The sequence below is a fragment of the Bacillus sp. AC266 genome (assembly GCF_979253805.1).
The window spans coordinates 302,351-360,021 of record NZ_CEEDEC010000002.1; the positions used below are offsets into that span (position 1 = coordinate 302,351).

Below are 57,671 nucleotides of genomic sequence, written 5' to 3' on the forward strand. Positions count from 1 at the left end.
AAACCAGAAGTAGAGAAACCAGAAGTAGAGAAACCAGAAGTAGAGAAACCAGAAGTAGAGAAACCAGAAGTAGAGAAGCCAGAAGTAGAGAAACCGGAAGTAGAAAAACCAGATGGAAACAAAAATCCAGATGCTGAAACAATTAAAGATGGTGAATACAGTATCAATTTCAAAGCTTTAAAAGATCAAACAGAAGAAATTTCAATGATGAACACGTATACAAAGAGTCCAGGCGTGTTAAAAGTGAAAGATGGTAAAAAATATGTATCATTCACATTAACGAATAGCGCTTGGATTACAAAGTTTGAATTTGATAAAAATGGTTCGTTTGTTGATGCGAGTGTATTGAGTGAAGATACGAAAGCTGATACGCGTGTAGTGGAAGTGGAAGTAGCAGATTTATCGAAAAAATTGAACGCAAAAGTAAAAGTCGATATCGATTCAATGAATTACCATCATTTCTATGATATTCAATTTGCATTTGATAAAGATAGCATTAAACCGTTAGATAACCAAGGCGGAAACGACAACCAAGGTGGAAACGACAACCAAGGCGGAAACGACAACCAAGGTGGAAACGACAACCAAGGCGGAAACGACAACCAAGGCGGAAATGATAACCAAGGCGGAAATGATAACCAAGGTGGAAACAACAACCAAGGCGGAAACGACAACCAAGGCAATAATACAACAATTGATCCAAACGCTCTTAAAGACGGTGAATACAGCATTGGCTTTAAAGTATTAAAAGATCAAACAGATGAAATATCAATGATGAATACATACACAAAAAGCCCAGGTGTATTGAAAGTAAAAGATGGTAAGAAATATGTATCGTTTACATTAACAAATAGTACATGGATTACAAAGTTTGATTTTGAGAAAAATGGCTCGTTCGTTAATGCAAAAGTATTAAGTGAAAATAAAGAGCAAAATACAAGAGTAGTAGAAGTAGAAGTAAATGATTTGTCTAAAAAATTAAATGCAAAAGTAAAAGTAGATATTGATTCAATGAATTATCACCATTTCTACGATGTTCAATTTGTATTTGATCAAGATAGTATCAAAGCTTTAGGGAACCAAGGCGGAAACGACAACCAAGGCGGAAATGATAACCAAGGTGGAAACGATAACCAAGGCGGAAATAATACACCGAAAGTAATAGTTGATCCGAAAAATTTAGTAGATGGTCAATATGATATTACATTTAAAGTGTTAAAAAACAAAACAGAAGAACTTTCAAAGATGCATGACTATACTGTAAATCCAGCAAAATTAATCGTTAAAGATGGTAAAAAGTACATTGAGATGACGCTGAAAAATAGTGCGTGGATTACGAAATTCCAAACAGAAAACAATAGTCTTTTTGCTGATGCAAAAGTAGTAAGTGAAGATAAAAATGCAAATACGCGAGTAGTACAATTTGAAGTAGAAGATTTATTTAAAAAATTAAATGCAAAAGTGAAAGTAGACATTGATGAGATGAACTACCACCACTTCTACGATGTCCAAATTCAATTTGATACAAATAATATTGGTGCGTTAGGAACGATTAAAGAGGATCCAAAAAAAGATCCGAAAAATGATCCGAACAATCCAGTGATTACACCGAAAGTAGATAATGTAAAAAAAGTAGATAATCCTGATTTTAACCGAAATGCAGATGATAAGAAGAAAAAAGAAGATCAAAAAAATGATTCGAAAAAAGAGAAAAACTCAAAAACGGCAGATACAGCACAACTAGGTTTATACATGGTGCTATTGCTTGGGTCACTTGCTTTACTAGTTCGTAAATATAGAGCAGGTAGATTGTAATTTTTGGAGTCTTGATGCATGTTTGCATGCATCAAGACTTGTTTCATATTGTTTGGAAAGGAGTGGTGATTAAGAGTGAAGAAAATTGTAAGTGTACTAATGGCTATCATTTTATTAGTGAGTATAGCTGGATGCCAGGCGCCCAAAAAAGAAACAGCGAAGCAGGTAAAGAGTGAGGGTAAAGAGAGGATTGTCGCAACGACAGTTGCTGTTACTGAAATTATGGATGCGTTAGAAGTAGATTTAATTGGTGTACCAACAAGTACTAAAGATTTACCAAAGAGATATAAAGGTTTACCTGAAGTTGGGAATCCGATGAGTCCTGATATGGAAAAGGTAAAATCATTAAAGCCGTCAGAAGTATTATCAGTGACAACACTTGAATATGAATTAAAGCCAGTTTTTGATGGTGTAGGTATGAAAGCAAACTTTTTAGATCTAACAAGTTTAAAAAATATGCAAAATTCCATTAGTAATTTAGGTAAGCAATATGGACGTGAAAAGCAGGCTGAAGCAGTTGTAACTAAGTTAGATAACAAGGTTGCAGAGATTCAAAAAGCAGTAAAGGGAAAGAAAGAACCGACAGTGCTTATTTTATTAGGTGTACCGGGGAGTTATTTAGTAGCAACAGAGCATTCTTATATTGGAGATTTAGTGAAACAATTAGGTGGTAAAAACATTGTACAAGGTGAACAAGTAGAGTATTTAGCTTCTAATACAGAGTATTTAAAAAAAGCTGATCCATACATTATTTTACGAGCGGCACATGGTATGCCTGATGAAGTTGTAAAAATGTTTGATAAAGAATTTAAAACAAATGATATTTGGAAACACTTCGCTGCAGTTAAAAATAATCGTGTTTACGATTTAGAAGAGCGTTTATTTGGAACGACAGGAAATTTAGCAGCGACTGAAGCGCTAGATGAATTGAAAAAAATGATGTATCCGTGATGCATTTTAATATAAAGGAAGATTAGCATGAATAAAAAATTTTGGAGTTTCTTTATTGTTACTGTATTACTCATCATTATGACTTTGTTGTCAGCGACGAAAGGTAGTTTAGAAGTAGGTATTATTGACCTTGTACAAGGAATATTTACAGGGGCAAATGAAGATGTTGAAGTGATTAAAGATTTACGTTTCCCACGTATTATTATTGCACTATTTACTGGAGCAGCTCTTGCTGTTTCGGGCGTGCTCTTCCAAGCTGTCATGAAAAATCCACTTGCTGATGCTGGGGTAATCGGGATATCTTCAGGAGCAAGTTTTATGACACTTGTTATTATTACGCTATTCCCGCAATTCTTTTTCTGGACGCCGGTATTCGCCTTTCTAGGTGGTGCGTTTGCATGTTATCTCGTTTATTCGTTTTCATGGAAATCAGGATTAAGTCCGCTTCGCATTATTTTAATTGGTATTGCCATTAATGCGATGTTCACTGGATTAAATGAATCGTTCATTACGATTTGTGGATACTTCATTAAGAGTATTAAGCAAACGACGACTTCTAATATAACGATGAAGACGTGGGGCGATGTAGAAATAATGGTTACTTATGGAACAATTGGTCTTATTCTTGCACTGTTTGTCGGAGCTTGGTGTAACTTACTATCTCTACAAGATAAGACTGCAAAAAACTTAGGCTTGCACGTGACGAGAGTTCGTCTTATTATTTCTGCCATTGCAGTACTCTTAGCGGCAGTATCAACAGCAATTGCAGGTGTTATCGCTTTCGTAGGATTACTCGTTCCGCACATTTCAAGACAACTAGTTGGTTCAGACCATAAAGCATTAATTCCATTTTCTGCTCTTGCAGGGGCGTTATTAATTTTGACGGCGGATACGATTGGAAGGTTAATTGTGCCACCTAACGAAATTCCAGCAGCGACGATTATGGCAGTTATTGGTGGCCCATTCTTAATATTCTTGCTTAGAAAGAGTGATAAAGTTCATGGAAATTAAAAATGTAACCTTTTCGTACGATAATGTAACGGATCGATTAAAGTCGGTTAGTAGTGAAATAGAGATTGGTAAAATTACAACAATTATTGGACCAAACGGTTGCGGGAAATCAACATTACTTGGTGTGATGTCAAGAAATCACGATCCTCGTAGTGGAGAGGTAATACTTGATGGGAAGGCAATTAGCCAATATAAACCGAAAGAGTTTGCTAGAAAGTTAGCCGTTGTCCATCAACAAAATGAAGCACCGGCAGATATGACGGTAGAGAAATTAACAAGCTTTGGCCGTATGCCTCATAAAAATATATTTTCTTCGCAAACTGATGAAGATAGAGAAGCAATAGAAAGGGCTTTAGCATGTACGAATTTGCTAAGTAAACGTGATAAGGAAATTCATGCTTTATCTGGTGGAGAAAGACAGCGTGTTTGGATTGCCATGACGTTAGCTCAGAAGACGCCAATGCTCTTTTTAGATGAACCGACAACATATTTAGATATTTATTATCAACTTGAAATATTAGAGTTAGTAAAAGAATTAAATGAAGCACAAGGATTGACAATCGTTATGGTATTACACGATATTAATCAGGCGATTCGCTATAGTGATCATATCATTGTTATGAAAGACGGCGAAATTGTTACAAAAGGCAAGCCGAATGATGTTGTGACAGAAAGTATGATAAAGACGATATACGGTGTAGATGTCGTTGTAAAGCAAGATGAAGATACAGGATTGTATATGGTCCCAATGGGTATTTAAACATGCGAACAATCCGTTTTGAGGTGATAATTTGAGTAGCAAAAAAGAAAGGAAGAAGAATTCTTTTTTTCAACGAATACTTACAGTTGTTTTTTTAGGTACCTTTTTCTATTCAGTATATGAATTAGGTGATATTTTCATGGATTACTATGAAAATCGTAAAGTAATGGCCGAAGCACAAAACATTTATGAAAAAAGTCCGATGGAAGAGCAATCACAAGACGGGGAAGTACGTAAACAGTTCAAAGTTCTGCAGCAAATTAACCAAGAAATAGTTGGATGGATTACGATGGATGATACACAAATTAATTATCCAATCGTTCAAGCAAAAGACAATGATTACTATTTATTTCGAAATTATAAAGGTGAAGATATGAGAGCAGGAAGCATTTTTATGGACTATCGTAATGATGTGAAATCTCAAAATCGAAATACTATTTTATATGGTCACCGTATGAAAGATGGTTCTATGTTTGGAAGTTTAAAGAAAATGTTGGATGAAGATTTCTTCATGTCGCATCGTAAATTATATTACGATACATTATTTGAAGGATATGATCTTGAAGTGTTTTCGGTGTATACAACAACAACTGATTTTTATTACATTGAAACGGATTTTAGTAGTGATACGGAATACACATCATTTTTGGAGAAAATTCAAGAAAAATCGCTGTACAAAACGGATACAAAAGTGACAGAAAGTGATCAAATCGTAACACTTTCGACGTGTGACTATGCACTTGATCCAGAAGCGGGAAGATTAGTAGTACATGCGAAACTAGTAAAAAGACATTAAATAAAAAAAGTATAGAATATGAGAAGTGGTAACACTCTTCATATTCTATACTTTTAAAAAAATATGCTTACTGTGCTGCAGCCATTGGCATACGTACAACTTTTACATCATAGTAAGCAATTTTATTATCAAGAATATAGTCTGGCATCCCGCCTTGATGTGAGTGAGCATCTTTAAATGCTGAGCTCTTTGTCCAACCTTGGAAATCTTCTTTTGCATTCCAGCGAGTGCTAATTGTTACTTCATCATAATCAACTGTATTTTGCGTTAAAAGAACTTCTAATCCTAAAAATCCTGACATTGTTTCGACTTTACCTACTTTATTAAAACGCTCAATTAATTTATGGCCATTTCCCTTTGTAATTTTAGTTGTATTTGTAACAATAATCATGTTTATTCCTCCTATAAATGTGTAGCCTTTATTTTCAAGAACTCATATACATTAAATGATAATGAAAATCATTATCATTGTCAATAGTGATTTTCATATAAATGTAGAATTAAGGATGAATTTACTATTATATAAATAATTTGACCATATATTTAATGAAGTTATATATTATTAAAATAAAACAAAATAAGAAATATACACAAGCAAAGTATGGTTTATACCTTGCTTTCGCAATACTATGAACAAGGAGGGTATTATGGTCGAATCACTGTTACTTAGTATCGTTATTATTATTACACTAGGCATCGCCTCACAATGGACTGCATGGCGCTTCCAGCTCCCTGCTATTGTTGTTATGGCAGTTGCCGGATTATTAATTGGTCCAGTTTTCGGTATTATTAATCCAAAAGAGGTGCTTGGAGATGTTTTTAGTCCACTCGTATCACTTTCTGTTGCCATTATATTGTTTGAGGGTAGTTTAAGTTTAGATGTACGTGAACTGAGGGGACTATCAAAACCAGTATTTCGTATTGTTACGTTTGGTGCGTTTATTGCTTGGATTGCTGGCTCACTTGCAGCCCATTACGTCGCTGGATTAGATTGGGCGGTTGCATTTATTATTGGAGGACTTTTTATTGTGACAGGTCCAACTGTAATTATTCCGTTGTTACGCCAAGCACGATTAAAGCCAAGGACAGCTGCAATTTTAAAGTGGGAAGGGATTATCGTTGATCCGTTTGGAGCATTACTTGCTGTATTCGCCTTTCAAATTGTAAATTTCTTAACGAAAGAAAATGTACACTTACATACGTTACTATATTTCTTTGCAGGTTCGTTATTTGCAATGGTACTTGGGTATGCGTTTAGTATTTTTATGAGTTATATGATTTTAAAAGGGAAAGTACCAGAATATTTAAAGGCACCGATTTTGCTCGTTACGGTATTACTATGCTTCGGCATTGCAGATGAAGTCATGCATGAAACAGGTATGCTAGCCGTAACAGTAATGGGGATTACACTTGCACGGATGAAGAAATATATTTCTTCTATCGGTGATATTCGTCATTTTAACGAAAATATTTCCGTACTATTAACATCGACTGTTTTCATCATCTTAACAGCATCACTTCCAAGAACGACGATTATGGAGATTTTTAGCTGGCCTATTATTAGCTTCGTACTTATGATGATATTTGTTGTTCGTCCTTTATCAATTTGGGTATCGACAATCGGAACAGAGTTAACAAAATCAGAAAGGGCGCTAGTTGGTTGGATTGCGCCGCGAGGTATTGTTGCATTAACGGTTTCAAGTTACTTTGCGACGGAGTTATTACAAGAAGGGTATAAAGATGCTTCTATATTAACAGCACTTACATTTGCACTCGTAATTACGACCGTTTGTGCTCATGGATTTTCAATTGGATTTTTAGCAAAAAAATTAGGATTAGCCAATACACAGCCACCAGGTATTTTAATTTCAGGAGCTAGTACATTCTCAACTGCATTCGCTATGCATTGTAAAGAGATGGGGATTCCGAGCTTAATCGTGGATGTATCGGAAGAACATTTGCAATGCGCAAAGGTGAATGGGCTTAATACATATAACGGCCAAGTACTCTCAGAGCAGTTGCAATTTGAAGTAGATATGAATCAGTATGAATACTTAATTTCAGTTACAGATACGGATTCTTACAATGTATTAGTCGCAAACACATATGTACCGCAGTTTGGACATCATAATACATTTTTACTTCCGATTCATGATGTGGAAAAGATTGAGCAAGAACGCATCTCTCTTTCGAAAAAAGCTCATTTACTGTTTGGTCAAAATGAAATTTATGAAGAGTTAGATAGAAAAATTGAAGAGGGTTATACATTTAAAACGATACAAGTTGAGGAAGAACAAAAAATTAATAAAGAAGAGAGGGATTCAGAGGATGTAATATTATTTATTCGTCACGATGATGGTAGTCTTACTTTTTCAACATTGTATAAATATATAGCGGTTATACCAGGAGATGAGCTAGTTGTACTAGCAAAGCAATAATATGGTATAGTGAAACGAGGCTTTTTTCAGCCTCGTTTTTTACATTGCTTCCTACTAATTAGAAAGCATTCAAATGGAAAGGAAGACATTACATGCGATCTGAAGTAACTATAAAAATAAAACCGAAGTTTATAAAAGAAATTAAAAGTGGATATCCACTTATTTTAAAAGATGCTATTCAAAATTTAAATGATGTACGTGAAGAAGGAACAATCATCAACGTAGTAGATGAGAAGAACCAATTCATCGGAAAAGGCTATTATGGAAAACAAAATAAAGGATATGGATGGATTTTAACGAGAAAAGAGAAAGAGCAAATTAATCAACCTTTCTTTGAAAGTAAAATCAAATCTGCTTTACATAAACGAAAAGATTTTTATAAATCAAATGATACAACAGCATTCCGTGCCCTAAATGGAGAGGGCGATGGCCTTGGTGGTTTAATCATCGATTATTATGACGGCTATTACGTAATAAGTTGGTATAGTGAAGGGGTTTATACTTTCCGCGATGAGATTATAGCAGCACTTCAAAAAGTAGCAAATTTCAAAGGGATTTATGAGAAAAAGCGTTTTGATACGAAAGGGAAATACATTGAAGGTGATGATTTTGTCGCAGGAGAGCGCGGTGAGTTCCCACTTATCGTAAAAGAGAACGGTGTAAACTTTGCTGTATATTTAAATGACGGGGCGATGGTTGGTGTGTTTTTAGATCAGCGTAACGTTCGAAAACAAATTCGTGATAAATATGCAAAAGGAAGAACGGTTCTAAATATGTTCTCTTATACTGGGGCTTTCTCTGTATTTGCAGCGCTTGGCGGAGCGAGTAAAACAACGAGTGTGGACCTTGCAAATCGTAGTTTAAGTAAAACGATTGAGCAGTTTAGTGTAAATGAAATTGATTATGAAGCACAAGATATTATTGTAGAAGATGTATTTCTGTATTTCAAATATGCAGCTAAGAAAAAGATGAAATTTGATATGGTTGTACTTGATCCCCCAAGCTTTGCACGCTCGAAAAAATATACGTTCAGTGCGGCGAAAGATTATAAAAACTTATTAAAAGAAACAATTGCCATTACAGAAAATAACGGTATTATCGTTGCTTCTACAAATTGTAGCGCATTCGATATGAAAAAGTTTAATGGCTTTATCGATACAGCATTTAAAGAAATGAACGGTAAATATAAAATATTAGAAGAACATTCTTTACCGGAAGATTTCCGTACAATTGATCAATTTAAAGAGGGAGACTATTTAAAAGTAGTTTTCATCGAAAAAATTAAAGGTTAATGAAAATAAGAAAAGGAGCTCAAGTTTAAATGAGCTCCTTTTCTTATTGAATAATATTTTGTACTCTGCCAACCTGTCCGTCTTGCAATCTTACTTTAATGCCGTGCGGATGTGAAGGTGAGTTCGTTAAAATATCTTTTACAATTCCTCTTGTTAGCTTACCTGTACGTTGATCTTGTTTTAATACAATATCAACTTCAAGACCTGATGAAATGTTAGATCGTTTTTGCCCGTTCATTTATACACCTGTACGTCTACGTTGGTTGTTTGTTTTCTTCGTTTGTTGGTTTTGTAATTTTTTCGTTTCTTGACTTTGACTTCCATTATTTGATCCGTTTCCATTTCCTTGCTTTTTCTTCGCAAGTTGTTCGCGCATTAAATCAGCTAAGCTTACTTTTTTGTTTTCTGACATGATAAGTCTCCTTTATATAAAGTTAATTATGAACAATCGTAGTGAATTTCATCATATCATTGTTAAGGAAGGAAGGGAAGTTGGTTTGAAAATTCATATAATTCTTTCCAGCATTCATTCGTTACGATACAATTAAATTGTTAATGTTTGTTAAAAAAGGGGATAGAAATATGTCACATCATATTTTATTAGTTGAAGATGACATCTCAATTCAAGAGATGGTTGAAACATATTTAGTAAGAGAAGGTTTTCAAGTTACAATCGCATCTGACGGAGAAGAAGGAGTTGGCGTATTTTCAAAAGGTTCATTTGATTTGATAATTCTCGATATTATGATGCCGAAGTTAGATGGGCTAGAGGTCGTCAGAATCATTCGAGAAAAAAGTGCAGTTCCGATTTTAATGATGTCAGCGAAAGATACAGATGTTGATAAAGCGGTTGGATTAGGCCTTGGAGCAGATGATTACATTTGTAAGCCGTTTTCTATGATTGAACTAGCTGCACGTGTAAAAGCGGGTATTCGGAGGTCTACAAAGTATTCAGCTGTGGAATCAAAAGATGAGGCGATTCAGATTGGTGATTTAATAATTGACCCAATTAATTTTACTGTGGAGAAAAAGGGAAGACAGCTTAAACTTACTTTAAAAGAATTTGAGATTTTAAAGCTATTCGTGAAGAATCAAAATCGTGTTTTTACGAAAGCACAAATATATACGCTTGTTTGGAATGAAGAATATTATGGTGATGATAATGTTATTAATGTTCATATGAGAAGATTACGTGAGAAAATTGAAAGTGATCCATCTAATCCAGAATATATTAAAACATTATGGGGCATCGGCTATAAGTTGGAAGTGATGTAGTATGGTTGTATTTTTAACAGTGGTGATTATTATATTGCTTATCGTTATTTACGTGCAATATAAAATTAGGAAAAATAGTAGTAGGAATTTACGCTACACGTATGAGAAGTTAAATCGAATTGTAAAAGAACAAACTGGTGAGAAGCTATTAATTATGACAGATGATCTAGAATTGCGAAATTTATTAGTGGGGATTAATCATTTATTAGATGCAAAACAGAAAACGAATGCAGATCATGCGAAAGTGGAAATTTCGATGAGAAAAATGCTTTCAAATATTTCACATGATTTGAAAACACCACTAACAGTTATTCTTGGATATACCGAAATGTTAAATAAGGATAAAACGATAAATGAGGAAGAGAAGCAAATATTACTCGAAAAGGTGCATGTAAAAACACTAGAAGTGATGGAACTGATTCATAAGTTTTTTGATTTAGCAAAATTAGAATCCGGTGACAAAGCAATTGAGATGACAAAAGTAAATATGAATGAAGTTTGTCGCGAGAAGATTTTATCTTTTTATGATTTAGTGACGACGAAAGGGTTTCAAGTTCATATTGATATACCAGAAAGAAATATATATGCACTTGGAAATGTAGAAGTATTAGGTAGAGTATTGAATAATTTAATATCAAATGCGATTACATATGGTGACGATGGAAAGACACTTGGTATGACGTTAAGAGATGATGAAACGAGTGTGTATATAGATGTATGGGATACAGGAAAGGGAATTGATGAATCTCACATTGATAAAGTGTTTGAGCGTATGTACACACTTGAAGATTCCAGAAATAGATTGTACCAAGGAAGCGGTTTAGGGTTAACGATTACGAAAAGGCTTGTGGAAGCGATGGACGGAGAAATACATCTTTCTAGTAAGCCGTATGAAAAAACAATTTTTACAGTTGTATTAACAAAGATGCTGTTTTAGCTTGTAGAGAAGTAAATTCTACAAGCTTTTTTTCAGCGTAAGGAATTTGTAAGGAACGGGTAAGAAAAAAGAGAATTCCGTTGTCTATTATAGAAGTATAAGGTAGTGCGAAAGGAGATAGTGACATGACATATATATTAAAAACGAATCAGTTAACGAAAGTGTTTAAAGGGAAAGAAGTAATTTCTAGCGTTAACATGCATGTGAAAAAAGGTGAGATTTACGGTTTCTTAGGACCGAATGGTGCAGGTAAAACAACGATTATGAAAATGATCACAAACTTAATAAAACCGACGAGCGGTGATATTGAAATTTTTGGTGAGATGTTAACGGATACATCTTATGAATTGTTAAAGCGCATGGGGACGATTATCGAATATCCAATTTTTTATGATAAATTAACGGCGAAGGAAAACCTAGAATTACATTGTGAATATATGGGGTATTACGACAAAAACGCAATTGATCATGCTTTACATTTAGTGAAGCTGCACGGTATAGATGATAAAAAAGTAAAAGATTTTTCATTAGGGATGAAGCAAAGACTTGGTATTGCAAGGGCGATCATGACGAAGCCAGAATTACTCATTTTAGATGAGCCAATTAACGGTTTAGATCCAATTGGTATTAAAGAATTAAGAGACTTATTTAAAATGCTCTGCAAAGAATATGGCATTACGTTATTAGTCTCTAGTCATATTTTAGGCGAGATGGAACTAATGGCAGATACAATCGGTATGATTCAAAATGGAAAGCTAATAAAAGAAGTTTCAATGAAGAGTATTAACGGAAAACAAACAGAGTACATTGAAATTACTGTTCCTGATGTGAAGCGTGCAGCTTATATTTTAGAAGATAAACTCGGTATAAAAAATTACAAAATAATGAGTGGAAATATGATTCGTGTGTATGATACGGCAGCGTCTCAGCAAGCTATTTCAAAAGCACTTATTATGAACGATGTAGAAATTGAAAGTATTAATAAGAAACATAGTTCCTTAGAAGAATATTTCTTAAATGTAATGGATGGAGAGGGCATTCATGCTTAATGGATTGTTAGTGAATCTAGTAAGTGGATTGATCGTAATGTTCATAAGTGGGATTTTATATTATAGAAAACCTGAGCGGAAATGGCCGTTAATTTTACTAGTGATAGGAATAGTAAGCGTAGTTATGGCTGGAATTAGAATGTTAGTAGCGTAGAGGCAGTTATATAAGGAATGGAGGCATGGTTTACATGTTTAAATTAATGAAGCTTGAATGGAAGAAACATCAATTATCTAGTTATTTTAAAAGTGTAGCAATTTGTATTATAGCAATTTTTACCGTAGTAAACCTCATGGCGTTGGGAGCGAAAGACGAGGTAGATGGGCTATTCTCTGACTTCACGCAACAAATGGTTTTAATAAACACTGTTATTAGGATAACATTCATTATTTTTAGTTCGGTCATTTTATCACGTTTAATAATTGATGAGTATAAGAACAAAACAATACAACTATTGTTTATGTACCCACTGCAAAGAAAAATGCTAATGAGGGCGAAATTAACAATTGTTTTTTGTTTTTGTTTTGTGAGCACGATTATCGCTACTTTCAGTATTAGTTTACTCGTATATTTTGTGAGTCCAATGATGGGGCTGATTGAAACGCCAGCTACGATAGGTGAAATAATAGCTATCGTTCCAGCTACTTTTATAAATGCATTTATGATATCTGGTATAAGTTTAATTCCTTTATTTTTTGGGATGAGAAAGAAATCGACACCGACAACAATTACTTCTGCAGTAATAATTGGGATGCTAATTAGTAGTAACTTTGGTTCTGGAAACGGTCAAGTAAGTATGTTTAATTTTATCGCTATCCCAATAGTGCTCTGTTTATTAGGGATTTTTATTAGTTATCTTTCATATCGTAAAATCAACAAAATTGATGTGGCGTGAAGTAAGCTTAAAACAACAACGAACTGGGGTATGAATAGTGAAAAAAATAATAGTAATTGCAATTTTAAGTTAATTTCAGCAGCTTACATGAAAGGAGGACTATCATGCTACGTCTTATGAAGCTAGAATTGAGGAAGTTTAAGCTTGGATGGTATGTGAAGAGAGCGGTTATTGCGAATATCGTTATACTGGCACTACTAATCTTCGTTAGTATCGTTGCTCAAATAGAAGGGGATCCAAAAATAAGGGATCCGCAGATAATTTTGTCGATGGCTAGTGCGTTAGTAAGAGCAACATTTATTATTTTTGGTGGCGTACTAATAGCCAAGTTAATAATTGATGAATATAAAAGTAAAACAATACTACTCATGTTTTCTTATCCAATTAACCGAAAGAAAATGATGGCTAGTAAGTTGGCTGTTACAGCGACATTAACACTTATAACAGTTATTTTATCGAACATTTTAGTAGTAGGAATTTTCTTTGGGATAGATAGTTATTTTTCAATTCTTCCTAATTCATTCACAGTAGATCAATTGATTCAAGAAGGGATAAATCTTATTCCTTTAGCCATTGCCACGGCAGGAATAAGCTTAATTCCTCTATATTTCGGGATGCGTAAACGTTCTGTGCCAGCTACAATCGTTTCTTCTATTATCGTTGTATTAATCGCAATTAATAACCCGCCCATATTTCCTATAGCGACGTTTCTTCCTCTTCAATTCACATTTGCAGCGATTGGAGTTGCGATTGCATATTACGGAATTAAAAATATAGAGAAGGAAGATATAACAGTATGACAAGAATACGTAAAAAAGAGTTGGCGTTATACCAACTCTTTTTTGTATATGTATGCTTCGTTACTACTCTGTAAATTTATAGTGTTTGCTTAAATACTCTTGCACTCCTGGAGAAATGTTAAAGTTATTAGGACCTTTATATTCGATAGTAAACTCTCCATCTTCAATTGTTTCAAAGGCGATTGCATAGCTATTCATTTTAGCATCGTAAGAAGTATTTTTGACTTCTGCATCTAGATCAAAGTATTTTGTAATATATTCTTTTGATTCCGTAACTGCTGTTTGTTTTCCCCAAGGGGTACCATAACTTGTGAAATAAAGAGATACACCGATAACTCCAATGATAGAAGTTAGTAAGAGAGTTCTTATTGTTATTTTTTTGTTTTTTGTATTCAATTTAGTTCCCTCCAATTAATATGAATTTATCTTAACGTATTTTCTCATAAAATACCATTTAGTAGAAAATAGTTTCACATGAAACAAGTTACAGAAAAAGACAAGGTGCATAAACACCTTGTCTTTTTCTGTCGTTACATTTGGGGAGCTTCCATTCCAGTAGCAGCCCATTCTTCTTTTGCAGGACCATAAACGCCAGGGACTGTTAAGCCAGCTTGACGCATTAAAACAGTCATCTGTCCACGGTGGTGATTTTGATGATTGATGAGTGTCATTAAAAATATAGAATTCGGCATAGGACGACCAAAGAAGTTATTAATAGTAGCTAAGTCTTTATCAGTCCACTCACTTTGAAGTGCTTCAATAAAAGCCGTATTCACTTTGCGATACCCATCTGCAATTGTTTTTGCTGAAGTTGGTACAGGATAATCTTTCGTTTCCCCTTCAAACTTAAGCCCTGTCCCTGATAGCATAACAGGAAGTGCTGTAACGATATGCCAAGCGACTCTCCCTAAAGTCCAGTGCCCAGGTGCAATTTCTTGTGATAAAGATTCGTCGGTTAATGCATCGAGCATCTTCTGAGTAGACTCAGCTTCGTATGTCCATGATTGTAGAAAACCTTCAATAGTTTGGTACATTATTGTTATCCCCCCTACTTATGTTCATAGATTAAGTTCGTGGAGAAATGGCTAGTTTCCTTTATATTTTAATAAGGGTATTTAAAAGGTTTATATATAAATTTTATGATATTATTGAGTGTATATGGAATTATATTGATTTAGTATATAGATTTTACAGCATCAAGGGGGATATTATGAAAAGATTGATTTTAGGAATCATAATTCTATTTTTAATGGCAGGATGTAGCAATGAGACTTATAAAAAGGCAATGGATCAGGGGAAATTAGCTTTAGCGAGTAAAGAATATGACACTGCACAAGCATCATTTGAATTGGCATTAGAAGAGAAAAAGAATGATAAAGAAGCAAAAGTATTAAAAGAACAAACTACTAAGATGATACGTGCAATAAAAGAGAAATCGAGTGGAAATATAGAACAAGCAATAGATTTGTTTCAAGAAGTAGAAAACATGAAAGAGGGTTCTACAACTCTTCAAAATCAAGCGAAAGAGCAAAAAGCTTTGCTCATGGAGAATAAAGAGTTAAAAAGTAAATATATAGGTCAATTGGAAAAGGCAGAGAAATTAAAGAATGATAAAAAGTATGAAGAGGCTAAAGTAATAGTAAATAAAATTATTGATGATACTGGTCAAAATGAACAATGGATTTCGGAAAATCACCGGGCCAAAGAGCTGAGTACGCAAATCGATGACATACTAACTCAACAGGCAGAAGCAAAGAAAAAAGAGGAAGAATTAAAAAATAAAAAGAAAAAAGAGGCTGATATTAGAAAGCTAGAGGGATCTTGGATGTCACAAGAAAGTACAGACAGACCAGTTGGTTTGGAAATAGAATTTAATAGTGAGAAAACAGGCGGAGAATTTATGGAACATAATATTTTTGGGAAAGGGACTACTATAGGGGATTTCCGGGTATTAAGTGTGAACAAAGGAATTATTTCTGTAGAGCTTGTATTTTTAGTGGGAGAAAGAAAGCAGAAAGCTGATTTGAAACTTGAGGAGAACACATTAACTGTAAAACATGAGTTTATGGAGGGGAGTGAATCTGTGAAATTAGTGAGATCAGAGTAATTTATGTAGTATATAAAAAGGAGGCCTCTCATATAAGAAGCCTCCTTTTTAACTAACCTTCTTCCCACTCTTCCTCATCAACCACAAGAAATAAGGTGCTCCAAGTACAGCAACGACAAGACCAGAAGGGATTTCTTTCGGATATGCAATCGTTCGTCCGAGTAAATCAGCAATGGAAAGAAGTATTGCTCCAAACAGTGCTGAACAAACGAATAGTCTTTGATGATTCATACCAACGACGATTCGTGCTAAGTGAGGTGCAACAAGACCTAAAAAGGCAATTGTACCGACAGCAGCAATGTTAATTGATGCAAGTAGTGTCGCTAACACAATTAGAGCAAGACGCGTTTTATTTACAGGCTGCCCGAGTCCGGTTGCTAAATCATCTCCAAGTACAAGAACGTCAAGTTGTTTCATTAAGAAAAAGATAATTGGTATAAGAATAAGAGATGGATATAGAATGATATTTTCTAAGTGATTCCATCCTCTTGCATACGTACTGCCTGACAACCATGTTAAGGCCGCAGCAACATTCAAATTTGCTCTAACGATAAAGATTTGAATAATCGCTGAGCCGAGCGCTGAAATGCCAATTCCTATTAAAGCAAGAGCTGTTGGACTAAATCCTGATTTCCATGAGAAGAAGAGGACAATTCCAACTGCAAGTAGTCCACCAATAAATGCACCAATTGGTAGGAAGAAACCAGGAAGTGCGGGAAAGACATACATAATAGTTAAAGCGCCAACACCTGCTCCCGATGAAATACCAATAATAGAAGGATCGGCAAGTGGGTTTCGTAATATACCTTGGAAAACAAGTCCGCTTATCGCAAGGCATGCTCCAGCAATAGCAGCAACGAGCATTCTTGGTAAACGAAGGTTCATCATCATATTTTTATCAAATTGTGTTAATTGTCCTGATATAACATTTGTAATACTTTCGATATAAGCGTTACTACCGATTGTAACACCAAGAGCAATCGTCACAATGCAAAGTGTGATAGAGATAATGATTACCTTTTTATAAGAGTAATAGCGAGAACTAGCTCCAGCTGCATTTGCGCCGTTATCATGCATATATTGTTTCGATTTCATCATTCGATACACTAAATAAATAAGCCAAGGTGATCCAATCATTGCTGTGACTGCTCCGACAGGAAGTTCAGCCCCAGTTGGATCTATTAGTCTACCAACGACATCAGCTCCAAGTAATAGTACAGCTCCCCATAAGAAAGAAGAGAGAAGGAGAGTAAAGTGTTGACGGTAGCCAATAAGACGCATTAAATGTGGTGCAACTAAGCCGACAAATCCAATTGGTCCAACAACAGTTACAATTACTGCTGTTAAAAAGATCGCAGCAATGAAGGCGATAAGACGTGTTACTGCTGTTTTTTCACCAAGAGAAACAGCAACATCATCACCAAGTAAGAGGATGTTGAGTTTACGAGACATAAATAGTAAAACTAGGAAAGAAATAATGATAAATGGAAAAGCAAATTGAACGCCATCCCAGTTATTTTGAATAAGAGATCCAGCTCCCCATAAAAATAAACCAGCTGTTTCATTTTCATAGAAAAGCTGCATCGTTCCGGTAAAGGCAGAAAGCATTAATGTAACGACCATACCAGCTAGTGCCATTCTAAGTGGGGTTCCCTTTTTCCCACCAGAAATACGGTATACAAATAAAGCAGTAATAGCACCGCCGATAAATGTGAAAAGAAGTGAATTAATTTGCAGACCTTTCGGTAAGAAAATTGTAGCCGCTACTAGAAAGAAATATGCGCCAGAGTGAATACCCATTGTACTGGATTCAGCAAGTGGATTTTTCGTTAACGTTTGTAAAATAACCCCAGATGCAGCAAGAGCGCCTCCAGCTAAAATGGCAATTACAGCTCTAGGTAATCGAAGCATGATTAAAGTTTGATGCTCTAGTGATTGGTTCGGTGAGATAAGAGCATCAATAATCATACTATAGGAAATGTTTGCTTGCCCTTGTCCGATATGAATAAAGAAAAGGAGGAGCAAGAGAGCTGCTCCTCCTCCGAATACAAGACTTGCTCGAAGTGTATGTTGTAAGCTATTCATCGTGTAATCACTTCTTCGCTGTCATTACATCTGCTACTTGTGTTGCTAAAGATTTTGCAGACTCAGGACCACCGAAAATCCAAGTGTCGCCTTTTAATTTATACATTTTGTCTTCTTTTTTGAAATTTAACCCTTCCCAAGCAGGGTTACCTTTTAGTTGCGTGTCAAAAATGTTATCATCATCCGCTACAATGTAAATGAAGTTTGAATTTTGTACACTTTGTAATGATTCTACAGTTGTTTGTTTGAAACCATCTGCCTCTGATTTCCCAGCTTCAAAAGTGTTTGTTAAACCTAATTTTTTTGTAACTTGTAAAGCTGTAGAATTGTCAGTCAATATACGGAATGTTGGTACGCTTTTAGCTGTAAATGCTTGTACCATTGCGATGTTTTTATCTTTTAAGTCTGCTTTGTCAATTTTCGCTTTTGCATCTGCAAATGTTTTATCCATATCAGCTAATACTTTTTTACCTTCTTCTTCTTTTCCAACTGCTTTTGCAATTTGTTTAAATGTCTCTGTCATTTCAGCAAAGTGATCGTTATTGCTTGTTGATGGATCGAACATAACTGTAGGAGCGATTTGCTCTAATTCGTTTTTAATAGCTTTACTACGGAATGAAGCTGTGATAATTAAATCTGGTTTTAGACGGCTAATTTCTTCTAAGTTTGGTTGTTGACGTGTTCCTACATCGACAACATCTTTACCTGGTTTTGTTGCTGTATTTACCCATTTATTATAATTCTTAATGTCTGCCATCCCTACTGGCTGAACACCAAGCGCTAATAAGTCTTCTGAATATACCCACTCAAGTACAACAACTTTTTTCGCTGGTTTATCTAACTTCGTTTCCCCTTCAGCGTGTTTAATTGTTATAGCTTGATTTTTATTGTCCGCTTTTGTTTCTTTTTTCTCCTCTTTTTGCTGCCCGCATCCAACAGCGAATAGAAGAACTACTATGAAAATACTGAAAATTTTCTTCATCTTCTGCCCCCAAATAAAATGTTTTATTTGCAATATGTACGATATTGAAAATCGTTATCAATTACAACACCAAAATCATACTATGAGGGCGTTTTAAGTGTCAATATTTTTTTAAAATTTTGACTAAAAATAATGATTTATACGGATTTTAATATATCGTATTGAAATGCATACGTGTATCAAGGTTGAAGGAGCTGAAATTCCTTTAATGAGGAAGGCGAAAGTACAAGCGAAAGGAGAGCGTATTGCATGTAATATTTATTAGAATGTAAGGAAAAAAACTTTGTTTATAAAAGGTTTGTTCCAGAGCGGGTAGTTGATAAGGAAAATAAAAACTGATTTTTATTAGAAAGATATTTTTAATTAGTGGGCTTACTTAAAAGATCGAACACGAAGGAGGGTCAACATGTCTTTATGGAGTAATAATGCAAATGGATATTGTGGATGTAATAATCAAAATGGTTTACATGTTGATTCGTGCTGTTTTAGTTGCGATGGGACAGTTCCTAAGCTCGGTCCAACAGGTCCAACAGGAGCGACAGGTGATACAGGAGCGACAGGAGCGACAGGAGCAACGGGAGCAACGGGAGCAACGGGAGCAACGGGAGCAACGGGAGCAACGGGAGCGACGGGAGCAACGGGAGTAACGGGAGCGACAGGAATAACGGGAGCAACAGGAGCAACAGGTGAAACAGGAGCGACGGGAGTAACAGGTACAAGTATCACGGCAACGTATGCATTTGCGAATAATACATCGGGTACGGCAATATCAGTATTACTTGGTGGGACAAATGTCCCACTTCCAAATAATCAGAATATCGGTCCAGGAATTACAGTGTCGGGGGGGAACACAGTATTTACGGCCGCAAATGCAGGGAATTATTATATTTCATATACAATTAATATAACAGCTTCATTATTAGTTAGTTCGCGAATTACAATTAATGGGGCACCGCTTGCTGGGACTATCAACTCTCCTGCATTAGCAACGACTTCATTTAGTGCAACAATTATTACGACTCTTGCAGCGGGGAGTGCAATTAGTTTGCAGTTGTTTGGATTGTTAGCTGTTGCCACGTTATCAACGACTACACCTGGTGCAGTTTTAACGATTATAAGATTAAGCTAAGTAACGTGAACTCTCTTATTCTTTTAAAATTAAGAGAGTTTATACATATAATAAGAAGTTAACGAAGTAAAGCATAGTTATACAAAAGTCAGAATATTATGATTGTAACGCTGTTCTGACTATAATATAATGAAAACAATCATCATGAATGAACATTCATTTATTTTCACAAGTATTGGAAGGGGGAATGAGAGTGGAAAAACCTTGGTTGCAGAGTTATCCAGAGGAAATCCCAGGTACGATTTCATATGATATTCAGCCACTTCATGGATATTTAGAGAAAATGGCTGCTCGTTATCCAGAAAAGAAAGCGCTTCACTTTTTAGGTAAAGATGTTACATTTTCAGATTTCCATGACAAGGTAAAGAAATTTGCGAATTACCTTCAAAGGCTTGGTATTGAAAAAGGCGATAGAGTTGCGATTATGTTACCGAATTGTCCGCAATCTGTAATTGGTTATTATGGTACTTTGCTTGCGGGGGGGATTGTTGTACAAACGAATCCTCTTTATACAGAAAGAGAGCTTGAGTACCAACTTCATGACTCAGGGGCAAAAGCTATTCTTTGCCTGGATTTAGTGTTTCCGAGAGTTACTAATGTTCAAACTGCAACAAAGCTTGAGCATATTATCGTAACCCGTATTGCAGATTTTTTACCATTCCCTAAAAATTTACTTTATCCATTTGTACAAAAAAAGCAGGCAAATCTTGTTGTGAATGTGTCGGAAAGCGAAACGCTTCATCTTTGGAAATCGGTAGAAAGAGAAAGTAATGCTGATGTTGAAGTTCCATGTGATCCCGAAAATGATCTAGCCCTTTTGCAGTATACAGGGGGAACGACAGGGTTTCCAAAAGGGGTTATGTTAACGCATAAAAACCTCGTTTCGAACACTTTAATGGGAGCGCATTGGTTATATAATTGTAAAGAAGGAGAAGAGGTAATTCTTGGTGTTCTTCCGTTTTTTCATGTGTACGGGATGACAGCTGTAATGAATTTAAGTATTATGCAAGGATATAAAATGGTGCTTATTCCGAAGTTTGATATGAAAATGGTTTTTGAAGCAATTAAGAAACATAAAGTTACACTATTTCCAGGAGCACCAACCATTTATATTGCTCTATTAAATAGTCCTCTTTTAAAAGAATATGATATTTCTTCAATTCAGGCTTGTATTAGTGGTTCTGCACCGCTTCCTGTAGAAGTGCAGGAGGAGTTTGAGAGAGTTACAGGTGGTAAATTAGTAGAAGGTTATGGATTAACGGAGTCATCACCAGTTACACATGGGAATTTTTTGTGGGAAAAGCGTGTGCCGGGAAGTATTGGGGTACCGTGGCCGGATACAGAGGCAATCATCATGTCACTTGAAACAGGAGAGTCATTACCTCCAGGTGAAATTGGTGAAATTGTTGTAAAGGGCCCACAAATTATGAAAGGGTATTGGAATAAGCCAGAAGAAACGGCAGCTGTACTGCAAGATGGCTGGCTCCATACAGGTGATGTAGGATACATGGATGAGGATGGCTTTTTCTATGTGAAAGATCGTAAGAAAGATATGATCGTTGCTAGTGGCTTTAACGTATATCCTCGTGAAGTAGAAGAAGTGTTATATGAACACGAAAAGGTGCAAGAAGTGGTAACAATCGGTGTTCCTGATCCGTATCGAGGGGAAACTGTAAAAGCGTTTGTTGTTTTGAAAGAAGGCGCTGAGTGTTCTGAAGAAGAATTAGATCAGTTTGCACGTAAATATTTAGCAGCTTACAAAGTTCCGAAGGTATATGAGTTTAGAAGTGAGTTGCCGAAGACGACAGTCGGAAAAATTTTACGTCGTGTCCTAATAGATGAAGAGAAGAGAAAGAATGAGGATGAGCAAACGGGCTAAGGCCCTTTCTTTTTGAAAAAATAGGATTGACACTTTTCTAAATAGTCAGTATTATAAGAATATGAATGACTATTCATTCAGTCATCTTCTTGAAGGGGACAGTAAAGTGAAGAAAAATAGACCGAAATACAATCAGATTATTGATGCTGCAGTCATTGTGATTGCGGAGAATGGATACCATCAAGCGCAAGTTTCTAAAATTGCAAAGCAAGCTGGGGTAGCTGATGGCACGATTTATTTATATTTTAAAAATAAAGAAGATATATTAATATCCTTATTCCAAGAGAAGATGGGAGAATTTGTTGAAACAATTCGTCAAAAAATAGCAGGAATTGAAAGCGCTGTAGCGAAGTTATTCATGTTGGTAGAAACGCACTTCTTGCTGTTGTCACAAAATGATCCTCTTGCTATCGTTACGCAATTAGAGCTAAGGCAGTCCAATCAAGACTTGCGCCTTAAAATAAATGAAGTATTAAAAGGCTACTTACAAGTTATGGATGAGATTTTAGAGACAGGTATAAAGCAAGGTGAATTTCAGGCGGATTTAAACGTTCGCGTGGCAAGACAAATGATCTTTGGAACAGTAGATGAAGTTGTGACCAATTGGGTAATGAGCGATCATAAGTATGATCTGGTCGCACTTTCAAAAACGGTACATGGGCTACTTATTGCAGCTTGTGGTTATCGTCAATAATGGGAGGGATCATGTTGAAATTCCTATCTGTAAAAGTTGAAGATCATATCGCGGTGGCGACGTTAAATCATGCGCCAGCTAATGCGATGTCTTCACAAGTTATGCATGACGTTACTGAATTAATCGATCAAGTGGAAAAGGATGATAACATTCGTGTTGTTGTTTTACATGGTGAAGGACGCTTCTTCTCAGCAGGGGCAGATATTAAAGAATTTACATCTGTTACTGAAGCGAAGCAAGCAACAGAGTTAGCACAGCTTGGACAAGTTACGTTTGAGCGTGTTGAAAAATGCTCAAAACCAGTTATTGCGGCAATTCATGGAGCGGCACTTGGCGGCGGCCTTGAGTTTGCTATGTCTTGCCACATGCGCTTTGTAACTGAAAGTACAAAGCTTGGTTTACCTGAATTAACACTTGGATTAATTCCTGGTTTTGCAGGTACACAGCGCTTACCACGTTATGTTGGTAAAGCGAAAGCTTGTGAAATGATGTTAACAAGTACACCAATTACTGGTGCAGAAGCATTACAATGGGGACTTGTTAACGGAGTGTTTTCTGAAGAATCCATTTTAGAAGATACGCTTAAAATTGCAAAACAGATTGCTGGAAAAAGCCCAGCAACAACTCGTGCTGTGCTAGAGTTATTACAAACGACAAAATCGTCTCATTATTATGAAGGTGTACAGCGTGAATCACAGATTTTTGGTGAAGTATTTACGAGTGAAGATGGAAGAGAAGGCGTAGCAGCGTTTTTAGAAAAACGTAAGCCTTCATTTAGTGGTAGGTAGTCCAATTATTTTTTTAATAAAAATTAACAGAATTTTAAAATTGATAGAATCTTTCTGAAAAATAAGGGGGTAAATGGAATGAACATCTACGTACTCATGAAACGAACATTTGACACAGAAGAAAAAATCGTAATTAAAAACGGTGCAATTTACGATGGCGAAGCGGAATTCATCATCAACCCTTACGATGAATATGCGATTGAAGAAGCGATTCAAGTAAGAGATGCACAAGGTGGAGAAGTTACTGTTATAACAGTTGGTGGCGAGGATAGTGAAAAAGAACTTCGCACAGCATTAGCGATGGGCTGCGATAAAGCGGTACTAATTAACATTGAAGATGATGTTGAGAATGGTGACCAATTTACAACAGCAAAAGTGCTCGCTGAATATTTAAAAGATAAAGAAATCGATTTAATTTTAGGCGGGAACGTTGCGATTGACGGTGCATCTGGACAAGTTGGTCCACGAGTAGCTGAAGCGTTAAATATCCCATACGTAACGACGATTACGAAGCTTGAAATTGATGGTACAAATGTGAAGATTGAGCGTGATGTTGAAGGGGATACAGAAGTAATTGAATCATCATTACCTCTTCTAGTAACAGCGCAACAAGGTTTAAATGAACCGCGTTATCCATCACTTCCAGGTATTATGAAAGCGAAGAAGAAGCCACTAGAAGAAGTAGAATTAGATGATTTAGATTTAGAAGAAGATGATGTGGAAGCAAAAACAAAAACAATTGAAATCTATTTGCCTCCTAAGAAAGATGCAGGAAAAGTGTTACAAGGCGAGCTGCAAGATCAAGTAAAAGAACTTGTATCGTTGCTCCATACAGAAGCGAAAGTAATCTAATAAAATACGAAATTATATATGCAGGAGGGAAAATCTATGGCTCGTAAAGTATTAGTAATGGGTGAAGTTCGTGATGGATCGCTACGTAACGTTTCGTTTGAAGCGGTAGCAGCAGCAAAAACAATTGCAGAAGGCGGTGAAGTGGTAGGTCTTCTAGTTGGAGACAGCGTTGCCTCTTTTGCAAATGAATTGATTCATTACGGTGCAGATCGCGTTGTGACAGTTGAAAATGATAAATTAAAATCATATACATCTGATGGATATGCACAAGCGTTTTTAGCTGTATATGCTGAAGAAAAGCCAGAAGGCATTGTATTTGGACATACGGCACTGGGTAAAGATTTATCACCAAAATTAGCAGCGAAATTAGAAGCTGGTTTAATTTCTGACGTAACGGCTTTAGAAGTTGAAGGTGGAAATGTTATCTTCACTCGTCCGATTTACTCTGGTAAAGCATTTGAGAAGAAGATCGTAACAGATGGTATATTATTTGCGACAGTGCGTCCAAATAACATTGCAACTCTTGAAAAAGACGAGTCTCGCACAGCTGACGTGTCTTCTATTACAGTTGATGTGAAAGATTTACGTACAATCATTCAAGATGTTGTCCGTAAAACTGCAGAAGGTGTTGATCTTTCTGAGGCGAAAGTTATTATAGCTGGTGGACGTGGTGTGAAGAGTGAAGAAGGATTTAAACCGTTAAAAGAATTAGCTGACGTACTAGGCGGCGCTGTTGGAGCATCTCGTGGTGCTTGTGATGCTGAGTACTGTGATTATTCATTACAAATTGGTCAAACAGGTAAAGTTGTTACACCAGACCTATACATTGCATGCGGGATTTCTGGTGCGATTCAGCATTTAGCTGGTATGTCTAATTCAAAAATAATTGTTGCGATTAATAAAGATCCAGAAGCTAGTATCTTCAAAGTAGCTGACTATGGTATTGTCGGTGATCTGTTTGAAGTATTACCTCTTTTAACAGAAGAGTTTAAAAAGTTAAAAGTACATTCATGATTTGAGTACCCTTGAGTTCCAAGTGAAGTACCCCTATATATAGAAAAAGATGAGAGATCCCCTGTCTCTCATCTTTTTAGTATTTCATCCATATTTTTATATAGTATAAAGGAACATTTTTTTGTTACAATACATAACGATACATAATATTCGCCACGTATAAAAGTTAATGATATACTCTTGGTAGAATATACTTGAAGGAGGAAATAAAATGGCAATTATAAATGCAAATGACCAAAGCTTCGCAGCTGAAACTAGCGAAGGTGTTGTACTATTAGATTTCTGGGCGCCTTGGTGCGGACCTTGTAAAATGATCGCTCCTGTATTAGAGGAAATCGATTCAGAGTTAGGCGAGAAAGTAAAAGTAGTAAAAGTGGACGTTGATGAAAACCAAGAAACTGCTCGTCAATTCGAAGTAATGAGCATTCCAGCTCTTTTCGTATTAAAAGACGGTAAAGTGGTTGATCAAGCGTTAGGATATAAACCGAAAGAAGCGTTAGTAGAATTAGTTTCTAAACACTTCTAAAATAAAGAAGCTACCATTTGGTAGCTTTTTTATTTTCTTTTTTACAACCTTTCCGTTACAATAAAAGAACGTATGTTGGGTGTTTTGGCATAGTATGTTTTTATCCCGCATTAACGGGCAGTAAAACTCCCACCTCAAAATTCAGGTGGAGCAAAGAAGTTAGGTGGGAGATCAACTGCCCGTAAACGCCCGATTGGTGAAGGCTAATAATCAGCGGGGGATGAACAAAACCCCCACTGATTAAAGTTTCACTTTATGTGAAAATAAAAATGATAAGCATAAGCATGTAGAAATGGAGGGAGACGAGTGCACGAGCATTTAAAAGAGAAGTTAGCAATTTTGCCCGATCAACCTGGTTGTTATTTAATGAAGGATAAGCAGGGAACGGTTATATATGTCGGAAAAGCAAAGGTACTCAAAAATCGTGTGCGCTCGTACTTTACTGGTTCGCATGATGGGAAAACACTTCGGCTTGTTGGAGAAATTGTTGATTTTGAATATATTGTGACTTCCTCAAATTTGGAGGCTCTTATTTTAGAGTTAAATTTAATAAAAAAATATGATCCAAAATATAATATTCAATTAAAAGATGATAAAACATATCCTTTCATTAAAATTACAGCTGAAAAACAGCCGCGCTTACTCATTACGCGAAATGTAAAAAAGGATAAAGGAAAGTACTTTGGGCCTTATCCAAATGCGCAATCGGCACATGAAACAAAGAAATTATTAGATCGTATGTATCCACTTCGTAAATGTTCAAATATGCCAGATAAAGTTTGCTTGTATTATCATATGGGTCAATGTTTAGCACCTTGTGTGAAAGAAGTAACGGATGAGCAAAATAAAGAAATTGTTGATGAAATTATTAAATTCTTAAACGGTGGACATAAAGAAATTCGTTCAGAATTAGAAACGAAGATGTATGAGGCTTCAGAAAAGCTAGAATTTGAACGGGCGAAAGAGTTGCGAGATCAAATTGCTCATATTGATGCAATTATGGAAAAGCAAAAGATGATTATGAGTGATTTAGTGGATCGTGATGTGTTTGGATATGCAGTTGATAAAGGGTGGATGTGTGTTCAAGTTTTCTTCGTTCGAAAAGGAAAGCTAATTGAACGTGATGTTTCTATGTTCCCGATTTATGATGAACCAGAAGAGGGATTTTTAACTTTTATCGGTCAATTTTATGAAAACAGTAGTCATTTCAAGCCGAAGGAAATTGTTGTTCCAGGAAGTATAGATTCAGAATTAGTAGAGCGCTTTTTAGAAGTTGAAGCGACACAGCCGAAGCGTGGGAAGAAAAAAGACCTTGTAGAATTAGCAAATAAAAACGCAAAAATTGCACTAGAAGAGAAATTTCACTTAATTGAACGTGATGAAGAGCGGACGGTTAAAGCCATTGATAATTTAGGGAAGCAGCTGGGCATTGAAACCCCATATCGTATTGAAGCGTTTGATAACTCGAATATTCAAGGGACAAATCCCGTTTCCGCAATGATTGCTTTTATCGATGGGAAACCAGCGAAGAAAGAATATCGGAAATATAAAATTAAAACGGTTCAAGGTCCTGATGATTACGAATCTATGAGGGAAGTTGTAAGACGCCGTTATACGAGGGCGCTTAAAGAGAATTTACCTTTACCAGATTTAATCATTATTGATGGTGGAAAAGGCCATCTGGCCGCTACAAGTGATGTTCTGGAGAACGAACTCGGTTTATATATTCCGATGGCAGGGCTTGTAAAAGATGACAAACATAAAACCTCCCATTTAATTATTGGAGATCCACCTGAACCTGTGATGCTTGAGAGGAATAGCCAAGAATTTTATTTATTGCAACGCATTCAAGATGAAGTGCATAGATTTGCAATTACATTCCATCGCCAGTTGCACGGGAAATCGGTCATTCAATCAGCATTGGATGATATTCCAGGAATCGGCGATAAACGAAAAAAGGTATTGTTAAAACATTTTGGCTCGTTAAAAAAGATGAAAGAAGCTTCCATAGCTGAATTTGTCGAAGCAGGTATGCCGAAAAATGTTGCAGAGATGATATATACTTATTTAACAGATAAGAAGACGTTGTAGTTTACAACGTCTTCTGTTTTTTGGTATAATTTCTGAAGATTTAAAATAAACTCATCTGAATGAATATACAAAAAAGTCAACTAAACTTATATGTCTAGTTGACTGTAGGTAGATGCTACACTTCAATGAGATCTTTTATATCCCATTTAACAAGAAATGTAATAGAGTCTGAACGCTTTTTCTGTTCCTCGTAGGACTCTGCAACGACGTTTCTTTGTCTTTGAATTTGCTCGGCGATAAATCCAGCTTCTAATTGATAAGATGAATGTCTTTTTTGTTTTTGACGCTCAGTAATAAGTGTACCTTTAAGTTGAAACTGCATTTCACGACGTTTATGTTCAATGATACTTAAAGTGCCCCAACCAGCTTTTTCAAAAAACTGAATGACTTCTTCAATTGTTTCTAGCGGATATTTTCTCGCAAGGTTTCTACCAGCCCAGTATAAAATACCATCTAAATCGTTACCAATTAAATCAGGTAGTAATTCTTCACGTAGCAATTCATAAGCGAAGGCGTTCAATGAAACATCTTCTAAAGATGTTATATCGATTGTATTTTTGCTCACAATATTCCCCTCTTTCTATAGGGATTATTATATAACATTTTTCATTTATAAAAATAGATTTTTCTTTGGGGAAATCTGAATATATAAGAAAAAAAAAGAATTGGCAAATTATATGCAAATTATGTGCAAATTATGTATACGTTTTCTTGACGCTTCGACAAAAATAGGGGTAAAATGAACTTGTTATCAAATTATGCTGAAATATTTTGAATAATTTTTTCAGTTTTTCTTATGCCAATAGTGAAAAAACATTATTGTTGTAAATTAATCTGAAAACAGCAGTCAAACATTCAAGGGGGTAATGGGGACATGAAAGGCCGCGAGTATACGTTTCGTAAGTGGCACTCATTAATGGGGGTCATTCCGGTTGGTGTCTTTTTGACGCAACATTTAATTGTAAACAACTTTGCAACAAGGGGAGCAGAGGCTTTTAACAAAGCTGCAGGCTTTATGGAGCTCCTTCCATTCCGGTATGCGCTAGAAATTTTCATCATCTTTTTACCTATACTGTACCATGCTATATATGGCTTATATATTGCATTTACAGCTAAGAACAATGCGGTATCTTACGGCTATTTCCGTAACTGGATGTTCGTCTTCCAACGAATTTCAGGTATCGTTACGCTGATCTTCATTTCTTGGCACGTCTGGGAAACTCGTATTCAAGCATTGTTAGGTAAAGAGGTAAACTATGATATGATGGCAGATATTTTAAACAACCCATTTATGTTTGGTTTCTATTTAGTTGGTGTTGTTTCAACAATTTTCCACTTTGCAAATGGACTATGGACATTCTGTATAAGCTGGGGAATTACAGTATCTCCACGTTCACAAAGAATCTCTACTTATGTAACATTAGCTATTTTCTTAGGTCTATCTTATGTAGGTGTGAGTGCATTATTAGCGTTCATCGATCCACAGCTAGCAAACCAGTAAGGAGTGGGAGAGCATGAAAGGGAAACTTATAGTAGTCGGCGGTGGCTTGGCCGGCTTAATGGCAACGATTAAAGCGGCAGAAGCGGGAGTAAATGTTGAACTATTTTCTTTAGTACCAGTAAAACGTTCACATTCTGTATGTGCCCAAGGTGGAATTAACGGTGCCGTAAATACAAAAGGTGAAGGGGATTCTCCATGGATCCACTTTGACGATACAATTTATGGTGGGGACTTCTTAGCGAACCAACCACCAGTTAAAGCGATGTGTGATGCAGCACCTGGTATTATTCATTTAATGGATCGCATGGGTGTTATGTTCAACCGTACGGAAGAAGGACTTCTGGATTTCCGTCGTTTCGGTGGAACACAACATCACCGTACAGCATTTGCTGGCGCAACAACTGGTCAACAATTACTATATGCATTAGATGAGCAAGTACGTCGTCATGAAGTAGCAGGACTTGTAACGAAATATGAAGGTTGGGATTTCTTACGAGCTGTTGTAGATGATGAAGGTGTGTGCCGAGGAATCGTCGCGCAAGACTTACAAACTATGGAGATAAAAAGTTTCCAAGCTGATGCCGTGATTATGGCAACAGGGGGCCCTGGTATCATCTTTGGAAAATCAACAAACTCTATTATTAATACAGGTACAGCAGCGTCTGCTGTATATCAACAAGGTGCATATTATGCGAACGGTGAGTTCATTCAAATTCATCCAACGGCAATTCCTGGAGACGATAAGTTACGTCTTATGAGTGAATCTGCACGTGGTGAAGGTGGACGTGTTTGGACGTATAAAGATGGTAAGCCATGGTACTTCTTAGAAGAAAAATATCCAGCTTACGGAAACCTTGTACCTCGTGATATTGCAACGCGTGAAATCTTTGATGTTTGCGTAGAGCAAAAACTAGGTATTAACGGTGAAAACATGGTGTACTTAGATCTTTCTCATAAAGATCCGAAAGAACTAGATATTAAACTTGGTGGAATTATTGAAATCTATGAGAAATTTACAGGTGATGATCCTCGTAAACTACCAATGAAAATCTTCCCAGCAGTTCACTATTCAATGGGCGGATTATGGGTTGATTATAAGCAAATGACAAGTATTCCAGGTTTATTTGCAGCAGGTGAGTGTGATTATTCTATGCACGGTGGTAACCGCCTTGGTGCGAACTCATTATTATCAGCAATTTACGGTGGTATGGTAGCAGGACCGAACGCAATTGAGTATATGAAAGGTCTTTCTAAATCATCTGATGCTGTTTCAACTACTGTATATGAGCAAAATGAATTAATCGAAACAGAGAAATTTAACAATATTTTAATGCTTGATGGTGACGAAAATGCATATGTTCTTCATAAAGAGCTTGGAGAATGGATGACAGATAACGTTACAGTAGTTCGTGAAAATAAAAAGTTACTAGAAACTGATGCGAAAATTGAAGAGTTAATGGCGCGTTACAAACGCATTAACATTAACGATACAGCAAGATGGAGTAACCAGGGTGCTTCATTTACACGCCAACTTGCAAATATGTTCGAGTTAGCACGTGTTATTACAATTGGCGCATATAACCGTAATGAAAGCCGCGGAGCGCATTACAAACCAGAATTCCCAAATCGTGATGATGCAAACTTCTTAAAAACTACGATGGCGAAATTTGAGGGAGAAGGAAAGGCACCAGCATTCCATTACGAAGAAGTGGATGTTTCATTAATTAAACCACGTAAACGTGACTATTCCTCAAAACATGATGTAGCTGCTAAGGGTGAAGAGAAGGGGGATAAGCAACATGTCTGAGAAAACAATCCGCCTCATCATTACGAGACAAGATGGACCAGATGCACAAGAGTTTGATCAAGAGTTTGAAATTCCATATCGTCCAAATATGAACATTATTTCGGCACTGATGGAAATTCGTCGTAATCCTGTTGATTCAAAAGGAAACCAGACGACTCCGATTGCATGGGATATGAACTGTTTAGAAGAAGTATGTGGTGCTTGTTCGATGGTGATTAACGGAAAACCACGTCAATCATGTACAGCTCTTATTGACCAGTTAGAGCAACCAATTCGCTTAAAGCCGATGAAGACATTCCCGATTGTACGTGATTTACAAGTTGACCGTAGCCGTATGTTTAACGCGTTAAAACGGGTTAAAGCTTGGATTCCAATCGACGGTACGTACGACCTAGGGCCAGGTCCAAGAATGCCAGAGAAAAAGCGTCAATGGGCATATGAACTTTCGAAATGTATGACATGTGGTGTTTGCTTAGAGTCATGTCCGAATGTAAACAGTAAGTCTGACTTTATTGGACCAGCACCGCTTTCACAAGCGCGTTTATTTAACTCGCATCCAACTGGTGAAATGCATAAAGCAGATCGCTTACGTGCAATTATGGGTGATGGAGGACTTGCAAACTGTGGTAACTCTCAAAACTGTGTGCAATCATGTCCGAAAGGTATTCCATTAACAACTTCAATTGCAGCATTAAACCGTGATACAACAATTCAATCGTTCAAAGATTTCTTTGGTAGCGATAATAACTATTAATAAATATTGCCTCTTCATGTTGAAGAGGCAATATTTATAACTTTATATTTCTGTTTATTCTGTTTATCCCGCATTAACGGGCAGTAAAACTCCCAGCTCAAAATTCAGGTGGAGCAAAGAAGCTAGGTGGGAGATCAACTGCCCGTAAACGCCCGATTGGTTCAACTAATAATCAGTGGGGGATGAACAAAACCCCCACTGATTAAAGTTTCACTTTATTTTAAGGGCGAAAAGGAGAGGGAACGATGAAGAGAATTTCTTATATTGAAGACTTTGAGCAATGGGAAAGTGGTTTTTCATTTTATAATCCTGTCAAAGTTCGTTTTGGTGAAGTAGATATGTTTGGACATGTAAATAATGTCGTTGCTTTTACATATTTTGAAGAAGCGCGTATCGCATTGTTTAAAGAACTCGGATTTATGCAAGAATGGACACATGAATCATCAGAAACGATGATAGTCGTCGCAGATCTACAATGCAATTTTATTAAACAAATTTATTTTGATGAGCAGTTGAAAGTATATGTAAAGGCGGGAGCGGTTGGGAATTCCTCTTTAGATTTACACTATATGGTCAAAAATGCAGAAGGAGAAGTTTGTTTAGTTGGACGCGGTATGATGGTCCAAGCATCGAAAAAAACTGGAAGAGGCGAACCGTGGACTGAGGAATGGAAGGAATTATTACAATAATAGAATAAAAGAAAAATAAGAGGGCGATTCGCTCTCTTATTTTTTGTCCTTCGTTGCCTCTTCTAATGTTAGGTGGTGCTTATATATGTATGCGGCATATGGATTGCCAACGTAGCGTAAGTGCCACGGTTCATATGAATATTCTGTTGTCTCTGTTTTATCCTCTAAATAACGAATGACAAATCCAAACTCATGGGCATGTTCTGCAACCCATTTTCCTTCTGCTGTCTCTCCGAAAATTGGTTCTAATTGGAATTTGGCAGATTTTGAGCTAATATCCATTGCTAGACCAGTTTGATGCTCACTTGTTCCAGGAATTGCACTTACCGAATCAGCCTCAGCTTTTCCTTGGCGTTTAATATATGTATTATGTAATGACTGTTGGCGTTTGTAAGAACGGTAACCTGAAACTGCTGTAAGTTCTAAACCTTCTTCTTTCGCTGCTTGGAACATTTTTTCAAGAGCGTCTGCAGCATCTTTGCGAAGTAATGTTTTCTCTTTATCTTTTGGACTAGTAAATGGTACGTTCGGTTTCGTTAAATCTTCTGGAATGTACCCATTTGGTAATTTACGATGTTTATTGACTAATACAAGAGCAGAATCTGGATTTGTTACAACGGAAAAATTATTATCTAGTTTCTTTGCGTTATGATCAGCTTTTGGAAAAGCAGGAATCTCTTCTTTTGGATGGTTACTATGTTTTTGACTTTCGACAGCTTTCGCCTCATTTTGCAGTGGTGATTTAGAAGCAAAGTAAGCGAAAGATGTGATACCGATTACAATAGTAATGGCAGAAATAATTATTATCTTTTTCATGATACCTTGTAATCACTGTCCTTTCTTAATAAAATATGTATCGCTTTTATTATAAGTCTAGTTTATTGAAAAAGAAATATAAGAGTCATAACGTAATAAAAACGCAAAGAAAATGTCAGAAAATGTGTGAAATTGTAGTATTTTTTCATATAATTCATTTCTTATCTTTCATGAAGTTCATTTTTTATGTAATATATGTATATAAGAAGATGTAGCGATTATCGAGAATAAAAGACCTCTGGTATAGACTAGGAGTGAATGGGAATGGATTTTGCAACAATTATTGGAATCATTTTAGGAGTATTAGCGGTAGTCGTAGGGATGGTCGTCAAGGGCGCTGACATAACAGCCTTACTAAATCCTGCCGCAGCACTAATTATTTTCGTCGGTACATTTGCTGCAGTGTGTATTGCCTTTCCGATGAATCAATTAAAAAGAGTTCCAAAATTATTTAAAGTTCTTTTTGGTTCAAATAAAAAAGATTTAAGTTATGAACAATTGCTAGAATTATTTGTTCATTGGACATCTGAGAGTAGAAAATACGGTATTTTGTCTTTAGAGCAACAATTAGATGAAATTGAAGATGAATTTCTTTTGCGTGGTATGAAATTTGTTATTGATGGTGTATCTGCAGAGGATTTAGAACAAATTTTAGAAGCCGAATTAGAAGCGATTGAAGAGAGACATGCAAAAGGGGCTGCTATTTTCTCGCAAGCTGGTACATATGCACCTACACTAGGGGTTTTAGGTGCTGTTATTGGTCTTGTAGCTGCACTTGGAAATTTAACTGATATTGAAAAGCTAGGGCATGCTATTTCAGGTGCGTTTATTGCAACGATTTTCGGTATTTTTTCAGGTTACGTATTATGGCATCCGTTTGCAAATAAATTAAAGCAAAAGTCTGCTGCTGAATTAGAGAAGAAACGTTTAATTATTGATTGTTTATTAATGTTACAAGAAGGTACATATCCGTTTATTATGAAGAACCGCATTTTAGGTGCACTTTCTGCAACTGAGCGTAAAAAGCTAGAAAAAGGAGCAGAAAAAAATGCGGAGTAAGAAAAATAGAAGAGGTAAAAAGAAAAAACATGATGAGCATATCGATGAAACTTGGTTAATTCCATATTCTGATATGTTAACGTTGTTATTTGCATTGTTCATCGTATTATTCGCAATGAGTAGTATAGATGCTGCGAAGTTTAAACAGATGGCAGTTGCTTTTCGAAGTGAGTTAGCCGGTGGAACAGGAAATAAAGAATTTTTAAGCGATCAAAAACCAAATGAGGAAAAAGAATTATCAGCAAATAGCCTTGAGGCAGAACAAGCAAAAAAACAAGCGGAAGATAGAGCTAAAGAAAAAAAAGAAATGGATGAGTTGAAAGCATTACAAAAAAAGATTGATCAATATATTAATGAGAAACAACTATCCTCTTCTTTTCAAACTAAGTTAACTGAAAAAGGATTAATGTTAACGATATTAGAAAATGTACTATTTGATTCAGGGAAAGCAGATGTGAAGTTGGAATCGTTAGGGATTGCAAAAGAGATGTCTAACCTACTTGTTTCAGCATCACCTCGTGAAATTACAGTGTCGGGTCATACAGATACGGTTCCTATCGCAAATGCTCAGTTTGCATCAAACTGGGAGTTAAGTACACAGCGTGCAGTTAATTTTATGCAGGTGTTACTCCAAAATAAAGAATTGCAACCAGAAAAATTTAGTGCAGTTGGTTATGGAGAATACCGTTCAATTGCACCAAATGATACGCCAGAAGGAAAAGCGAAAAATAGACGTGTAGAAGTATTTATTTTACCTTTAACAAGAAATATGCAATAAAAGAGGATGGCGAAGGCCATCCTCTTTGTTATTTTGCATCAAATGATTTTAAATTGTCACGACGGATTTTGTCTTTTTCTGCATCTGATTTTTTGAAATTATAGTCATATAGAGCACCTTCCCAATCACCGTACATTGGATTAGGGAAAATGATGAATTTCTCACCAAATTGTGCTTTTGATTCTGCTACTGTTTCATTGCGATCTTTCACAGATTTTCCATCAAAACCAGTGAAATCAGATAAGTTGTCACCGAAGAATAGGACGATGTCATGTGTTTGAGAAACAAGTTCACGACGCTTTTCTTTCCCTTTTTCTTTCGGGTCCTGTAGTAATATATGTTCTTTCGTCGCTTGAGGAGCACCTACGCGCTCAAGGTTTTTAATTGTTGCATCTAGTTGATTTGTTTTACGATTTGAGATGTAGTAAATATCTACACCTTTAGACTCTGTATATTTTAAGAAATCAATAGCGCCTGGAAGAGCTTCAGCTTCAGCTTTATTAATCCAATCGTCCCATTTATAAGGATAGCCTTTTCCTGTTTTTACGCTCATTGCTTGATGGGGACTGTTATCTAAAACAGTTTCATCTAGATCAAGTACGATAGCAGGTTTTTTTTCTGTCCCTTTTGCAAGAGCTGCATCAAGCTTTAATTGACCAATATTGTAGCCTTGGTAGTAAAGTGCTTTCGTTTCGCCAGCTGTTTGATACCATAAATCGGCCATCAATTGCTGGTCTGTTAATTGTACTTTCTCTTCTTTTGCCACTGTTTTCTCAGCTGTTCCTGAACATGCTACAAGCGATGTGGAAAGAACGGCTATAGATAATAAACTGGTAATACCCCTCTTCATCTTCATATGTATCCTCCTCGATGTTAGAAAATCATCTTATATTATATATTAAAATATAAAAATTTTTTATGAACATTTGCATATTGTCTTTTGTATATATAGTAGTATGTCCTATATTAGAAAGATGGGGAAAATAACAAAAAGTGATTTGACGTGTTTTATTGTCGAAATGACAATTATAATTGACAAATATATCTTTGTTATTTACAATTTTAACTAAATAAAACAAATGGTGGATGGGGGATCATGATACGTATAAAAGATTGAAATATAGTACTATATTTTATTTCGAACAATCATAGTCTTTAATAGAGAGTACGAATGATACTAAAGGGGAGGCTTTATACATTGAGTTTACAAATTCAAAACTTAACAAAAATATTCGGAGAATCTAAAGCGGTTAATGGTTTGCAAATCTCGTTACCGAAAGGTGAAGTGTTAGGGTTACTTGGCCGAAATGGTGCAGGGAAAACAACGACAATTAAAATGTTACTAGGTTTATTAACGCCAAATGAAGGTTCTATTACGTGGGATGGAAAATCATTTGGTGATAGCGGGGTAACAATTGGATATTTACCAGAAGAAAGAGGCTTATATACAAAAAGTAGAGTAATAGACCAGTTGCGATATTTTGGTAGATTAGAAGGAATGACGAAAAAAGAAGTAGATCTTGCAATTGATCACTGGTTAGAGCGCTTAGCAATCCCAGAATATAAATTCAAAACAGCAGGAGAACTTTCGAAAGGGAACCAGCAAAAAATTCAATTGATTGCTGCTCTTCTTCATGATCCAGAACTTCTTATTTTGGATGAACCATTTAGCGGGCTTGATCCAGTTAATGCTGGAATGTTGGCTAGTATTATTGGAGAACAAGTACAGAGCGGAAAGACAATTATTTTATCTAGTCACCGTATGGAGCAAGTAGAGGCTTTTTGCCAACATGTATGTATTTTGAAAAAAGGTGAAGCAGTCGTAGAAGGACAATTAAGTGATATTAAGAAAGAATACGGTTTTCGTAATTTAACAATCGAAGATATAGCAGAGAATGAAAAGGGATTAGAAGCTATACATGTCCCGTATGAAAAACAACAAGGCCTTCTTTATGTGAAAGTACAAGATGATGCAGAAGCTCTAAAGATTTTGCAACAATTGCAAGAACAAGGTGTTGGTTTACGACAATTTAAAATGTTAGAGCCGACGTTAAACGAAATCTTTGTAGAGAGGGCGAAATAAAGATGCGTAAATTTTCTCATGTATTTTCATTTTATTTTAAAGAAGCATTTTTATCTAAAAAATCATTAATTACGAGTGCGATTTTATTTTTAGTTGTGTTTGGGATTTTTGCATTTAATCATTTTACTTCAGGCGATGATAAAAATAAGGATAAAGATAAAATTGCAGTTGTAGTAGAGAGCTCCACATACAAAGTACAAAAAGAAGAGCTAAATAAGCTATTGCCATCAGCAAAAATAACGGTTGGTTCAAAGGATGATTTTGATAAACTGCATAAGCAAGTAGAAGAAGGCGATTTAGATGGTCTATTCCATGTGACGGAAAAGGATGGGACTCCAGCAGTTACATATATGTATAATGGATTTCCAAGCCAAGCAACTTCTGCGATTATGGCGGGTTATTTAAAACAACAATATACGAAGGTGACGATTGCAAAAAATAATGTTTCACCAGAAATTGCGCAGCAATTACAAGCAGAAATTCAAGTGAAGCAAGAAGCGATAAAAGATCGTACATCTTCTTTCGGAATTGCATATTTCTTTACATTTGCTTTGTATATGTTTATTGTAGCTTTCGGAAATACAATCGCAATGAATATTGCATCTGAAAAGGCGTCACGTGTAATGGAAGTAATGCTTCCGAAAGTAAAGCCTCTTACGATGATGTATGCGAAAATTTTGGCGGTTGTTTCAACGGCGTTATTACAACTTGTAATATTGGCGTGTGGTTATCTTATTCCTTATTTGTTAGGTTGGGTCGATTTAGAAAGTGCTTCATTACTTGGTGTTCCAATTGACTTTACAAAATTAGATGCAAAGGTTATAAGTATGTTTCTTGTTTATTTCATTACGGGGTATTTACTTTATGCGATGATGTACGCTGCGGCTGGAGCTGTTGTGTCTAAGACAGAGGATTTACAAGCTGTATCTTTCCCGATAATGATTTTGATCATGGCTGCATTCTTCATTAGTATTAAATCATTAAGTGATCCAAATAGTACTATTGTTGTTGTAAGTTCGTATGTTCCGTTTTTCACACCAATGGTTACCTTCTCGCGGATTGTAGCTGGTGAAGCAGGTATGTTAGAGATTACGATAACATTAGTAGTTTTATTGGCGACGATTGGTATATTAAATGCGATTACAAGTCGTATCTATGTAAACGGTGTAATGAATTACTCTGATAAAGTGAAGTTTAAAGATTTGGCGAAATTTATAAAGCGTCAATAATAGAGGGAAAGCATGATTTTCTAATGGAATCATGCTTTTTCTTTATGTATAAATTAAAAATAGTATATAATAATAAGAGTTGTCTTTTAATAGAATGAATAAAAAGGAGGGTGTGCAGATGGGAATTAGTAGTCGTTTTACAGTAGGTGTTCATATGTTAACGTTACTTGCAATAGATCGAAACTCTCGCTGTACCTCTGAATGGATTGCTGGTAGTGTGAATACAAATCCAGTTGTGATTCGTCGCATTACAGGAATGTTGAAGAGAGCAGGACTTGTTGATGTACAAGCTGGTAAAGGTGGTACGACACTTGCTCGTGATTTAGATGAAATTACATTACTTGATGTATATAAAGCTGTGGAAGTTGTAGAAGAAGGACATCTATTTTCTTTCCATGAAAATCCCAACATTGAATGTCCAGTAGGAGCTAATATTCAATCGGTATTAGAGATTATTTTAATACAATCGCAAGAAGCGATGGAAAACGTACTTGCAAATGTAACGGTGCAGCAAGTAGTTACAAATTTAAAGTCGAAAATTAAAGAATAAAAAAAAGCGAGCTTCCTCATGATGAGGGCTCGCTTTTTTTTATTCGGAAATATTGAAAGTTCTATTTTTCCGTATTTAAAATAAACTTTCCTACAACAGCTGCTACGATACCACCAAAAATTGGGGCAACGATGAACACCCATAGTTGAGAAATTGCTTCTCCGCCAGCGAATAGAGCTGGTGCGATACTACGAGCTGGGTTAACAGATGTTCCAGTTAACGGAATACCTAATAAGTGAATTAATACTAATGTGAAACCAATTACTAGTCCAGCTAAAGAAGAACTTCCCTTTTTACCTGTTACAGCAACGATAACTAAAACAAATACGAAAGTTAAAATGAATTCAACTAAAAATGCTCCAGATAAACCAAGAGTTCCAAAACTATTTTGTCCTAAATTATCTAAAGGTAATTTAGCAGATCGTAAAATTGTTACTAACGTTGCAGTTCCTAATAAACCACCTAAAATTTGAGCTAATAAATAATAGCTAAGTTCCATAGCGTTCATTCTTTTGTTGATGAACATAGCGATTGATACTGCTGGGTTAATATGACATCCAGAAATTGTTCCAATGCTATATGCCATAGCCACGATAGATAATCCGAAAGCCATAGCGATACCTAATGTTCCAATTCCTTCAATTCCGCCACCAATGACAGCTACTCCAGTTCCGAATAATACAAGTACAAATGTACCAATAAATTCAGCAATTGCTTTTTTTAACATAATTTACCTCCTATTAATGCACATGAAACGTATTATAACATAGGTTTTAGTATAAATAGCTAATGAAATACTATTCTGATAAGGCGAAATAGGGAGATAATAAAAATAGATATGGTTCTATGAAGAAGAACCATATCTATTTTTATGCTGATTTTTTTTGTTTAATGACTGGAACAGAACGGTTTAAAACACTATTTACGATCATTCCTAGCATGATAATAATCATCCCAATCAGTGACAGTCCGCTAGGGAATGAACCATTTAAGAAAATAATCTCACCAAGCACAGTGAAGACCATCGTTCCAGCTTGTGTTGCTTCAACAGCTCCAAGTAAAGCAAGATTGTCTTTTGCTAAGTCAGTAGCAAAGAAAAATGTCATCGTCGCAATAACTCCGGAACATAATGCTAACAAAAATCCTTGCATCATTTGGCTTGATGATGGAATACCGGTAGTGGAAAATCCGTATATACCAAGTAGGATTGTAATAGGGAGACTTCCGATTGCCATTCCTAATACACGTTGGAATGTATCAAGACGCCCGCCAACAAGTTCCATCATTTTTCGGTTACCGAAGGGATATAAGAAAGCTGCTAAAACGACAGGTAAAAAACCAGAAATGAATTGAGTCATTGTAATATGACCGGCTTCAGTAGCTTGCATACAAAGTACACCAAGTAAAATAAATAAAGCGACGTATAAACTGCGTAGTGGAATTTTTCCACGTACAAGTTTTGTACCTGATTTTGTTTCTATTTTAATGAAGAATAATGGCGATAAAAGTAAACCTGCTAATATCGTAACTTGCCAAGTTCCAGCAACGAGCCAAGCTGGAGAAAAAACAGCTGCGAAACTTAATAAAGAATAGAAGCCGATGCCAGCGACCGAGCCCCACCCGATCCATACAAATGGATGTTTTTTTAACTCTGCCCATAAAGCTCCTAAGTTTTTGCGAAATAAAACGATAAGGAATAAAATAGGGAGAGCGAATAGAAAACGGAAGGAAGCAGTCCAAGCCCAGCTTGTTCCAGATACATTCATTGCTCTGTTAATAATAAAGGTTGCAGAAAAAAAGGCCGATGATAAAAGACCTAGTAATATTGCGCGCATGAAGTATGGCACTCCTTTCGGAATTGAGTATTTATGTATAGTATAATATACTTAAAGATAATAAAAGTAAACTATTTTATATTTTAAGGTGGTTTTTATATATGAAAGAAAATGAAGATATGCAAACGAAAGAAGTAATTCAGCAAGTAGGTCAGCTATTAAGACAAATTCGAAATGAACAAAAATTAAGTTTAGAAGAATTAGCCCAAAAAACAGGGGTTAGTAAATTAACATTAGGGAAAATTGAGAGAGGCGAAACGAATCCAACGTTAGCTGTCATTTGGAAAATAACGAAAGGGTTATCGATTCCTTTATCGAGATTAATGGTTGTTGGAGAACCTGTAGCTGTTGCGCGCTGCGGAGAAGGATTTGCAGTAGATGTAGGACAAGCATGGCATTTAGAAACGATGTTCCGTTACACGAAAGAAACAGGGATGGAAATGCACCGTGCTTGTTTAAGAGCGAATAGTATATATGAACCGGAAGCTCATCATGAAGGAGCAATTGAGCTGGTAACAGTAATGAAAGGGAAAGTTTCTATTCAAGTTGAGAATGACGTATATGTGCTAAATGAGTTTGACTCCATTCAGTTTGAAGCTAATAAGAAACATAGTTATAAAAATGAAGAGGATGAAGTAGCGGTATTACATTTAACGATGAAATATTCTTCATGAAAAAATCCCCTATAGATTTTTCTATAGGGGATTTTTTATACGCTATGCTCAAATATATGAAAGAATGTTATTAGTAAGAGCGTGGCATAAGTAATAAACAAATAAAATAAACTAAAAACCCCGTCCCAAAACATAAAATAGCAATGACCCAAAGTATGCGAATGAGAGTAGAGCTAATATCAAAATATTCTCCTAAACCACCGCATATACCAAATAACATTTTATCAGTTTCGGATTTATATAACCTCTTCGACATATTATGATCCTCTCCTTTTTATATCACCGCTGTTATGTATGAGTGATACAGTGTACTTTTATTCTATATGGAAATTTATGAGAAGACCATTAGGTTATATTACATTTTTTTGTGAAAGGACAATACAGTGGATTAATTGTCTTAATTTTCAGTTGGTATTAAAATGAAAATGAGGGTGTGACGTATTTTCTAATATAAGGTGGGGAAATGGTAATGACATTATATTGGTTGACTAATGTAAAGCTTGAAACAGGTTATACATATGAAGAAGCGAAAATTTCACAAACGGAAACTGAGGTATGCAGTCTTCTTATTGAAGATGGGCGAATTAAAAGAATTATATCGGGAATCGCCCAAGAGGAAGGAACGTTAACTTTTGATGCTAATCGTTTATTAGTTTTACCAGCTTTTGAAGAGATGCATATTCATATTGATAAAACATATTATAGTGGGCCTTGGAAAGCTTGTATGCCAGCAGAAAATATTTTTACACGTTTTAATGAAGAAAAAACGATTTTACCAAAGCAATTAGCAACTGCTCAAGACAGGGCGGAAAATATGCTAGAGTTATTGCTTCGAAATGGCGCAACAAATATTAGAACGCATTGTAATGTGGATCCGGTTATTGGACTTCGTAATTTAGAGGCAACGTTAGCGGCTTTAGGAACATATAAAGATCGGTTGTCTGGTAGAATAGTTGCATTTCCGCAACATGGATTATTGCGAAGTAATTCTATGCAACTTGTGAAAGATGCGATGCGTATGGGCGCACAATTAGTTGGCGGAGTGGACCCAGCTACAGTAGATAATGATATTGAAAAATCATTACATACGATTATGGACATTGCGGTAGAATTTAATGCGGATGTTGATATTCATTTGCACGATGCGAATAATCTTGGAACGTTTACAATGAAGAGATTAGCAAGTCTAACGGAAGAAGCAGGATGGCAAGGTCGTGTAACAATTAGTCATGCGCTTGGACTTGGTGGTGTTACTGATAAAGAAGCTGAAGAAGTGGCAGAAAGACTAGCAGCATTAAAGATTGATATCACTTCAACCGTTCCAATCGGTAAACAAGTAATCCCAATTCCATTATTAGATCGAAAAGGAGTTAAAGTTTCATTAGGAAATGATAGTATTACAGATCATTGGTCTCCGTTTGGCACAGGTGATATGCTTCAAAAGGCAAATCGATTGGCAGAACGATTTGGTTGGAGTGATGAAAGGTCTTTAGGGAAAGCTCTTCGTTTTATTACTGGAGGGAAAGAAACGTTAAATAATGAAGGGAAACGAGTGTGGCCGAATGTAGGGGATGAGGCAAGTTTTGTTTTAACGAATGCAACATGCGCCGCGGAAGCAGTGGCTCGTCAAACAGAGAAGCGTGTAGTTATGTATAAAGGGAATGTTGTTATAGGGGATTTAAATCAAGTGAAATCTGATAATCTTGTATAGAGGAATCGTTTAGATGTTTTGAGAAGGGTTCTAATTGTGAAAATAGAACCCTTCTTTTTTATTTAGTAGAAACAAGGAAGTACTATACTTCCTTATAAGGAAGCAAGAAGGGATGAAAAGTTTGGACAATCAACATAATCAAAATCATATTATGGGAACTTTGCAATGGTTTATTTTTTTATTAGCAAACTCAATCGCGCTACCAATTGTCGTTGGCGGATTATTTCATCTTACGACGGAAGAAGTATTTTATTTAATGCAGCGTACGTTTTTCGTGGTTGGTATATCTTCTTTTTTACAAGGATGGCTTGGACATAAGCTTCCGATTGCGGATGGACCAGCTGGATCTTGGGTTGGTGTATTTACCGTGCTTGCTTATGCAACTGTAGGGCAGGATCAATTACATAGTACATTGCAAATTTTGGAATTAGGAATGATGGTTGCGGGAGTTGTTTTAATAGGGCTAGGAGTAACGGGAGTTATCGGGCGTATTTTATTTTTATTTACGCCGCTCGTGACAGGGACGTTCTTACTTTTATTATGTTTACAATTAAGTGGTGTATTTTTAAAAGGAATGCTAGGAATTACAGCTGCTGTTTCTCAAATTGATGGATTTACAGCATTAATTGCTTTTTGCATATTTTTATTCGTAGTCATACTCTCCAACTTCGGAAAAGGGTTTGTTAAAAGTTATGCGGTTTTAATAGGGTTAATTAGTGGCTGGATTATTTTTCTCATTGCAGGAAAAGTGACGATCCCATCTCAAGTAACTCATTTTGTGCAACTTCCACATATATTCGCGTGGGGAATTCCAAAATGGAATACAGGTATGGCTGTATCAAGTTTCGTTATGGTATGTATTTTAGTTTCGAATACAGTGGCAGCTATTATAGCAATCAATCAAGCTACGATTCATAAAGCGACTATTGAACAAAAACAGTTGAGAAATGGTACGTGGGTCGGAGGGATTTCGCATATGATTTCCTCTTTGTTTTCAACTGTAGGTGTCGTTCCATTACCAGCAACGGCAGGTTTCATACGTTTAACAAATCAAAAGTACATGCGTTCATTCTTATTTGCATGTGTACTATTAGTCGGTATGTCGCTGTTTCCAAGTATTATCCGCTACTTAGCCTCTCTGCCATCCGCGGTCGCATCTGCGGTTTTAATGGCTTCGTTCGTGCAGCTTATTGGAATTGGATTTCATAATATAAAACAAGTGGAGCTCAGCGAAAGGAATGTAACGATTTTAGGAGTTGCTATATTATTTGGAAGTGGTGCTATGTTTTTACCGTCTGGAGCACTCCAATCCTTGCCGTCTGTGATGCAATATATATTCGGAAATGGTTTGTTCGTAGGTACAGTTGTCAGCATATTACTAGAACAAATATGGCGTACTGAAAAGTAAGTGGATAAAAAGAGTGTACGCACTGTATAAAAGTCTAAAATAACATAAGAAATAAAGCCCATTTTCATTCACCACCTGCACATTTCGTTCATACAATATCTTGACTAAATAAACACCCAACTTACACATATACAGCTCTGGCTTAAGCAAGGAGGGTTATACCAGTTGAAGGAAAAAGCGTATCAATCTAAACCGTTACTCACAAAGAGAGAAAGAGAAGTATTTGAATTACTGGTTCAAGATAAAACGACGAAGGAAATTGCAGGTGAACTGTTTATAAGTGAAAAAACAGTACGTAATCACATCTCAAACGCAATGCAAAAGCTAGGGGTTAAAGGACGTTCACAAGCAGTTGTTGAGCTTCTTCGTATGGGAGAGCTAGAACTATAAGAAAGCAGCCGACTTTTATACAAAAGGTCGGCTATTTTTCTGTTTGTTTCATGCTACATATGAATGATAAGGATGCTTCATACATAAATAGGTAAGGCTATAAAGAACGCGATAAATAAAATATAGAAATAAAACTCCCGCTATTAATAAAAGTAGCGGGAGTTTTATTTTGAATGAGCATTTTATATAGAAGAAACCGACTTTCATATAGAAGGTCGGTTATTTTTCTGTCTTGCAAATTATGAAAAAAAGGAGCAAAATAAAAAAGGTCCTGATCTATATAGGTACAAATGAAAATTTTTATACAGGGGCACTTTAAGTTAGCGAACTTAAAGTGTGTAAAATATACTGATAAACATAAAAGATGATGAATGAGAAAACGGGTGATTAAGTTGAATAGAGCGATCGGTGTTATTGATTCAGGAGTGGGCGGTTTAACAGTAGCGAAGGAATTAATTCGTCAGTTGCCGAAAGAGCGTATTATATATTTAGGGGATACAGCACGTTGCCCTTATGGTCCGCGTTCTCGTGAAGAAGTGCGTCAATTTACGTGGGAAATGACGGAGCATTTATTAGATTTAAATATCAAAATGTTAGTTATTGCGTGTAATACAGCAACTGCGGTTGTATTAGAAGAAATGCAGAAACAATTACCAATTCCAGTAGTTGGAGTTATTCATCCAGGATCACGTACAGCTTTAAAAGTGACAAATACGTATCATGTTGGGATTATTGGAACGATTGGAACAGTAAAAAGTGGCGCCTATGAAGAGGCGTTAAAGTCTATTAATAACCGTGTTATGGTAGAAAGTTTAGCTTGCCCACCTTTCGTTGAGCTTGTAGAGAGTGGGAATTTCGAAAGTGAAATGGCGTATGAAGTTGTAAGAGAAACATTGCAACCGTTGAAAAGTACTGACATTGATACGCTTATTCTAGGATGTACGCATTATCCGATTTTAGGTCCTGTTATTAAAAAGGTAATGGGGGATCAAGTACAATTAATTAGTTCGGGTGATGAAACGGCGCGTGAGGTAAGCACGATTTTATACCATAGTAAGATGTTAAATGAGGGAGAAGAACAAAGTGACCACCTCTTCTTAACGACTGGTAAAATAGGTCTGTTCAAAGAAATTGCATCAAAGTGGTTCGGTCAGCCGATTGAAAATGTGAAGCATATCAATTTAGAAACAGAATAATAGTAGATTCATATAAGAGAACTCCTGAGAAATCAGGGGTTTTTTCTGTATAAGTAGCCATAGCTTGTTCTAAAATATGAAACAGCTCGTATACATAATAGTACAAACTTAGATTTTAGGGGGGAATGGCATGCCTAAATCCACTTTTAAATGGGTTGTTGGTGCTACTGTGAGTGCGATTTTATTATCAGGGTGTGGCTTGTTAAATCAAGAGAAAGCGACAGAACAAATTGATCCGCCAAAAAAAGTTACGTATACAGAAGGTGAAAAGAAAGAAACTGCTAAAAAAGATAAACAAGGGCAAACAGTAAATAGAGAGTTATACCTCGTTGATAAAAATGGATATGTCGTACCGCAAACTATTGCAATGCCTACTCCGAAAGCGAATGAAGTTGTACAGCAAACGTTAGAGTATCTTGTGAAAGATGGACCAGTCACAAATTTATTGCCAAATGGATTTCGAGCAGTCCTTCCAGCGAATACGACGATGACCTTGAATTTGAAAAAAGGCGGGACAGCAGTAATTGATTTCTCTAAAGAAATGAAAAATTATTCAAAAGAAGAAGAACGTCAAATTGTTGAATCAGTAGCGTGGACTTTGACTCAATTTACAGAAATAAAACAAGTGCAGTTCCAAATAAATGGTGAAAAGTTAGCGAAGATGCCTGTTGCGGGTACACCGCTTGGTGAAGGTGTAAGTCGTGCGAATGGAATTAACTTTGATGATGAACAAGTAGCAGATGTGACGCATACAAAACCGGTTACACTTTACTTTATGGCGCAAAATAATAATAAGCAGCAATATTACGTACCGGTAACAAGGCGCGTTGCAGAAGGAAAAGAAAATGATTACTCGGCAATTGTGGATGAGCTTGTAAAAGGTCCGATTCAAGGATCGCTACTAAATGATTTTAATCCAGGAGCTAAGCTTATTACGAATCCAAAAGTGGAGAACGGAAATATTACATTAAACTTTAATGAAAATATATTTGTGAACCCAGACAAAAACATGATTTCAAATTATGTGTTGAAATCGTTAGTCTTATCTTTAACGGAAAAACAAGGTGTGAAAAATGTTTCTATTGAAGTGAATGGGAAAGCAAATCTTATGGATGAGAAAGGTGAAAAGTTAATAAAACCTGTTGATCGTCCACAAAACGTGAATACAGGTAGTTTTTAATCGTGAATAATTTGATATACTTATGTAAGAAAGGGGAATTGCTTTTTGAGTTCCCCTTCTTTTATTGTTATACATATCGTACATTTAAATTTGGCTATACTAATGAGAGTATTTATGAGGGGGTTATTTTTATGCGAGTAGATGGTAGAGGAAAAGCAGAGCTACGCCATATACATATTCATACAAATTATTTAAAACATCCAGAGGGATCAGTACTAATTGAAGTTGGGGATACAAAGGTAATTTGTTCAGCGACAATTGAAGAGCGTGTACCGCCGTTTATGCGCGGAGAAGGAAAAGGCTGGGTAACAGCAGAATACTCAATGATTCCACGTGCGACAGAGCAACGTACAATCAGAGAGTCAAGTAAAGGGAAAGTAACAGGGCGCACAATGGAAATCCAGCGTTTAATTGGACGAGCATTACGTGCGGTTGTTGATTTAGAAGCGCTTGGCGAAAGAACAGTTTGGATTGACTGTGATGTAATTCAAGCGGATGGCGGAACGAGAACAGCTTCTATTACAGGTGCTTATGTAGCGATGGTATTAGCTTTTGAAAAATTATTGCAAGCAGAAAAAGTATCTAAAATTCCGGTGAAAGATTATTTAGCGGCAACGTCAGTAGGTGTTGTTGAAGAACAAGGTGTTGTTTTAGATTTAAATTATGCTGAAGATTCTAAAGCAGACGTTGATATGAACGTTATTATGACTGGAAAAGGTCAGTTTGTTGAAGTGCAAGGAACTGGAGAAGAAGCGACGTTTAGCAGAGCTGAATTAAATGAATTACTTGATGCTGCTGAACAAGGGATTTTCCAACTTGTTGAAAAGCAAAAAGAAGCGTTAGGTGACATCGTATCTCATATAGAGTAGAGGTGGAAAATATGAAGCAAGTTGTTGTAGCGACGAAAAATCTTGGGAAAGTACGTGAGTTTGCTGAGTTATTTGAGAGATTTGACTTAGAAGTGAAATCTTTACACGATTTTCCTCATATTGAAGAAGTCGAAGAAACTGGTGAAACATTTGAAGAAAATGCAATTTTAAAGGCGGACAGTCTTAGTAGACAGTTGAATTCCATCGTAATTGCGGATGACTCTGGTCTTATTGTAGATGCCTTAAACGGGAAACCAGGTGTGTATTCAGCTCGTTTTGCTGGAGAGCCGAAAGATGATCAGGCGAATATAGATAAGGTGTTACAAGGGTTAACTGACGTCGATTTAGAAAAACGTACAGCTCGTTTTTACTGTGCGCTAGCAGTTGCTTTCCCTGAAGTGGATAAAGAGCCGGTTATTGTAAACGGAACGTGCGAAGGGAAAATTCTAGAACAGCGCCGCGGGGAAAATGGTTTCGGATACGATCCGATTTTTTATGTAGAAGAATATAAAAAAGCGATGGCTGAGCTAAATTCGGATGAGAAAAATGCGATTAGTCACCGCGGACGCGCTCTTCGTAAATTAGAAAAAAAAATCCCAGAATGGTTTTTAGAAGAATAAGGGAGAGAGATTGATGAAAGCTTTAATCGTAAGCGATAGTCATAGCTCTGTGAAGGAATTACAGCAGTTAAAAGAGAATTACGAAGGGAAAGTAGATGTCATGATTCATTGTGGTGATTCAGAGCTAACGCCTGCTCACGAAGAGCTACAAGGTTTCCAAGTTGTAAAAGGGAATTGTGATTATGCTAACTTTCAAGATGAAATTGTAACTGATGTAGATGGAATTCGTTTCTTAGTTGTACACGGTCATCGTCATAATGTGAAAATGACGTTACAAACGTTAGCGTATCATGCAGGAGAAGTAGGAGCGCAAGTAGCATGCTTTGGACATTCTCATATATTAGGGGCAGAATTAATTGATGGGATTTTATTTATTAATCCAGGAAGTATTTTGCTCCCACGCTCTCGTGTGGAAAAAACATTCGCTTTATTAGAAATGGATGAAAATCATATAGAAGTTCGTTTTGAAACATTAGATGGACAGCTGGTGGAACAAGCAATTTTTAAAAGAGGATAAGAAAAATTATCCTCTTTTAAAAAAGTGTTGACTTTATAAGTAGTTATGAATATAATAAATATTGTCGATAGGGCAACGGCGCTAACGAAGAAAAATAAAATAACATATGCGGGTGTAGTTTAGTGGTAAAACAAGAGCCTTCCAAGCTCTGGTCGAGAGTTCGATTCTCTTCACCCGCTCCATGTCCCAGTAGCTCAGCCGGATAGAGCATACGCCTTCTAAGCGTACGGTCGGGAGTTCGAATCTCTCCTGGGACGCTAAAAAAACCTTGTTATCTTTTGATAACAAGGTTTTTTGTTTGTTTTAAATTAGTTATTAATAAATTTTTCAAAGACAAAACCGTAATCTTTCACGTTATATTGCTTTTTCGTATCAACGAGCCAGTTAAAGGCGATCTCGTTCATCTCTTTAAACTGTTCTGCTAAATTTACTTGTGCATTTGAAATACGGCTGAAAGCGTTAGATGCCATATCTAAACTTTTATGTGCATACTGCAATGTAATGTCGTTGTCGTATGAAATTTCTTCGATTTTAAGAAGAGCCTTATATAAATCTTTTAATTCTTCAATATGTTTTTTATGGACATCAATTGAGTAATGCTCATCTCCCATTTGAAATTTAATTTCTACATCTAAATCAATCGTTCCTGCAGTTTCAAGTGCTACGTTTTTAATTTGATATTTACTATAGCTAAAGCGGCGTAATGTACGTTTTTTGCTTGTGGCACTTGTACCATCTAGGTGAATTAATCCTTTGTTTGTAAAGCAATATTCATCTGATTTTGATTTAATAAGAAAGTAAATTTTCTCCCCATCTTCATGCATTACGTAATCATCAGCATCAACCTTATCATAATCTTTTGGTGTAATGACAGAACCTACATCGCTTAATCCTAAAACATCAGCAGCCATTTTTTTGAACATATATAATCCCCCTTGTAAATTAAATTCTTAATTGTACAAAAATATATTAACATGATTTTAAACTTATTTTTGAAATCTTACAACTCTGTAAGGTAAGTGTAAGGAAGTTCGATGGTAACAAATTACTAATCTTATATAATGAAGATAACAACGATAAATGAGGAGGAAGAGATGATGAAAGGATTAATCGTAACAGGTTTAACAGTAGCTTTTGGGTTTGTGGCGTATGAAAAGTTAACATATGTAATTGATGTTGTAAAACATTTAGTAGCGTAGAAAAAACTGCCATGAGAGGGAAAGGGAATGAGTGAATGAATGGAATGGTTATTTGGAATTATAGGTACTTGTAGTGTAGTTTTATTGTTCTTTGTCCCAAGTGGTATACTTAGTTCGACAACGAGTTTGTTCTTTTTAAGTTTGTTTGCTTGTACGATGCTTATTATTATGTTTTTAATGAAGCGAAGTAAACCAATCTTCTATTTTAGCATGATTGTTATGGCAATTATTGTTCTCCAAATTATTACCCTTGTTATATACCCCACAATTATAAAAGCTTTCCATTAATGATGAACCCTCTGCCGTCTGTTGCTGAGGGTTTTTGTTTGTGAAAAATGAATTTCATTTAGAAGTTTGTTGCTTTTTTGTTATGAAAATAGAATATTCCTATATTTCAAATAAATAATTTTGGAATGTTGTGTTCTCATTACGCATTTGATATATTTACTTTGAAGATCATTAAAATCTAGAAAAAGAGGCGGACGTATGGATAAAAAAGAAAATACGGTCGTATTGTTTCCGCAACTATCAGAACGCTATATTGATAAAGGTTTTTTAGCGTTGAAAGAGCGGGAATTCGAAGATGCATTGCGCTGCTTTGAAATATTACGTCAGTATAATGCAGAAACGGAACAAACAGAATTAGCTTCCGTTATTTGTTTGCTAGAATTAAAACGTATGGAAGAAGCGAAAGAAAAATGTGAGCAGTTGCTTGAAACAGGAGCTGTATTATTTGGTGATATTCTTGAAACGTATGTAACTATTTTAGTTCAAACAAATGATTATGAAGGTGTCATTGAAACTGTTGAGGAAGTTTTGCAAACGAAAGATATAATTCCTGAGCAAAAGGAAAAATTGGCGCAGCTTGCTTTGTTTGCGCAAGGGATGCTGAATGAAGAAGATACACCGCTAGTGGATTCGAATTTTGAATTAGAAGAATTTACCGATGGGCTTTTTGGAGAAAACTTTGGTCAAAAGCTAAGAGTGATCCAGAAACTTTCGTTAAAAGACCTGGATCTCGCACTTCCTACTTTAAAGAAATTTTTAATAGACGAAGATCAGCACCCTTATTTAAAAACTTCTATTTTGTATAAAATGGTAGAAAATCAAATAGAAGAAGAAATAGAAGTAGAGAAGTTTGGAAATACGATAAAGGTGATTCCAGCATTTACAGGTCATAATGAGGAGCAATCCGATAAAATTATACATAAATTCTCAAACCGATTAGAGCAAAGTTATCCAGATATATTTAGTACGATGGTTACATACTGGAAAGAATTACAAATTAGTATTTTTCCGTTCCCTCTATTAATGGATAAAGTAGAAATTTGGGCTGCTGTCTTAGAGAGAATTGGAAGAAAGCGTTTCGGATTGGCTATTGATGAAGAAGAACTTATGACAGCATACAATATTGAGTTTGAGGAATTTCATATTGCCTATCAATGGTTACTGCGCATTGAAAGAGAAGGGTATTTGCCCGTATAATTATGAAAAAGAATCGTTCAGTTATTGAAACGAGCACATTCTATGTTATAATGTAAGGGTTGCAAAAGGCAGAAATCTGCCTGTTTGTAAGAGAAGAGGAGTATAATTCTCTTACTTAATATGTTTCATATTAGTCTCGAACAAAATATACCGTAGTTGTCTTTTAGACAATTAGTAGATTGGAACATTGTATCTGAAAGCTTTTTGCTAGAGGGTTATTTGTACATTTGTTATTTCAAGAAAGAGATAATAAAAATTTTGATCTATAGAGGTATGTGCATACATTATTATAGTTGGAGGGAAAGAATAAATGTCTACAAAATGGGAAAAATTAGAAGGTAACGTTGGCGTTTTAACAATCGAAGTTGATGCTAAAGAAGTAAATAACTCTATCGACGCTGCATTCAAAAAAGTAGTAAAAACAATTAATGTACCAGGTTTCCGTAAAGGAAAAATGCCTCGTCCATTATTCGAACAACGCTTTGGTATTGAATCTTTATACCAAGATGCTTTAGATATCATCTTACCAAAAGCATACGGTGAAGCGATCGATGAAGCTGGTATCTTCCCAGTTGCTCATCCTGAGATTGACATCGAGAAATTCGAAAAAGGCCAAAACTTAATTTTCACTGCAAAAGTTACTGTAAAACCTGAAGTTAAATTAGGTGATTACAAAGGTTTAGCAGTAGAAAAAGTTGAAACAACTGTAACTGACGAGGATGTAGAGAACGAAGTAAAAGCTTTACAAGAGCGTCAAGCTGAACTAGTTGTTAAAGAAGACGGAACTGCTGCAGATGGTGATACAGCTGTAATCGACTTCGAAGGTTTCGTTGATGGCGAAGCATTTGAAGGCGGAAAAGGCGAAAACTATTCTCTTGCAATCGGTTCTGGTACTTTCATCCCAGGTTTCGAAGAGCAAGTAATTGGTCTTAAATCTGGTGATTCTAAAGAAGTTGAAGTATCATTCCCAGAAGAGTACCATGCTGCTGAATTAGCTGGTAAACCAGCAACATTCAAAGTAACAATTCACGAAATCAAAACAAAAGAACTTCCTGAGTTAAACGACGAGTTCGCTAAAGATGCTGACGAAGAAGTTGCAACTCTTGATGAATTAAAAACAAAACTTCGTACAAACTTAGAAGAAGGCAAAAAGCACGAAGCTGAGCACAAAGTACGTGACGAAGTAGTAGAATTAGCTGCTGCTAACGCTGAAATCGACATTCCAGAAGCTATGATCGACACTGAGTTAGATCGTATGGTTCGTGAATTCGAGCAACGTTTAAGCCAACAAGGTATGAACCTTGAGCTTTACTACCAATTCACAGGTACTGACGCTGACAAATTAAAAGAGCAAATGAAAGAGGATGCACAAAAACGTGTAAGAATCAATCTTGTTCTTGAAGCTATCATTGAAGCTGAAAACATCGAAGTTACTGAAGAAGAAGTAACTGCAGAAGTTGAAAAAATGGCTGAAATGTACGGTATGCCAGTAGACGCTATCAAGCAAGCTCTTGGAAGCGTAGACGCTTTATCTGAAGATCTTAAAGTGCGTAAAGCTGTAGACTTCTTAGTAGACAACGCTGCATAATAAAATAACAAGGCGCGATTTTAATCGTGCCTTGTTTTATAAATATAGAAATATATTTATAAAACTTTTCGATGAAGAAGGAAAAGTGCCTTTGTAAGTCGAATATACATATTTCAAAAGTTTTAAAATTTTTTTATTTGTACATAACTAGTCATATTATTTGTATTTCTCGCTACGTAGTGACATAATATGTATTTACATACGATACATTTATCGTGTACATACGAAGGCAAGAGGTTAGCACTTTGTAAGGGGTGTGAAAATATGTTTAAATTTAATGATGAAAAAGGTCAATTAAAATGTTCTTTCTGTGGTAAAACACAAACGCAAGTTCGAAAGTTAGTTGCAGGTCCAGGTGTTTACATTTGTGACGAGTGTATCGAGCTTTGTACTGAAATTGTACAAGAGGAGCTTGCGAAGGACGAAGAAGTAGAATTCAAAGATGTACCGAAACCGGTAGAAATTCGTGAAATCTTAGATGAGTATGTCATCGGACAAGATAACGCGAAAAAAGCACTAGCAGTAGCGGTATATAACCATTACAAACGCATTAATTCTAACAGCAAAATTGATGATGTAGAATTAGCGAAGAGTAATATTTCACTTATTGGGCCAACTGGTAGTGGTAAAACATTATTGGCACAAACATTAGCGCGTATTTTAAATGTTCCATTTGCAATCGCGGACGCAACATCTTTAACAGAAGCTGGATACGTTGGGGAAGATGTAGAAAACATCTTACTAAAACTAATTCAAGCGGCTGATTACGATGTAGAAAAAGCGGAAAAAGGAATTATTTATATTGATGAGATTGATAAAGTGGCACGTAAGTCCGAAAATCCATCAATTACACGTGATGTATCTGGTGAAGGTGTACAGCAGGCACTTCTGAAAATTTTAGAAGGTACTGTAGCGAGCGTTCCACCTCAAGGTGGTCGTAAGCACCCGCATCAAGAGTTTATTCAAATTGATACAACGAACATCCTATTCATTTGTGGTGGAGCGTTTGATGGCATCGAGCCTATTATTAAACGTCGCCTTGGTGAGAAAGTAATTGGATTTGGTGCTGAGAAGAAAAATGCTGATGTAAATGAGAAGCATGTTTTATCTCACGTTTTACCAGAGGATCTTTTAAGATTCGGTTTAATTCCGGAGTTTATCGGTCGTCTTCCAGTTATTGCGAACCTAGAGCCGCTTGATGAAGATGCTCTTGTAGATATTTTAACTAAACCGAAAAATGCACTTGTTAAGCAATTCCAAAAATTATTGGAGCTTGACGATGTTGAGTTAGAGTTTGAAGAAGGTGCACTAGTTGAGATTGCGAAAAAAGCAATTGAACGTAAAACAGGTGCTCGTGGACTTCGTTCTATTATTGAAGGCTTGATGCTTGATGTAATGTTCGAACTTCCATCTCGCAAAGATATCGAGAAGTGTATTCTTACGAAAGAAACAGTAGCTGATAATGAACCGCCGAAATTGGTGTTACAAGACGGTACTGTACTTGATACAAAAACATCTGCATAATGCGAAGAAGAAACAGCAATTTTTATAATTGCTGTTTTTCTTTATGTTTAGCACTATTCCTCCCAGGAAATACTAAAAGGTAAAACATAGCGGGAGGAAATGAATTATGAGCTGGACAAATATATTTTTACTTGTTCAACTTGTTTTTGGCGTAATTGTCGGATTGTATTTTTGGCATTTACTTCGAAATCAGCGAACACAAAAAGTTTCAATTGATCGAGAATCGAAAAAAGAATTAGAGCAGCTTCGTAAAATGCGTGAGGTTTCTTTAACAGAGCCGCTTGCGGAAAAGGTACGTCCTACATCCTTTATAGACATTGTAGGGCAAGAAGACGGGATTAAGTCGTTAAAAGCGGCTCTTTGTGGTCCTAATCCGCAACATGTGATCATATACGGTCCGCCAGGTGTCGGAAAGACAGCGGCAGCACGCCTTGTATTAGAAGAAGCGAAACGAAATCCGAAATCTCCATTTCGTACAAATGCAACATTTATCGAACTTGATGCGACGACAGCTAGGTTTGATGAGCGTGGTATTGCGGATCCATTAATTGGTTCAGTGCATGATCCTATTTATCAAGGAGCAGGTGCAATGGGACAAGCGGGTATCCCGCAACCGAAAAAAGGGGCTGTAACAGATGCGCATGGTGGTATTTTGTTCATTGATGAGATTGGTGAATTACATCCAATTCAAATGAATAAAATGCTAAAAGTGTTAGAAGATCGGAAAGTGTTTTTGGAAAGTGCGTATTATAGTGAAGAAAATTCGATGATTCCAACGTATATACATGATATTTTTCAAAAAGGTTTACCTGCAGATTTTCGTTTAGTTGGTGCAACGACACGTTCACCAGAGGAAATTCCTCCTGCAATTAGGTCGCGTTGTTTAGAAGTGTTCTTCCGTGAGTTAGATACAGAAGAAATTCAAAAAGTAGCGAAAAATGCAGCTGACAAAGTGGAGATGCAAGTAGGTGAGAACGGTATCGAAATGATTGGGATGTATGCAAGAAATGGGCGAGAAGCAATTAATCTCGTGCAAATTTCTGCTGGTATGGCGATAAATGAAGAACGACCTTTCATTAAAGATGAAGATATTGAGTGGGTTGTTCATTCTAGTCAGCTTACACCAAAGTACGAAAAACGTATTTATCCAATTCCGAGAATCGGTCTTGTGAACGGGCTTGCTGTATATGGGCCGAATACAGGTGCGTTATTAGAAATTGAGGTAACAGCTATTCCTGCGAAAGATAAAGGATCAGTAAATGTCACTGGAATTGTAGAAGAGGAAAGTATTGGAAATCAAACGAAATCAATTCGCCGTAAAAGTATGGCGAAAGGTTCTGTTGATAATGTGTTAACAGTACTTCGTTCTCTAGATGTGTTGCCAGAAGGGTATGATATACATATTAATTTTCCTGGTGGTATCCCGATTGATGGTCCTTCAGCAGGTATTGCTATGGCAACAGGTGTATATTCAGCAGTGCATCGTACGTATGTGAATAATGAAGTAGCGATGACAGGTGAGATAAGTATCCACGGAGAAGTGAAGCCTATTGGTGGTGTGTACGCAAAAATAAAAGCTGCGAAAAAAGCGGGAGCTAAGAAAGTCATCATTCCGGCTGAAAACATGCAACCATTTTTGTATACAATAAAGGGAATTGAGATCATTCCTGTTCGCAAATTAAAAGAAGTATTTGAATTAACATTTATGCAGGAAAATATGCATCGTGAGCTTGATGCACATAATGATTTGGGCGAAACAGATGCACAATCAATGTGAGAATATACAATAATAAAAATTTGCCAGACTTCGTTTAAGTTTGTATGCTTAAGCGGAGTCTTTTTTCTTTTCGTGAGGCACAAAAAAACAGGGGATTAACAATTGCGAAGAATCTCTGCAATTGCATCTAGATGTATTGTAATATAAAATAGTTGAACAGGAGTTTAATTTATTATGGAGGTGCTATGTCTAGTATGAATACGAATGAAAGAATTGTGCCCCTCCTACCATTAAGAGGCATTCTCGTATATCCAACGATGGTTCTGCA

60 protein-coding genes and 2 tRNA genes (1 of these 62 cut by a window edge) are annotated in these 57,671 nt (G+C 36.1%); 48 read left to right on the forward strand and 14 right to left on the reverse strand.

Going from position 1 to position 57,671, the window contains the following annotated elements; genetic code table 11:
• The 5 genes from AC0IXC_RS09060 to srtB all read left to right on the forward strand — a co-directional run.
• Positions 1–1,815: NEAT domain-containing protein (locus tag AC0IXC_RS09060; protein WP_471652839.1), on the forward strand; the 1,815-nt coding region annotated here is incomplete at its 5' end.
• A 75-nt stretch (positions 1,816–1,890) separates the two neighbouring features.
• A complete protein-coding gene (gene isdE, locus AC0IXC_RS09065; RefSeq protein WP_429715268.1) occupies positions 1,891–2,766 on the forward strand; it encodes a heme ABC transporter substrate-binding protein IsdE in 876 nt (291 codons plus the stop codon).
• Positions 2,767–2,793: 27 nt separating this feature from the next.
• The gene (locus AC0IXC_RS09070; protein WP_002034255.1) at positions 2,794–3,777 is read left to right on the forward strand and encodes a FecCD family ABC transporter permease; all 984 of its coding nucleotides are present in this window, start codon (positions 2,794–2,796) and stop codon (positions 3,775–3,777) included.
• A complete protein-coding gene (locus AC0IXC_RS09075) occupies positions 3,767–4,537 on the forward strand; it encodes an ABC transporter ATP-binding protein (RefSeq protein WP_002088890.1) in 771 nt (256 codons plus the stop codon). The genes AC0IXC_RS09070 and AC0IXC_RS09075 overlap by 11 nt, the downstream gene beginning before the upstream one ends.
• Before the next feature lie 31 nt (positions 4,538–4,568).
• Positions 4,569–5,333: a class B sortase gene (srtB, locus tag AC0IXC_RS09080; protein WP_002129321.1), complete on the forward strand. Its 765-nt coding sequence runs from the start codon at positions 4,569–4,571 to the stop codon at positions 5,331–5,333.
• 67 nt (positions 5,334–5,400) lie between these two features.
• Here the strand turns inward: srtB and isdG are convergent, their stop codons facing one another.
• On the reverse strand, positions 5,401–5,724 hold the full coding sequence (gene isdG, locus AC0IXC_RS09085) for a heme oxygenase (protein ID WP_002015426.1): 324 nt from the start codon (positions 5,722–5,724) through the stop codon (positions 5,401–5,403).
• 256 nt (positions 5,725–5,980) lie between these two features.
• Between isdG and AC0IXC_RS09090 the strand changes: the two genes are divergently transcribed.
• Positions 5,981–7,771 (forward strand): cation:proton antiporter, encoded by a 1,791-nt coding sequence (locus AC0IXC_RS09090; RefSeq protein WP_471652840.1) that lies wholly within the window; start codon positions 5,981–5,983, stop codon positions 7,769–7,771.
• Positions 7,772–7,863: 92 nt separating this feature from the next.
• Positions 7,864–9,063, forward strand: coding sequence for a class I SAM-dependent rRNA methyltransferase (locus AC0IXC_RS09095; protein ID WP_002067464.1), 1,200 nt, complete (start codon positions 7,864–7,866; stop codon positions 9,061–9,063).
• Between the two features lie 43 nt (positions 9,064–9,106).
• Here the strand turns inward: AC0IXC_RS09095 and AC0IXC_RS09100 are convergent, their stop codons facing one another.
• Both AC0IXC_RS09100 and AC0IXC_RS09105 read right to left on the reverse strand, forming a co-directional pair.
• Positions 9,107–9,301 carry a YwbE family protein gene (locus tag AC0IXC_RS09100; RefSeq protein WP_001014315.1) on the reverse strand — a complete coding sequence of 65 codons (195 nt, stop codon included), beginning with the start codon at positions 9,299–9,301 and terminating at the stop codon, positions 9,107–9,109.
• Positions 9,302–9,475, reverse strand: coding sequence for a hypothetical protein (locus AC0IXC_RS09105; RefSeq protein WP_002015431.1), 174 nt, complete (start codon positions 9,473–9,475; stop codon positions 9,302–9,304). It abuts the gene before it with no gap.
• Between the two features lie 170 nt (positions 9,476–9,645).
• Between AC0IXC_RS09105 and AC0IXC_RS09110 the strand changes: the two genes are divergently transcribed.
• The 6 genes from AC0IXC_RS09110 (at position 9,646) to AC0IXC_RS09135 (ending at position 14,017) form a co-directional block, all read left to right on the forward strand.
• On the forward strand, positions 9,646–10,338 hold the full coding sequence (locus tag AC0IXC_RS09110) for a response regulator transcription factor (protein WP_113768853.1): 693 nt from the start codon (positions 9,646–9,648) through the stop codon (positions 10,336–10,338).
• 1 nt (position 10,339) lies between these two features.
• Positions 10,340–11,275: a HAMP domain-containing histidine kinase gene (locus AC0IXC_RS09115; protein ID WP_002143309.1), complete on the forward strand. Its 936-nt coding sequence runs from the start codon at positions 10,340–10,342 to the stop codon at positions 11,273–11,275.
• 125 nt (positions 11,276–11,400) lie between these two features.
• Complete coding sequence (locus AC0IXC_RS09120; protein WP_471652841.1) at positions 11,401–12,324, forward strand: ABC transporter ATP-binding protein; 924 nt, start codon at positions 11,401–11,403, stop codon at positions 12,322–12,324.
• Positions 12,317–12,478, forward strand: a complete 162-nt coding sequence (locus tag AC0IXC_RS09125) for a hypothetical protein (protein ID WP_012261777.1) — start codon at positions 12,317–12,319, stop codon at positions 12,476–12,478. The genes AC0IXC_RS09120 and AC0IXC_RS09125 overlap by 8 nt, the downstream gene beginning before the upstream one ends.
• Before the next feature lie 34 nt (positions 12,479–12,512).
• A complete protein-coding gene (locus AC0IXC_RS09130; protein ID WP_016102992.1) occupies positions 12,513–13,217 on the forward strand; it encodes an ABC transporter permease in 705 nt (234 codons plus the stop codon).
• Positions 13,218–13,321: 104 nt separating this feature from the next.
• Positions 13,322–14,017 carry an ABC transporter permease gene (locus AC0IXC_RS09135; RefSeq protein WP_002143299.1) on the forward strand — a complete coding sequence of 232 codons (696 nt, stop codon included), beginning with the start codon at positions 13,322–13,324 and terminating at the stop codon, positions 14,015–14,017.
• 63 nt (positions 14,018–14,080) lie between these two features.
• Here the strand turns inward: AC0IXC_RS09135 and AC0IXC_RS09140 are convergent, their stop codons facing one another.
• A complete protein-coding gene (locus tag AC0IXC_RS09140) occupies positions 14,081–14,413 on the reverse strand; it encodes a YfjL-like protein (protein WP_001093305.1) in 333 nt (110 codons plus the stop codon).
• A gap of 134 nt (positions 14,414–14,547) precedes the next feature.
• Entirely contained in the window at positions 14,548–15,051 is a 504-nt protein-coding gene (locus tag AC0IXC_RS09145) for a DinB family protein (RefSeq protein ID WP_000284970.1), read from the reverse strand.
• Positions 15,052–15,227: 176 nt separating this feature from the next.
• Here AC0IXC_RS09145 and AC0IXC_RS09150 point away from each other — a divergent pair, with 176 nt between their 5' ends.
• Positions 15,228–16,124, forward strand: coding sequence for a hypothetical protein (locus tag AC0IXC_RS09150; RefSeq protein ID WP_341087300.1), 897 nt, complete (start codon positions 15,228–15,230; stop codon positions 16,122–16,124).
• Positions 16,125–16,172: 48 nt separating this feature from the next.
• Here the strand turns inward: AC0IXC_RS09150 and fhuB are convergent, their stop codons facing one another.
• Together fhuB and AC0IXC_RS09160 are read right to left on the reverse strand one after the other, a co-directional pair.
• Positions 16,173–18,209: a Fe(3+)-hydroxamate ABC transporter permease FhuB gene (gene fhuB / locus AC0IXC_RS09155; protein ID WP_471652842.1), complete on the reverse strand. Its 2,037-nt coding sequence runs from the start codon at positions 18,207–18,209 to the stop codon at positions 16,173–16,175.
• 7 nt (positions 18,210–18,216) lie between these two features.
• Entirely contained in the window at positions 18,217–19,191 is a 975-nt protein-coding gene (locus AC0IXC_RS09160; RefSeq protein WP_471652843.1) for an ABC transporter substrate-binding protein, read from the reverse strand.
• Positions 19,192–19,597: 406 nt separating this feature from the next.
• On the opposite strand from AC0IXC_RS09160, the gene AC0IXC_RS09165 reads away from it, so the two are divergent.
• The 8 genes from AC0IXC_RS09165 (at position 19,598) to uvrC (ending at position 28,164) form a co-directional block, all read left to right on the forward strand.
• Positions 19,598–20,320: a BclA C-terminal domain-containing protein gene (locus tag AC0IXC_RS09165; protein ID WP_471652844.1), complete on the forward strand. Its 723-nt coding sequence runs from the start codon at positions 19,598–19,600 to the stop codon at positions 20,318–20,320.
• A gap of 193 nt (positions 20,321–20,513) precedes the next feature.
• The gene (locus AC0IXC_RS09170) at positions 20,514–22,199 is read left to right on the forward strand and encodes a long-chain-fatty-acid--CoA ligase (RefSeq protein WP_215590229.1); all 1,686 of its coding nucleotides are present in this window, start codon (positions 20,514–20,516) and stop codon (positions 22,197–22,199) included.
• A 106-nt stretch (positions 22,200–22,305) separates the two neighbouring features.
• Positions 22,306–22,893 carry a TetR/AcrR family transcriptional regulator gene (locus AC0IXC_RS09175; protein ID WP_012261773.1) on the forward strand — a complete coding sequence of 196 codons (588 nt, stop codon included), beginning with the start codon at positions 22,306–22,308 and terminating at the stop codon, positions 22,891–22,893.
• 11 nt (positions 22,894–22,904) lie between these two features.
• Positions 22,905–23,681 carry an enoyl-CoA hydratase gene (locus AC0IXC_RS09180; protein WP_002088868.1) on the forward strand — a complete coding sequence of 259 codons (777 nt, stop codon included), beginning with the start codon at positions 22,905–22,907 and terminating at the stop codon, positions 23,679–23,681.
• Between the two features lie 78 nt (positions 23,682–23,759).
• The gene (gene etfB, locus AC0IXC_RS09185) at positions 23,760–24,533 is read left to right on the forward strand and encodes an electron transfer flavoprotein subunit beta (RefSeq protein ID WP_002088867.1); all 774 of its coding nucleotides are present in this window, start codon (positions 23,760–23,762) and stop codon (positions 24,531–24,533) included.
• Between the two features lie 36 nt (positions 24,534–24,569).
• Positions 24,570–25,547 (forward strand): electron transfer flavoprotein subunit alpha, encoded by a 978-nt coding sequence (gene etfA, locus AC0IXC_RS09190; RefSeq protein WP_002015402.1) that lies wholly within the window; start codon positions 24,570–24,572, stop codon positions 25,545–25,547.
• Positions 25,548–25,758: 211 nt separating this feature from the next.
• A complete protein-coding gene (gene trxA / locus AC0IXC_RS09195; RefSeq protein WP_000974757.1) occupies positions 25,759–26,073 on the forward strand; it encodes a thioredoxin in 315 nt (104 codons plus the stop codon).
• A 306-nt stretch (positions 26,074–26,379) separates the two neighbouring features.
• Entirely contained in the window at positions 26,380–28,164 is a 1,785-nt protein-coding gene (gene uvrC, locus AC0IXC_RS09200) for an excinuclease ABC subunit C (protein ID WP_002129304.1), read from the forward strand.
• A gap of 115 nt (positions 28,165–28,279) precedes the next feature.
• Here uvrC and AC0IXC_RS09205 read toward each other — a convergent pair whose 3' ends face one another.
• The gene (locus tag AC0IXC_RS09205; protein ID WP_002015405.1) at positions 28,280–28,729 is read right to left on the reverse strand and encodes a YslB family protein; all 450 of its coding nucleotides are present in this window, start codon (positions 28,727–28,729) and stop codon (positions 28,280–28,282) included.
• Positions 28,730–29,038: 309 nt separating this feature from the next.
• On the opposite strand from AC0IXC_RS09205, the gene sdhC reads away from it, so the two are divergent.
• The 4 genes from sdhC to AC0IXC_RS09225 all read left to right on the forward strand — a co-directional run bounded on the left by sdhC (position 29,039) and on the right by AC0IXC_RS09225 (position 32,915).
• Positions 29,039–29,665, forward strand: coding sequence for a succinate dehydrogenase cytochrome B558 (gene sdhC, locus AC0IXC_RS09210; protein WP_002015407.1), 627 nt, complete (start codon positions 29,039–29,041; stop codon positions 29,663–29,665).
• A gap of 13 nt (positions 29,666–29,678) precedes the next feature.
• On the forward strand, positions 29,679–31,472 hold the full coding sequence (gene sdhA, locus AC0IXC_RS09215; protein ID WP_340778642.1) for a succinate dehydrogenase flavoprotein subunit: 1,794 nt from the start codon (positions 29,679–29,681) through the stop codon (positions 31,470–31,472).
• A complete protein-coding gene (gene sdhB / locus AC0IXC_RS09220) occupies positions 31,465–32,226 on the forward strand; it encodes a succinate dehydrogenase iron-sulfur subunit (protein ID WP_002088861.1) in 762 nt (253 codons plus the stop codon). The genes sdhA and sdhB overlap by 8 nt, the downstream gene beginning before the upstream one ends.
• A 245-nt stretch (positions 32,227–32,471) precedes the next feature.
• Entirely contained in the window at positions 32,472–32,915 is a 444-nt protein-coding gene (locus AC0IXC_RS09225; RefSeq protein WP_002034215.1) for an acyl-CoA thioesterase, read from the forward strand.
• A 36-nt stretch (positions 32,916–32,951) separates the two neighbouring features.
• Here the strand turns inward: AC0IXC_RS09225 and AC0IXC_RS09230 are convergent, their stop codons facing one another.
• Complete coding sequence (locus AC0IXC_RS09230; protein WP_215590228.1) at positions 32,952–33,731, reverse strand: M15 family metallopeptidase; 780 nt, start codon at positions 33,729–33,731, stop codon at positions 32,952–32,954.
• 264 nt (positions 33,732–33,995) lie between these two features.
• Here AC0IXC_RS09230 and motA point away from each other — a divergent pair, with 264 nt between their 5' ends.
• Both motA and motB read left to right on the forward strand, forming a co-directional pair.
• The gene (gene motA, locus AC0IXC_RS09235) at positions 33,996–34,790 is read left to right on the forward strand and encodes a flagellar motor stator protein MotA (protein WP_002129301.1); all 795 of its coding nucleotides are present in this window, start codon (positions 33,996–33,998) and stop codon (positions 34,788–34,790) included.
• Positions 34,780–35,568, forward strand: a complete 789-nt coding sequence (motB, locus tag AC0IXC_RS09240; protein ID WP_002184884.1) for a flagellar motor protein MotB — start codon at positions 34,780–34,782, stop codon at positions 35,566–35,568. The genes motA and motB overlap by 11 nt, the downstream gene beginning before the upstream one ends.
• Before the next feature lie 28 nt (positions 35,569–35,596).
• On the opposite strand, the gene AC0IXC_RS09245 is transcribed toward motB, so the two are convergent.
• Positions 35,597–36,424 (reverse strand): 5'-nucleotidase, lipoprotein e(P4) family, encoded by an 828-nt coding sequence (locus AC0IXC_RS09245; RefSeq protein ID WP_002129299.1) that lies wholly within the window; start codon positions 36,422–36,424, stop codon positions 35,597–35,599.
• 342 nt (positions 36,425–36,766) lie between these two features.
• Between AC0IXC_RS09245 and AC0IXC_RS09250 the strand changes: the two genes are divergently transcribed.
• From AC0IXC_RS09250 to AC0IXC_RS09260, 3 genes are all read left to right on the forward strand, one after another.
• Complete coding sequence (locus AC0IXC_RS09250) at positions 36,767–37,651, forward strand: ABC transporter ATP-binding protein (RefSeq protein ID WP_215590226.1); 885 nt, start codon at positions 36,767–36,769, stop codon at positions 37,649–37,651.
• Positions 37,652–37,653: 2 nt separating this feature from the next.
• Entirely contained in the window at positions 37,654–38,880 is a 1,227-nt protein-coding gene (locus AC0IXC_RS09255) for an ABC transporter permease (protein WP_002015418.1), read from the forward strand.
• A 118-nt stretch (positions 38,881–38,998) separates the two neighbouring features.
• Positions 38,999–39,430, forward strand: a complete 432-nt coding sequence (locus AC0IXC_RS09260; protein WP_326997501.1) for an Rrf2 family transcriptional regulator — start codon at positions 38,999–39,001, stop codon at positions 39,428–39,430.
• A gap of 61 nt (positions 39,431–39,491) precedes the next feature.
• On the opposite strand, the gene AC0IXC_RS09265 is transcribed toward AC0IXC_RS09260, so the two are convergent.
• Entirely contained in the window at positions 39,492–40,157 is a 666-nt protein-coding gene (locus tag AC0IXC_RS09265) for an aquaporin (protein WP_002067333.1), read from the reverse strand.
• 142 nt (positions 40,158–40,299) lie between these two features.
• Positions 40,300–41,265, reverse strand: a complete 966-nt coding sequence (locus tag AC0IXC_RS09270) for a DMT family transporter (protein ID WP_002190799.1) — start codon at positions 41,263–41,265, stop codon at positions 40,300–40,302.
• Positions 41,266–41,366: 101 nt separating this feature from the next.
• On the opposite strand from AC0IXC_RS09270, the gene AC0IXC_RS09275 reads away from it, so the two are divergent.
• Positions 41,367–41,939: a helix-turn-helix domain-containing protein gene (locus AC0IXC_RS09275; protein ID WP_002034214.1), complete on the forward strand. Its 573-nt coding sequence runs from the start codon at positions 41,367–41,369 to the stop codon at positions 41,937–41,939.
• A gap of 70 nt (positions 41,940–42,009) precedes the next feature.
• Here AC0IXC_RS09275 and AC0IXC_RS09280 read toward each other — a convergent pair whose 3' ends face one another.
• Positions 42,010–42,195 carry a PspC domain-containing protein gene (locus tag AC0IXC_RS09280; RefSeq protein WP_002129290.1) on the reverse strand — a complete coding sequence of 62 codons (186 nt, stop codon included), beginning with the start codon at positions 42,193–42,195 and terminating at the stop codon, positions 42,010–42,012.
• 213 nt (positions 42,196–42,408) lie between these two features.
• Here AC0IXC_RS09280 and AC0IXC_RS09285 point away from each other — a divergent pair, with 213 nt between their 5' ends.
• The 10 genes from AC0IXC_RS09285 to AC0IXC_RS09330 all read left to right on the forward strand — a co-directional run bounded on the left by AC0IXC_RS09285 (position 42,409) and on the right by AC0IXC_RS09330 (position 50,087).
• Positions 42,409–43,650, forward strand: coding sequence for an amidohydrolase family protein (locus tag AC0IXC_RS09285; RefSeq protein WP_471652845.1), 1,242 nt, complete (start codon positions 42,409–42,411; stop codon positions 43,648–43,650).
• 112 nt (positions 43,651–43,762) lie between these two features.
• Positions 43,763–45,058, forward strand: coding sequence for a purine/pyrimidine permease (locus tag AC0IXC_RS09290; protein WP_471652846.1), 1,296 nt, complete (start codon positions 43,763–43,765; stop codon positions 45,056–45,058).
• Between the two features lie 165 nt (positions 45,059–45,223).
• Positions 45,224–45,448 (forward strand): spore germination transcription factor GerE, encoded by a 225-nt coding sequence (gerE, locus tag AC0IXC_RS09295; protein ID WP_000659484.1) that lies wholly within the window; start codon positions 45,224–45,226, stop codon positions 45,446–45,448.
• A gap of 383 nt (positions 45,449–45,831) precedes the next feature.
• Positions 45,832–46,644, forward strand: a complete 813-nt coding sequence (gene racE / locus AC0IXC_RS09300) for a glutamate racemase (RefSeq protein ID WP_002015338.1) — start codon at positions 45,832–45,834, stop codon at positions 46,642–46,644.
• Between the two features lie 130 nt (positions 46,645–46,774).
• The gene (locus tag AC0IXC_RS09305) at positions 46,775–47,824 is read left to right on the forward strand and encodes a GerMN domain-containing protein (RefSeq protein WP_002015339.1); all 1,050 of its coding nucleotides are present in this window, start codon (positions 46,775–46,777) and stop codon (positions 47,822–47,824) included.
• Positions 47,825–47,955: 131 nt separating this feature from the next.
• Positions 47,956–48,693 carry a ribonuclease PH gene (gene rph, locus AC0IXC_RS09310; protein ID WP_002015340.1) on the forward strand — a complete coding sequence of 246 codons (738 nt, stop codon included), beginning with the start codon at positions 47,956–47,958 and terminating at the stop codon, positions 48,691–48,693.
• An 11-nt stretch (positions 48,694–48,704) separates the two neighbouring features.
• Entirely contained in the window at positions 48,705–49,313 is a 609-nt protein-coding gene (locus tag AC0IXC_RS09315; protein WP_002165027.1) for an XTP/dITP diphosphatase, read from the forward strand.
• Positions 49,314–49,326: 13 nt separating this feature from the next.
• Positions 49,327–49,830 carry a metallophosphoesterase gene (locus AC0IXC_RS09320; protein ID WP_002034207.1) on the forward strand — a complete coding sequence of 168 codons (504 nt, stop codon included), beginning with the start codon at positions 49,327–49,329 and terminating at the stop codon, positions 49,828–49,830.
• Positions 49,831–49,938: 108 nt separating this feature from the next.
• Positions 49,939–50,012 (forward strand) — tRNA-Gly (locus AC0IXC_RS09325).
• 1 nt (position 50,013) lies between these two features.
• Positions 50,014–50,087, forward strand: a tRNA-Arg gene (locus AC0IXC_RS09330).
• A gap of 51 nt (positions 50,088–50,138) precedes the next feature.
• On the opposite strand, the gene AC0IXC_RS09335 is transcribed toward AC0IXC_RS09330, so the two are convergent.
• On the reverse strand, positions 50,139–50,753 hold the full coding sequence (locus AC0IXC_RS09335) for a PH domain-containing protein (RefSeq protein ID WP_000473869.1): 615 nt from the start codon (positions 50,751–50,753) through the stop codon (positions 50,139–50,141).
• Between the two features lie 315 nt (positions 50,754–51,068).
• On the opposite strand from AC0IXC_RS09335, the gene AC0IXC_RS09340 reads away from it, so the two are divergent.
• The 6 genes from AC0IXC_RS09340 to lon form a co-directional block, all read left to right on the forward strand.
• The gene (locus AC0IXC_RS09340) at positions 51,069–51,317 is read left to right on the forward strand and encodes a hypothetical protein (protein ID WP_001983650.1); all 249 of its coding nucleotides are present in this window, start codon (positions 51,069–51,071) and stop codon (positions 51,315–51,317) included.
• Positions 51,318–51,515: 198 nt separating this feature from the next.
• Positions 51,516–52,514 carry a hypothetical protein gene (locus AC0IXC_RS09345; RefSeq protein ID WP_044442379.1) on the forward strand — a complete coding sequence of 333 codons (999 nt, stop codon included), beginning with the start codon at positions 51,516–51,518 and terminating at the stop codon, positions 52,512–52,514.
• Positions 52,515–52,824: 310 nt separating this feature from the next.
• Entirely contained in the window at positions 52,825–54,102 is a 1,278-nt protein-coding gene (gene tig, locus AC0IXC_RS09350; RefSeq protein WP_002015345.1) for a trigger factor, read from the forward strand.
• A 264-nt stretch (positions 54,103–54,366) separates the two neighbouring features.
• Positions 54,367–55,626: an ATP-dependent protease ATP-binding subunit ClpX gene (gene clpX / locus AC0IXC_RS09355; protein ID WP_000472285.1), complete on the forward strand. Its 1,260-nt coding sequence runs from the start codon at positions 54,367–54,369 to the stop codon at positions 55,624–55,626.
• A 106-nt stretch (positions 55,627–55,732) separates the two neighbouring features.
• Positions 55,733–57,403, forward strand: a complete 1,671-nt coding sequence (gene lonB, locus AC0IXC_RS09360; RefSeq protein ID WP_341087347.1) for an ATP-dependent protease LonB — start codon at positions 55,733–55,735, stop codon at positions 57,401–57,403.
• A 185-nt stretch (positions 57,404–57,588) separates the two neighbouring features.
• Positions 57,589–57,671: the beginning of an endopeptidase La gene (gene lon / locus AC0IXC_RS09365; protein ID WP_193652390.1), read on the forward strand. It continues 2,248 nt past the right edge of the window; the window shows 83 of its 2,331 coding nt (coding positions 1–83); its start codon is at positions 57,589–57,591; its stop codon lies beyond the right edge, outside the window.

What these genes read in the sequence shown, in the direction of transcription:
- AC0IXC_RS09070 (WP_002034255.1), top strand. Translation starts at nt 2,794, where the DNA reads ATGAATAAAAAATTTTGGAGTTTCTTTATTGTTACTGTATTACTCATC.
- AC0IXC_RS09075 (WP_002088890.1), top strand. Translation starts at nt 3,767, where the DNA reads ATGGAAATTAAAAATGTAACCTTTTCGTACGATAATGTAACGGATCGA.
- isdG (WP_002015426.1), bottom strand. Translation starts at nt 5,724, where the DNA reads ATGATTATTGTTACAAATACAACTAAAATTACAAAGGGAAATGGCCAT.
- AC0IXC_RS09090 (WP_471652840.1), top strand. Translation starts at nt 5,981, where the DNA reads ATGGTCGAATCACTGTTACTTAGTATCGTTATTATTATTACACTAGGC.
- AC0IXC_RS09095 (WP_002067464.1), top strand. Translation starts at nt 7,864, where the DNA reads ATGCGATCTGAAGTAACTATAAAAATAAAACCGAAGTTTATAAAAGAA.
- AC0IXC_RS09100 (WP_001014315.1), bottom strand. Translation starts at nt 9,301, where the DNA reads ATGAACGGGCAAAAACGATCTAACATTTCATCAGGTCTTGAAGTTGAT.
- AC0IXC_RS09105 (WP_002015431.1), bottom strand. Translation starts at nt 9,475, where the DNA reads ATGTCAGAAAACAAAAAAGTAAGCTTAGCTGATTTAATGCGCGAACAA.
- AC0IXC_RS09110 (WP_113768853.1), top strand. Translation starts at nt 9,646, where the DNA reads ATGTCACATCATATTTTATTAGTTGAAGATGACATCTCAATTCAAGAG.
- AC0IXC_RS09115 (WP_002143309.1), top strand. Translation starts at nt 10,340, where the DNA reads ATGGTTGTATTTTTAACAGTGGTGATTATTATATTGCTTATCGTTATT.
- AC0IXC_RS09120 (WP_471652841.1), top strand. Translation starts at nt 11,401, where the DNA reads ATGACATATATATTAAAAACGAATCAGTTAACGAAAGTGTTTAAAGGG.
- AC0IXC_RS09125 (WP_012261777.1), top strand. Translation starts at nt 12,317, where the DNA reads ATGCTTAATGGATTGTTAGTGAATCTAGTAAGTGGATTGATCGTAATG.
- AC0IXC_RS09130 (WP_016102992.1), top strand. Translation starts at nt 12,513, where the DNA reads ATGTTTAAATTAATGAAGCTTGAATGGAAGAAACATCAATTATCTAGT.
- AC0IXC_RS09135 (WP_002143299.1), top strand. Translation starts at nt 13,322, where the DNA reads ATGCTACGTCTTATGAAGCTAGAATTGAGGAAGTTTAAGCTTGGATGG.
- AC0IXC_RS09145 (WP_000284970.1), bottom strand. Translation starts at nt 15,051, where the DNA reads ATGTACCAAACTATTGAAGGTTTTCTACAATCATGGACATACGAAGCT.
- AC0IXC_RS09150 (WP_341087300.1), top strand. Translation starts at nt 15,228, where the DNA reads ATGAAAAGATTGATTTTAGGAATCATAATTCTATTTTTAATGGCAGGA.
- fhuB (WP_471652842.1), bottom strand. Translation starts at nt 18,209, where the DNA reads ATGAATAGCTTACAACATACACTTCGAGCAAGTCTTGTATTCGGAGGA.
- AC0IXC_RS09160 (WP_471652843.1), bottom strand. Translation starts at nt 19,191, where the DNA reads ATGAAGAAAATTTTCAGTATTTTCATAGTAGTTCTTCTATTCGCTGTT.
- AC0IXC_RS09165 (WP_471652844.1), top strand. Translation starts at nt 19,598, where the DNA reads ATGTCTTTATGGAGTAATAATGCAAATGGATATTGTGGATGTAATAAT.
- AC0IXC_RS09180 (WP_002088868.1), top strand. Translation starts at nt 22,905, where the DNA reads ATGTTGAAATTCCTATCTGTAAAAGTTGAAGATCATATCGCGGTGGCG.
- etfB (WP_002088867.1), top strand. Translation starts at nt 23,760, where the DNA reads ATGAACATCTACGTACTCATGAAACGAACATTTGACACAGAAGAAAAA.
- etfA (WP_002015402.1), top strand. Translation starts at nt 24,570, where the DNA reads ATGGCTCGTAAAGTATTAGTAATGGGTGAAGTTCGTGATGGATCGCTA.
- trxA (WP_000974757.1), top strand. Translation starts at nt 25,759, where the DNA reads ATGGCAATTATAAATGCAAATGACCAAAGCTTCGCAGCTGAAACTAGC.
- sdhC (WP_002015407.1), top strand. Translation starts at nt 29,039, where the DNA reads ATGAAAGGCCGCGAGTATACGTTTCGTAAGTGGCACTCATTAATGGGG.
- sdhA (WP_340778642.1), top strand. Translation starts at nt 29,679, where the DNA reads ATGAAAGGGAAACTTATAGTAGTCGGCGGTGGCTTGGCCGGCTTAATG.
- sdhB (WP_002088861.1), top strand. Translation starts at nt 31,465, where the DNA reads ATGTCTGAGAAAACAATCCGCCTCATCATTACGAGACAAGATGGACCA.
- AC0IXC_RS09225 (WP_002034215.1), top strand. Translation starts at nt 32,472, where the DNA reads ATGAAGAGAATTTCTTATATTGAAGACTTTGAGCAATGGGAAAGTGGT.
- AC0IXC_RS09230 (WP_215590228.1), bottom strand. Translation starts at nt 33,731, where the DNA reads ATGAAAAAGATAATAATTATTTCTGCCATTACTATTGTAATCGGTATC.
- motA (WP_002129301.1), top strand. Translation starts at nt 33,996, where the DNA reads ATGGATTTTGCAACAATTATTGGAATCATTTTAGGAGTATTAGCGGTA.
- motB (WP_002184884.1), top strand. Translation starts at nt 34,780, where the DNA reads ATGCGGAGTAAGAAAAATAGAAGAGGTAAAAAGAAAAAACATGATGAG.
- AC0IXC_RS09245 (WP_002129299.1), bottom strand. Translation starts at nt 36,424, where the DNA reads ATGAAGATGAAGAGGGGTATTACCAGTTTATTATCTATAGCCGTTCTT.
- AC0IXC_RS09255 (WP_002015418.1), top strand. Translation starts at nt 37,654, where the DNA reads ATGCGTAAATTTTCTCATGTATTTTCATTTTATTTTAAAGAAGCATTT.
- AC0IXC_RS09260 (WP_326997501.1), top strand. Translation starts at nt 38,999, where the DNA reads ATGGGAATTAGTAGTCGTTTTACAGTAGGTGTTCATATGTTAACGTTA.
- AC0IXC_RS09265 (WP_002067333.1), bottom strand. Translation starts at nt 40,157, where the DNA reads ATGTTAAAAAAAGCAATTGCTGAATTTATTGGTACATTTGTACTTGTA.
- AC0IXC_RS09270 (WP_002190799.1), bottom strand. Translation starts at nt 41,265, where the DNA reads ATGCGCGCAATATTACTAGGTCTTTTATCATCGGCCTTTTTTTCTGCA.
- AC0IXC_RS09275 (WP_002034214.1), top strand. Translation starts at nt 41,367, where the DNA reads ATGAAAGAAAATGAAGATATGCAAACGAAAGAAGTAATTCAGCAAGTA.
- AC0IXC_RS09280 (WP_002129290.1), bottom strand. Translation starts at nt 42,195, where the DNA reads ATGTCGAAGAGGTTATATAAATCCGAAACTGATAAAATGTTATTTGGT.
- AC0IXC_RS09285 (WP_471652845.1), top strand. Translation starts at nt 42,409, where the DNA reads ATGACATTATATTGGTTGACTAATGTAAAGCTTGAAACAGGTTATACA.
- AC0IXC_RS09290 (WP_471652846.1), top strand. Translation starts at nt 43,763, where the DNA reads ATGAAAAGTTTGGACAATCAACATAATCAAAATCATATTATGGGAACT.
- AC0IXC_RS09305 (WP_002015339.1), top strand. Translation starts at nt 46,775, where the DNA reads ATGCCTAAATCCACTTTTAAATGGGTTGTTGGTGCTACTGTGAGTGCG.
- rph (WP_002015340.1), top strand. Translation starts at nt 47,956, where the DNA reads ATGCGAGTAGATGGTAGAGGAAAAGCAGAGCTACGCCATATACATATT.
- AC0IXC_RS09315 (WP_002165027.1), top strand. Translation starts at nt 48,705, where the DNA reads ATGAAGCAAGTTGTTGTAGCGACGAAAAATCTTGGGAAAGTACGTGAG.
- AC0IXC_RS09320 (WP_002034207.1), top strand. Translation starts at nt 49,327, where the DNA reads ATGAAAGCTTTAATCGTAAGCGATAGTCATAGCTCTGTGAAGGAATTA.
- AC0IXC_RS09335 (WP_000473869.1), bottom strand. Translation starts at nt 50,753, where the DNA reads ATGTTCAAAAAAATGGCTGCTGATGTTTTAGGATTAAGCGATGTAGGT.
- AC0IXC_RS09340 (WP_001983650.1), top strand. Translation starts at nt 51,069, where the DNA reads ATGGAATGGTTATTTGGAATTATAGGTACTTGTAGTGTAGTTTTATTG.
- AC0IXC_RS09345 (WP_044442379.1), top strand. Translation starts at nt 51,516, where the DNA reads ATGGATAAAAAAGAAAATACGGTCGTATTGTTTCCGCAACTATCAGAA.
- tig (WP_002015345.1), top strand. Translation starts at nt 52,825, where the DNA reads ATGTCTACAAAATGGGAAAAATTAGAAGGTAACGTTGGCGTTTTAACA.
- clpX (WP_000472285.1), top strand. Translation starts at nt 54,367, where the DNA reads ATGTTTAAATTTAATGATGAAAAAGGTCAATTAAAATGTTCTTTCTGT.
- lonB (WP_341087347.1), top strand. Translation starts at nt 55,733, where the DNA reads ATGAGCTGGACAAATATATTTTTACTTGTTCAACTTGTTTTTGGCGTA.